Below are 55,279 nucleotides of genomic sequence, written 5' to 3'. Positions count from 1 at the left end.
GCTCGCCCACCGCGGGGGCGGAGAAGCCCGCCTCGATCAGCCGGGCACGCAGTCCGAACAGACCGAGCGGTGTCAGGCGCACGACCCCGTACCGCGTGACGTCCATGTCGTCGGCGGGGGCGGATTCCTCGGCGGCCTCGGCCATCAGGGCCTCGTCGACCGGCTGGAACTCGACGAGTCCGATGGGCTCCAGCAGCCTGAACTGGTCGTCGAGCCGCATCATGGCGTCCGAGACCTGTTCCAGGACGTCGTCGGTGGGCTCCCCCATGTCGTCGGGAAGGATCACCGAGGCGGCGAGCGCGGGCAGCGGCACCGACACCTCGCCGAGCGCGTCCTCGCCGACGGTCAGCAGATACAGGTTGCCGAGCACCCCGTCGAGGAACGCGGACTCCGCGTCCGGGTCCCAGTCCAGGGAGGAGAGATCGATCTCGCCCTCCTCGCCCATGGCGTCGACGAGATCGCCGAGGTCGGGCACGCTCGCGTCGGCCAGCACGACGTCGAGGGCGCCGAGCCAGAAGCCGAGGACGTCCTGCGGGGCGCCGGAGGTGAGCAGGGCGAGGTCCTCGCCCTGGGTGACCGTGCCCTCCTCCTCGTCCGCCGTCTCGACGAGCCCGGTGTCGACGGCCACCCGCCAGGCCTCACTGGCGAGGGCGGCCGCGTCGTCACCGGTCAGGCCGAGGACTCCGGCCGCCTCGGGAAGCTGTTCCTCGACGAGTTCGCCCCCGGCGCCGACACGGGTGGCGGGGCCCGCCCAGCGGGCCAGCCGCGCGGCGCGGGAGAGCAGCGGCGCGGCGAGCGCGTCCCGCGCCAGCCGCGCCTCGGAGTGCAGTCGCACGGGCGGCAGGGAAGAGCTGTCTGACATCGGCTGAGTTCTCCTCCGAACACCATCGGTCACGGCGTGCGCCGGATCCCGCCGGGCGCCGGCGGGCCGAGGCCCGGAGGCGGCCCGGGACATCCGTGCCGACTGCTCAGCCTAGACGGATTTCCACCCATGCCGCCCGGTTCATGTATACGACAGGTCTCGTACACCACCGAAACCTTGACAACTCCCCTCGTCACACACGAGATTGACGCGCGTAGAAGTTCAACGGCCGTACGGCCCAGCCTCTTCTACGCGCGTCACTGGCCCGCAAGCGGGTCACGTTCCCCCCACCAGTCCACCCTCGTCCCGGCGCTCATGAACGTCCCCGGAGGGATTCCCTTGCCGAGCAAGAGAACCGCGCGCATCGGCGCGCTGACCGTCGCCGCGGTCTGTTCCACCGTCTCCGCCGTCGTGCTCACCACACCGGCCCAGGCGGACACCGTCCACATCCACGACATCCAGGGCACCACCCGGACTTCCCCCCTCGCGGGCGCGAAGGTCTCCGACGTGCCCGGCATCGTCACCGGCGTGCGGACGTACGGTTCGTCCAAGGGTTTCTGGTTCCAGGACCCCACCCCGGACGCCGACCCCGCCACCAGTGAGGGCGTCTTCGTCTTCACCAGCTCCGCGCCCAAGGTCGCCGTCGGTGACTCGGTCACCGTGACGGGCACGATCTCGGAGTACGTCCCGGGCGGCGCCTCCACCGGCAACCAGTCGGTCACCGAGGTCACCAAGCCGACGGTCACCGTCGTCTCCAGCGGCAACGCCGTGCCGGCCGCGACGGTCGTCGACGCCCGGTCCGTGCCGGACGACTACGCCCCGGCCGGCGACACCGCCGCGGGCGGTTCGGTCAACGCCCTCGCCCTGGAGCCGGCGACGTACGCCCTGGACTACTACGAGTCCCTCGAGGGCATGAACGTCCAGGTCGCCGACACCCGTGTGGTCACCGCCACCGACCCGTACACCGAGCTGTGGGTGACGGTGAAGCCGCACGAGCACGCCACGCTCCGTGGCGGCACCGTGTACGGCTCGTACGCCTCGCAGAACACCGGACGGATACAGATCCAGTCCCTCGGCGCGACCGCCGACTTCCCGGCCGCGAACGTCGGCGACAAGCTCGCCGGCACCACGGCGGGTCCGCTCGACTACAACCAGTTCGGCGGCTACACCCTCGTCGCCAATCAGCTCGGCACCCTCCAGAAGGGCGGTCTGGAGCGCGAGACCACCCGGAAGCAGGCGCGCGGCGAGCTGGCGGTGGCGACGTACAACGTCGAGAACCTGGACCCGGGCGACGGCACGTTCGCCGCGCACGCGTCCGCGATCGTGAACAACCTGAACTCGCCCGACATCGTGTCCCTGGAGGAGATCCAGGACAACAACGGCGCGACGGACGACGGCACGGTCGCCGCCGACCAGACGGTGAACAAGCTGATCGACGCGATCGTCGCGGCGGGCGGCCCGACGTACCAGTGGCGCTCCATCGACCCGGTCAACGACCAGGACGGCGGCGAGCCCGGCGGCAACATCCGTCAGGTCTTCCTCTTCAACCCCGAGCGGGTCTCGTTCACCGACCGCGCGGGCGGCGACTCGGCGACCGCCGTCGGGGTCACCAAGGTGCACGGCAAGGCGCAGCTCACCGCGTCGCCCGGCCGCGTCGACCCGGCGAACGAGGCCTGGAAGAGCAGCCGCAAGCCGCTCGCGGGCGAGTTCGTCTTCCGCGGCCACACGGTCTTCGTGATCGCCAACCACCTCAACTCCAAGGGCGGTGACCAGGGTCTGACCGCGCAGTACCAGCCCCCGGCGCGCAGCTCGGAGGTCCAGCGGCACGCCCAGGCGACCGTGGTGAACGCCTTCGTCGACGAGATCCTGAAGACGCAGAAGAACGCCGACGTCATCGCGCTCGGCGACATGAACGACTTCGAGTTCTCCGACACGGCCAAGATCCTGGAGGGCGACGGCGAACTCTGGTCGGCGATCAAGTCGCTGCCGAAGAGCCAGCGTTACACCTACGACTACCAGGGGAACGCCCAGGTCCTCGACCAGATCCTGGTCAGCCCCTCGATCCGCAAGGGCTGCGACCTGGCGTACGACAGCGTGCACATCAACTCGGAGTTCTCCGACCAGATCAGCGACCACGACCCGCAGGTGCTGCGGTTCCGTCCGTAGTCGCTCCGGTGCGCGAGAGCCCGGCCCCGTCGTCCGGGGGGCCGGGCTCTTCGCCTGCTCGCGGCGGCCGCTCCTCGGGGCGCTGAGCGGGTCTCCGCCTGGACCGCGGAGCGTGACTCCTTCGTCCCGCGGGGCCGGCTGACCGGCCCGCGCGCCGGTCAGCCCGCGAAGACCCCGTCGAGCCAGCCCTTCCAGGCCCTCTCGTTGCCCTTGGCGTCGGCGCCGGGCGCGAAGTCGTGGACGCTCATGCCGACCGGCGCGCCCCAGCGGCCTCGCCCGAAGAAGCGGATGAGCGCGCTGTCGGTGCGCAGCCCGATGAAGTACGGGTCGCGGTAGTCGAGCACGGCGTCGACGTCCTCGCCGCCGGGTCCCTTCGCCCGCACCCGCGCGCCCTCGGCGGTGTCGTCCGAGAGGCCGAGCGCCCGTCCGACGGTCGCGAAGGCGTCGGATTCCGCGGACACGCCGGGCCCGTCGAAGGTCGCGAAGGCCACCGGCCGGCCCGCGAAGTGGGTCACGTACTCGCGCAGTGTGTGCAGATAGAAGTCGGTGTGCTTGTCGGCTCCGTCGTACTGGTTGTCCCAGTCGTCGGTGAAGATGCCGCTGTGCACGTAGCGGACCCAGGAACTCCGGCCGTCGTCACGGGCCTCGATGGTGTGGTCGATCTGGTTGAGGCTCTGGGTCGGGAAGCCGACGTCCTCGGTGCGCACGGTCAGCCGGTGCGGTGGGTCCCAGGTCGTGATGGTGCTGCCGAAGGGTCCGGCCCCGCCCTCGCGCGGCTCGAACTCCATGGGCCACAGCCAGCCGCCGCTGCCGCTGGTGATCGCGTCCCACACCTGACCGGGCGGAACGCCGACCTCGTACTCGCGGGCGACCTCGAATTCCTTGGGCATGATGATGACTCCTGGATGATCAGTGGGTGGTTTCGGGATCCGCGGGGGCTTGCACGGCCTCGGGTCCGGCCACGGCGTCGTTCTGTGTGACGGCCGCGGCTTCGGGTCCGGCCGCCGTCCGCGGCTGCCCGACGGGTTCGGGTCCGGCCACGGCTTCGGTCCGTGTGACGGCCTCGGCTCCGGCCGCGGCCTCGGGTTTGACGGTGGGGTGGACGGCGACGACGATCCGGTGCGGGCGCCCGGCCTCCGCGTCCCCGTCGTGGTACTTGCGGATGAGCGCGCTCACCCCGGCCGTCAGCTCCTCGATGAACGCGGCGCGCTCGGCCGCCGACGCGAAGGTCACCTCGCCGTCGAGCGCGTACGTCGCGAGCCGCTTGCGGGCCTTCGTGGCTCCGGTGACGAGCAGGCCGACGTCCCGGACGAGCCGGGCGCCGAGCGCGAGGAGCCAGCGGGCGGACAGCTGGTCCCGGAAACGGTCCGGATCGGGCTGTACGGCGGCCAGCGCCTGGGGCGAGATGACGTACGACGCCGCGGTGGCCCGCATCATCCGCTCGGTGACGTTCCCTTTGCGGCGCTCGCCCGCCAGCTCGACCAGGCCGTGCCGCTCCAGGGTCTTGAGGTGATAGTTCACCTTCTGCCGGGGCAGGCCGACCTTGCCGGCCAGCATGGCGGCCGACGCGGGCCCGGCGGCCAGTTCGGCGAGCAGCCGGGACCGTATGGGGTCCAGCGACACGGCGGCGGCCTCGGCGTCCTCGATCACGGTCACGTCCAACATGACTCCAGACTCCCACCGAAAACTTTTTTTGTCCAGACGGTTCAAATCGTCGGTGGGTCGGGGGCGGAGTTCCCGGGTGGCGGAGGACCGGGTGGCCGAAGCTCCGGACGGCCGGAGTTCACGCGTTCACGAAGGCCCGTGTTCCGTGGCGACCCGGGCGCTCCCGGTGGGCTTCAGGAGCGGGATTCGGGCAAGACGGCGGTCATGGACGAGAAGCGACCGGAATCGAAGCAGCGAGCTCTTCCGGACACGGTCACGGACGCGGACGCGGGCACCGCCACGAGGACCGACATCGGGACGGGTCCGGGTACGGGTACGCCGACCGCGGGGCCCGCCGGGAAGGACGGCCCGGTCCGACTGCCCGTACGGGCGTGGGGGTCCGTGACCTGGCGCACGGTGAAGGAGTTCCGTGACGACGAACTCGCCGACCGTGCCGCGGCGTTGACCTACTACGGTGTGCTGTCGCTGTTCCCCGCACTGCTGGTGGTGGTCTCCCTCCTCGGTGTCCTGGGGCAGCGCGTCACGGACAGGCTCCTCGACAACGTGGGCGACCTGGCCCCGGGCCCGGCCCGCGACATCCTGCGTGACGCGGTGAAGCAACTGGCGGACAGCGGGGGTACGGGCGGGGTGCTGGCGATCGTCGGCCTGCTCGCGGCACTGTGGTCCGCGTCCGGGTACGTCGGCGCGTTCATCCGTGCGTCCAACGCCGTGTACGACCTGCCGGAGGGCCGTCCGGTCTGGAAGGTCACGCCGCTCAGGCTGGTGCTCACCATCACGCTGATGCTGCTTCTCACCGGGAGCGCGATCATCGTGGTGTTCACCGGGCCGCTGGCCCAACGCGCCGGCACCGCGCTCGGGTTCGGCGACGCGGCGATCACCGTGTGGTCGATCGTCAAGTGGCCCGTCCTGCTGGTGTTGGTGGAGCTGATGATCGGGCTGCTGTACTGGGCTGCGCCCAACGTCTCCGGCCGCGGCTTCCGTTGGTTCAGCACCGGCAGCGTCCTCGCCACCCTGGTCTGGCTCACCGCGTCCGCGGGATTCGCCGTGTACGTCGCCGGCTACAGCTCGTACAACAAGACGTACGGAACGCTCGCGGGCGCCATCGTCTTCCTCGTCTGGCTCTGGCTCACCAACCTCGCCATTCTCCTGGGCCTGGAGTTCGACGCGGAACTGGCCCGCCAGCGCGCCATCACGGAGGGCCGGCCCCCGACCGAGGAGCCCTACGTCGAACCGCGTGACACCCGCAAGTGGCCGCCGCGTCTGCGGGCGTTGCGCGCGGCCCGGGAGAAGGTGGACACAGGGATCACGCCGACGCGTGCCGGGTCCGGCCGGGACACCGCCGAGCGGGTATGAACGGAGGGGTCGGCGGCGTGCGTACGACGCGGCGGCGGACCGGCGTCCGGTCCGCCGCCGCGTCATTCCCCTCCGGCTCCTTCGATTACCCGGCCCGGCGCGCGCTACCCCTGGGTTCCTCGGTCGTGCAATCGGCCCAACTGACTCTGGAACCAGTCGAGTCGGGCTTGGAGCAGCGCGGCCTCCGCGACCAGCTCGGCCACCCCGGGACCGGTCGCGGCGCCCCCGGGACCGGTCGCGGCGCCCCCGGGACCGGTCGCGGCTCCCTCAAGAGCTTCAACGCCGGCGGCCCGGACTCTCAGCCCCGCGCCGGCCAGCCGCGCGAAGGAGGCGAGCGAGAGCGACGTACGGCCGCGTAGGCAGCCCGCGCACGCGGCCGTCAGAACGCGCCAGCCCGGACGCCCCCAGCCGGCGTCGGCCAGCGCCGCGGCCACCGCGCCGCAGCCACAGGGGCCGACTCCGGCGCTGCGCACCCGCTGACGGGCGTAGCGGAATCCCCGCTCGAAACGGATGTAGGCGCCGAGGACGGAGACTTCGAGGAGAACGGCGGCCCGGTGTTCCGCGGTGCACAGCATCGCCTCGGCGACGGAGGACTCGTGCACGTAGTGGAAGCCGCAGTCGCAGCGGCGGTGCGGGGCGCGGTGCCGCCGCCCGTAGACACACCTCGCCTCGTCCACCACTCCGTACGGCAGCGCACCACCCAGCGACACGCCGGTGAACCCGGCCCGGGTGCCGTCCTGGGACAGCACCGGGTGGGCGATCTTGTATCCGGTCGGAGGCTCCTTCGGGCGTTCCTCGGGGAGCCGCAGCCTCATCGGCCGGCCGGAACCTCTTCGGGCACGGATGCCTCCGACTCCTCGACGAGCTCGGGGAGTTCGGTCGCGCCCTCGTGTGCGTGGACCTGTTCCTCAGCCACTCCGGTGGCGAGTGCCTTGCCGAGCCTCATGACGCCTCCCGCTGTGCCGACGACTGCCGTTCAGGCCATGGTGACCCATGACGCCCCGGTCTGGCACCAGTGCCTCGCTCATCCCCACACCCCTACTCCGTAGCGTTCATTGACGATATCTCGTAGGAGATTTAAGTGGAGCTTCACAATGGGGTGGCCGACACTACGTTCATGACCGTTCCGAGGACCGCCCCCGCGCCCCCTGTCCCCCCTGCCCCGGCCGTCACCGCCGTCCCGCGGCCGACGCGGCCCGCCCCTCCTTTCGGGCGTGCCCTCTGCGCGATGGTCACGCCGTTCACGCGGGACGGCGCGCTGGATGTCGAGGGCGCGCGGCGGCTCGCCGGGTGGCTGGTGGCCGAGGGGTGCGACGGGCTGGTGCTCTCCGGGACGACGGGCGAGTCGCCGACCACGTCGGACGCCGAGAAGGCCACGCTGATCACGGCGGTGCGGGAGGCCGTGGGCGACCGGGTGCCGATCGTGGCGGGGGTGGGGACCGCCGACACCCGGCACACCGTGGAACTGTCACTGGCGGCCGAGAAGGCGGGCGCGGACGGGCTGTTGGTGGTCGCGCCGTACTACAGCAGGCCTCCGCAGGACGCGGTCGAGGCGCATTTCCGGGAGATCGCGGACGCCTCGGGGCTGCCGCTCATGCTGTACGACATCCCGGGCCGCACCGGGACGCGGATCGAGCCGGAGACCATGATCCGGCTCGCGGGGCATCCGCGGATCGTGGCGGTGAAGGACTGCGCGTACGACCTGCTCGGTACGCAGAAGGTGCTGGCCCGGACGGAGCTGGCGTACTACGCGGGCTGCGACGAGTACATCCTCGCGCTGTACGCGATCGGCGCGGCCGGGTACGTCAGCACGGTGGCGAACGTCGTGCCGGGCCTGACGCGGGCCGTGCTCGACGCGTTCGACGGCGGCGACACGGCGGGGGCGGCCGGGCTGACGCGGCGGGCGATGCCCTTGATCGAGGCGATGATGGCGGCGGGCCTGCCCGGCACCGTCACCGCGAAGGCGCTGCTGGCCACGCTCGGGCTGCCGGCGGGCCCGGTCCGCGCACCGCTGCGGCCCGCCGACCGGGAGACGGTCGACGGGCTGCGGGCGGCCCACCAGGAGGCGGTCGGCATGGCCGGAACGGCGGTCAGCGGGCGCTGAACAGGGGCTCCCAAGAGCCCAGTTCGGACATCATCTGCGGGCCGTAGGCGGTGAGCGGCACGGCCTTGGAGGAACCGAGGGTGAACAGGGCGAGCCGGTGGGGGTGGTCGCCGTGCCGGCTGTTCTCGAAGACGATGAGCCTCTTGTTGTCGGCCCAGGCGAGGCGCGCCATGTAGTCGGACACCTTGGGCACCTCCTTGCCGGTCGTCATGTCCCGCACCCCCGACGGGTGGACCAGGTGCTTCTTGTCGGGTGAGTATCCGGCCAGTTCGAGCTCGAACTTCACCTCGTTCGCGGGCGTGGCCACGCTCCTGCCCGACAGATCGTGGTACTGGCGGTGGGGCTGGGTGACGATGTGCTCGTACAGCAGTCGGCTGTCGGCGCTGAAGCGGAAGTCCCAGCGGCCGCCCTGCGAGCGCCCCCACTCGTCCTTCCAGTCCGGCGCCCGGCGCCATTCCGTGCGCCCGGAGGCCACGTCGATGACGCTGAAACCGGTCCGGGAGGCCACGCCCTCCAGCATCCAGCCCTTCTCGCCGTCGGGTCCGCTGGTCTCGATCCGGTGGCTCCAGTAGCGCCGGTCGGGATCGCTGGAGTACGTCGTCGCGACGATCTTCTTGCCGTCGGGCGAGAGAGCGACGCCGCCGGCGCCCTGGGGGACCGGGATCCAGCGGCGGATCTCGCCGGTCGTCAGGTCGAGCAGTCCGACGCGCTGGGCGGGGAGCCCGCGTTCCAGCACGGCCGCGGTCCGTGAACTCGGCACGGTGTCGAGGACGGACCACCGGGTGTCCTTCACATACTGTCCGGTCCGCCGGTCCAGCCGCTGGTAGGTGCGGGTGAGAACCTCGTCCTTGTCCGGCTGCTTCACCAGCGACTGGACGCTGAACGCGGCGAGCACGGTGTCGCCCGCGGCGACCATGTCGCGCGGCGGGTACTGATCGGTGTGGGCGACGATGTCGCTCCGGTCGACCCGACCGGCCGGGCGCACGTCCTGCCCGCCGCCGTCGAGCCGCGGAACGGCCACCGTCACGGCGATCGCCGCCACGGTCGCCAGCGCGGCTCCGGCGATCGTACGGGCCCTGCGGCGCCGGCGGACGGCGAGGACGCGGTCGGCGAAGCCCGGCGGTGTGCGCGGGCCGTTCTCGGCCTGCTCCCGGAAGGTGTCGCGGAGGAGTTCTTCGACGTTCACCGGCGTACCTCCACGGGCGAGAAGTCACGGGACGGCGGCTGCGGCTCGTGCCCCGGGCCGAGCGCGGCCAGTTCGGGGGCGAGCGTCCGCAGCCGGGCGAGCGAGCGATGTGCCGTGGAGCGCACGGTTCCGACGGAGCAGCCGAGGAGCCGGGCCACCTCGGCCTCGGGCAGATCCTCGAAGTAGCGCAGCACGAGCACGGTGCGCTGCCGCGCGGTGAGCCGGGCCAGCGCGCCCCGCATGACGACCCGCAGTTCGGCGGCCGCCGAGGCGTCCGTGCCGGGGGCCGCGGGGCCGGACGTCTCGGGCGGTTCCGCGACGCTCAGTTCGCGTCTCGGCCACTTCAGCCGCCAGCGGCTCACCTGCTGCCGGTACAGGATCCGCCGTACGTACGCCTCGGGTTCGTCGATCCGGTTCCAGCGGCCGGCCACCTTGATCAGCGCGTTCTGCAGCAGATCCTCGGCGGCGTGCCGGTCTCCCCCACTGAGCAGGACCGCCGTCTTCAGCAGCGCGGACGACCTGTTCGCCACGAAGTCCCGGAAGGTCTCATCCGCTTCGGCATCCATCGTCACCTTCTCGTCCCCGGCGGCCCCTTGCGGCCGCCCCCTGTGTCCCTGGTGACGCGCGCCGCCGCGTCCCGCTATGCCTCCCGGCACGAACCGCTCCGAAAAAATTTCCCCGCCCCCGGCCCGGCGCCCTCTACCGTGACCCGATGAGCCGACCCCTGCTGTTCCTCGACGTCGACGGCCCGCTCAATCCCTACGCGGCCCAGAAGGAGCGCCGGCCCGCGGGGTACACCACGATCCGCGTGGCGCTGGAGCCCGGCCGCCCGCTACGGGTCTGGCTCCACCCCGACCACGGGCGCGCGCTCCTCGCCCTCGGGTACGACCTGTGCTGGGCCACCACCTGGATGGACTCCGCGAACCGCTGGATCGCCCCGGTGATCGGCCTGCCCGAACTTCCCTGGGTCGACTTCACCGGCGCCCTCTTCACCGAGCGCCCGGACGGCGTCCACTGGAAGACGGAACGCATCGTGTCCCACGCCGGGGGCCGCCCGTTCGCCTGGGTCGACGACGAACAGACCCCGCCCGACGAACGGTTCGTAGCCGCCCACCACCCGGCCCCCGCCCTCCTGCACCACGTGAACCCCCGCACAGGCCTGCGCGAACCCGACTTCGAAGCACTGAGAGGGTTCGCGTCCGGCCTGTGAGAACGGCGGCGTCCGGCCGTCAGCGCCGGGCCGCGCGCCGGCGGACCAGCAGCACGGTGCCCGCCCCGACGGCGAGGGCCGCGGTGGCCAGACCCGCGAGGGACAGAGCGGAACCGGAGCCGGTGCTCGCCAGGTCGCCCCCGGTGGTCGAGGAGCCCGGGGAACCGGCCGACGCCGAACCGCCCGCGGACCCGGAGCCGCCGGTGGAACCGCCCGTGGACCCCGAGCCGCCCGGGGACCCGCTGCCGGAGCCACCCGCGGTGGATGTCGAGCCGGAACCACCGGTGGAACCGTTGCCGCCCACGGAGCCGCCGCCACTCGTCGAGCCGCCGTCTGCGCCGTCGATGTCGAGGAGGATCGCGGCCGTGTCGTTCTTCCTGTTCTTGTCGTACGGGGCCTGCTTCGCGTCGAAGGTCACCGACCCCTTGGCCCCGGGAACCGCCCTGTCGATCCGCAGGGTGAAAGTGAAGGGCTGGCCGTCGCCCACGTCGAACCAGTCCATGGAGGTGTAGCAGTTGTAGCTGCCGGTAGCCGTCTTGTAGCAGTAGTCCGGCGCCTCGGTGACTGTCGTACCGGAGGGCATCGTGATCAGGGTCTGGGGCAGGTGATCGCTCGGGGCCAGCCAGGCCGGACCCGTGTTGGTGATCTTCGCTTGCACCGTGACCGTGTCGCCGACGCGTCCTGCCGACCGCGCCCCCGTCACTTTCAAGTCGGCCGTGTTCGCCGCGGTCACCGACACTTTGGCCCCGTCCCGGTCCGGGTGCTCCGGGTCGCTGTCGCCCACCGGGGTGGTCGAGGGCAGCTCGATCAGCTTCACCACGGGTCCGGTCCCGGGCACCGGGTGTTCCGGACGGTCCGGGTCTTCCTCTCCCGGTCCGGTGGCGACCGACACCCAGACGGAGTCGTACAGCGCGTGGTCCAGGACGTTCAGCGACAGCACCTTCTCGGGCGCGTAGACGGCACCGGGCTTCAGGGTCTGGTCGAACTCGCAGACCGCGGAGGAGTAGGCCGGCATGTCGTCGTCTTCGGGGAGATCGGAGCGGGTGCAGTTGGAGGGCAGTTCCCGGTGGGCCAGTCCGTAGGAAGCGACATACGTGATGTAGACCTTTTCGAGCGTGGTGGTGCCCTTGTTCGCGAAGGCGACCGGCACCTCGAAGCTGCTGCCCGGCTTCACTCCGAGGACCGGAGACACAGGCGCCAGCGCCAGAACGGGCTGGGGACCGTCGGCCGAGGCGGGCGCGGCACCCAGGGCGATCAGGCCGATGACACCGATCGCGGCGGCGGTCCTGGGCAGCGGGCGACAACGGTCGGCAGCGGTTCGGGGCATGGAGGGTCCCTTGCGATGAAACGGCGGATACGTGCGGGCGGACAGCGGGGAAACCACGGTTCGCCGCGTCAGACACGCCATGCCGCCGGACGGTTGTACGGCATCCATGCCAAGAAGGAGTCCCGCCCTCCGCCACGACCCGCAAGGACGCGTGAGCCCCCCGGGCCGTTCTCGGGCCGCGGAAGGCCGCTCGACCATGACCGACGCCGGCAACTGCCGCCGCCTCGGCGGCAGATCAGGATGTCGATCGGCCGCCTGGGCGGCAGATCAGGATGTCGGTCGGTCGGTCGGACGACCGCACGTCCCGGCCGCTCCTGCTCAGTTGTGGGAGTACGGGGGCCACCAGGTCGGGTGGAGCAGGAGGTCGGCGGCCTGGACGGCGGCGACCGCCAGACGCACAACCTCGATGTCCGGCGCCTCAAGCTCGTTGCGCGTACGCAGGAACGGAGACGCTTCGGAGACGATCGAGTCCAGGCTTCCGCTGCGGTCCCGCACGTACTGGCCGATCCGCTCAGGTGAGGCATCAGCACCCGGTGACCAGAACCCCCGTTACGCGCAGGTCCTCACACCGCGGCTGGTCAGCGGGCACGGGCCACAGCAGGGATAGGGCCTGCGGGGCGGACGAAGGACCGGTCCACGTACACCAGCGCCTCGCGGTCCCCCAAGCCGATGCAGTCGTCGACCCGACCGATCAGGATGCTGTGATCCCCGCCGTCGACGACGTCATGCATGCGACACACGAGCCGGATCACGGCCTCCGGTATGCCGGGCAAACCCAGTTCGAGCGGGATGGTGTCGCCGGCAGCGAACCGGTCCACGCCCGACGTCGCGAAACGACGGGCGATGGCGGACTGGTCGGATGCCAGGACGTTGATCATGAAATGGTCCGCGCCCGTGAAAGCCCCGTGTGTGCTGGCCTTCTTGCCCAGGCCGACCATGACCAGTGGCGGGTCGAGGGACAAAGAGACGAACGAACTCGCGGTGAATCCCCAACGCCGCCCGTGCTCATCGACGGTGGTCGCCACGACCACGGGACCGGGAACGCGGGCCATGGCCTGGGTGAAGCTGAGTGAGTGGGTGTCGACGGTCATGTGAAGCGACGTCTCCTCAGGGCGTGATCGCAATGCGGGTCGGGCTGGGAGCCAAGGGCTGTCCCCGTAATCGCGCCCTGGCATGGTCTTGGCAGGACGCCCTGACATGGTCTTGGCAGGACATCGAAGACGTCCGGGGCGAGAACACAGCCACCGATGACGGCGAGGGTGGCGGGAGCCTGATCGGGTTCCGGACCCTTGCGTCACCCGAGAAGACGCCATCCGCCACGCTCTGGCACCACCGAACCAGCTCGGATCGGTGAGAGGCCGACCTCACGGGCGGTCCGGAAGCACGCCGATCGGCCCCCTGCTCCGACTCCAGAACGCACCTGCGGCGCACACCCCGAAGATCGCGACCAGGTACCAGTAGAATTCGAAGCGCCAGGCGTGGGCCACCACGAGTGAACAACTGCCGCCGACCAGGGCACCCGTCGATGAGCCCAACGCCGTGATCAGCATTCGGCATTTCACCGCCGAGAGCGTATCCAGATCGCCTTTGACTTCCATGAAAGCCTGGTCGTTCACCGCGCCGAGGACCGTCTCCCCCACGGTGAAGACGAGGATCGCCAGAATCAACAGGGCGGTCGCCCAGCGGGAAAGTCCCGTGAGGAGGAAAGAGCACGCCATACAGGCGGTCACCGCCGCGAACATCCGGAATCCGCCGCCGCTCCGCGTCATCTCCCTTCCGGCCCACTTCCCCACGGGCAGTTGCAGCACCACCACGAGCAATGCGTTGATGAGGAACACCGAGCCGGCAACAGTGGGGCGAGCGGTGTCGAAGAGGTACAGCGGCATCGCCGAGAAGAGCTGCGAGTAGAGGGCGAAACAGGCGAACGAGGCCAATGCGACGCCGCGCAGGCTCCGGTTGCGCACCGCGTCTCGCCACCAGGTCCGTCTCCCTGCCTTGGGAGCCTTGGCCAGCCTCAGCCCCTTGGGCAGGGCCAGGAAGGACGCTGCCGCGGAGACAGCGAAGACAAGGGCAGTGACGAGCATCCATCTCCCCGGCGACTGGAAGTACAGCAGTGCACCCAGCATGGGGCCCCCGGCAGAGCACAGGTTGGTCACCACCTGGAGGCGCGAGAACGCACCCACACGTTCCTCCGCCGACTCCACGTAATCGCCGATACAGGTCCGTACGGTCACCGAGTTGACGCTCATGCAGACAGCCACGCCGCACATGAGGATCACCACGACGGTCCGTTCGCCTCGGAGGAGAGCCGCCATGCCCATCAGCGACGCCGCGGCCGCCAAGGACAGGGTCAGCGTCGGCCTGACTCGGCTGAAGTCCATCCGGTCGACGACGACGAACCCGCAGAACCGCAGTGCGCTGAATGCGAAGAGGACGACGCCCACGGAGAGAGGCCCCGAGTGCCACCCCTCCATGAGGACGGGCAGCACAGGAAGCAGTGAGTAGCAGGCGATGCTCGTGATGCCGAAGTTGAGGAAGAGCGCGAGCAGAAGACGCCGGACCACAGGTGCGGCCGCCCGGGGCCGGTCGGCTTCCTGGGAGGGTGCGGCCGGCGGTGGCGACATCGGTGTCCGGTCGGCGTGGGGTGCACGAGGGGTGGGGGGTTCCTGTGGCGTCTTGGGTGAACGGACCTCGCCGGTGGTCACGGTCGGCTCACGCCTCCCCGCGAGTGGACGTTCCGACGGACACAGACTCCGGGACAGCAGATTTCTTCTTCTCCCGACTGCCGCGTTCATCGGCTCGGGACATCTCCACGCCTTCGAGGTACGCGTCCTCCATCGAGGCGTTACCGACGAACGCCGACCACAACTCCGCGCCCCTGAGCGCCGAGCGTCCCAATCGCGCACCGCGGAAGTCACTGTGGCTCAGATCGGCCCGCCGCAGATCCGCTTCCCGCAGGTCCGCGTCGATCAGGTTCGACCGCCTGAGCACGGCGCCGCGCAGATCGGCTCCCCGAAGCAACGCCCCGCGAAGATCGGCCCGTTCGAGGTTCGCGCCCCGCAGGTCGCTGTTCCGGAGGTCCGTGCCGCGCAGGTCGGCATGGGCGAGCTGCGCCCCACGAAGGTCAGCCCGCCGCAGATCGATGCACTGACCGTGACCGCGTAGCAGATTCCAGCCGTCGATGACGGTAAGCAGCGTGAGCGTCTGGACGTCCGTACCGTCGAAGTCCTCTGAGACCAGGGCGAGAGTCCGCAGTCCCAGGCCCGTTCCGCGCAGCTCTCCCGCGTTCCTTCCGGTTGCAACGGGAAGGGCCGGACGGAAACACGCGTTCCTGAGCCCCGGTGTCACCACATCCTCGCCCTCGCAGGTGAGCAGGGCACCCGAAAGCGCGATGAACGCGAGGTCAGGTCCTCCCGATTCCGCCGCATCGGGCAGGCATTCCATCGCGACACTCAACAGCGAGCGCATCGCGGCCTCCTAGCGCCTGAAACGGCCGTCGTGAAGGGAGACGTGTCCCTGCGACGAGACCTCGTTGAAGAAGAAGTTGTGCGTGAGTCGGGCCGACTCGGGACTGTCCCCGCACCCACCGAGCGAGGCGTGATACATCTCGCAACCCCGGAAGAGAATAAGCCTGTTGTAAACCGGGGCCACCCATTCGACCAACTCCCAGGCGCTCAACACCGCATAGTCCGGGATGATGACTCGTTCCTCGAATTCAAAAGCGTCACCGTAGCCCGCGGCCCTCGCCTCCGCATCGGTCGGCGGGCACTCGAGCCCGGTTGCCCGATGCCGGAAGAACCCGGTACCCGCGCTGTCCGGGGCATCCGGAGTCAAATACACCATCCCGGCCCAGTCCGCCGCCTGGTCCGCATGCACATTGGCGAGCCGTCCAGTCTCCTCCGTCGCCAGTCTGAAGCCACCGAACGTGAACGAGTCGAAATCCACGTCCGCCGCTGCACCGATGAGTTCGGAGAACGCCTTGACGAGTGCGGGGCTCTGCACCATCTTGTCGCTCTGCCAGCCCGGGTAGTTGTAGGCCGCGGCGCTTCGGTAGTCGTGGGACAGAGCGAGCCGGCGTGTTCTGTCCGGGTCGGCGTAGAACTGGTCCACGACAATGATTCGGTCCCCGCCCGTCATTCTCCCGCGCCTTCCGGACTCGCGCCCCACTGCGGTGAGGGGGCTGCGGGCAGATGGTCCGCCGCTGCCGCCGGCACGTACGCCAGCCTCGTGCCGGGACGGTCGCAGAGCATGGTGCGGTGAGGGGAGAGCCTGGTCAGCGCGGGACCCGGCGTCCTGAGCACCACCCATCCAGCCATCGAGTCACCCATGTTGACCACTGCGACCAACTCCCCGTCGGCCACCTCGAACTCAACGGGCAGGTCGCCGGCCAACCGCTGTGCGTCATGCTGGCCCTTGGCCGCTGTCCGTATCTTCCGCTCGATGTGACGCACGATGGAAGTCCTGTCCATGCCTTCGACGTCGGAGCCAAGAACCCTGACGGCGAAAACCCCGCCATTTCGGGCCGGTTCCGTACCGACCCCATTCATCACAAAGAACGCACCGGGCATTCCCACTGTCTCCGTTCCGTGGCCTCTCGACGGTCCGGGGTGGACCCTGCGGGCCCGCCCCGGACAGCCTGATCAATCGATCAGTTTCAGCCGAGCGCAATCGCCTGCTCGGCGGACTCCTGCTCCGACTGCGTCAGCGGCGAGAAGTCCGTGAACCGCATCATGTTGTTGATCGAGGACTCGGTGAACTCGTTCACGTCGAACTCGGCCAGATTCGTTTCCTGATTCATGTTCTCTCCACCAATCTGTGAATGGACGGACTTCACTGCATTCCTCGCCCGAAACTTCGGGCCAGGAAGTTCTCTGGTGCGGCTAACCGACCGGCTCCGCAGGCACCCCGCCGTACTTGACGTTGATCCTGTGCAGGAGACGGCTGGTTTCGAGGTTCCGGGTCGCGCGGACCCCGGTTCCGCGGTGGAGGGTGCTCATGTTGTCCCAGATCACCAGATCTCCGGGCCGATACCGGTGGGTGTAGCCGGGCAGCTCCTTCAGGACGAACTCCTCCAGCGCGTCGAACGCGAGTTCCGACTGAGCGTCGGAGAGCCCGACGATGGACATGGCACTCCCTGAGGGCGCGAAGAGGCCGGGCGTCCCGGTGACGGGGTGAGTCTCGATCAGTTTGTGCCGGGCACCCCGCAGTTGGGCGTGCTGCTCCCGGGACAGGGACTGCTTCGCCGCTGTGTCGTCTCGCGAGGCCCTCCGGTTGCCGAAGCGATGGACGACGTCGAGAGCGAGCACCTCGTCAACGCTCTCGCAGCCGAGCAGTTCGAGCAGGTCCGGACGGGACGCCATGAGCTCCAGGGCGGGGGCCAGATCGGCGAAGGCCGTGCCGCCGGAGCACTCGGCAGCGCGCAGCGCGTAGAGGGAGGTGGCGATGCCGACGTCCTGGAGGTACGACATGTCGGCGTGCCAGTAGGACCCGCCGTCGAGCACCCCGGTGGGAGTGCCGTCGGCCTTGACGTGGTCCGAGATGGTCAGGATCGAGGGGAAGCCCTGCACGGTGAGGTTCTGGAGCACGTGGGGAATCGGCCGGCCGAAGTGCTCCATGAACGTCTGGTATTGATGGGGGCTCAGGGACTGGCCGCGCAGGACCAGTACCCGGTGCCGGTGGAGGCGGGTTCTCAACTCGCCGATCTCGTCCGCGGTGGCTGAGGCGACGTCGAGGCCGGTCACCTCACCGGCGAACTCATGGGCGCCCATTGGCGTTGCTCGCATACGATTCGCTCCCGGAGAAGTCCAGACCCGGCTGCCCGGGACCTTTGCATGGGCGGATACCTCACCCGCCTCAGGTGTCCCTCGTGGTTCGCGCGCGCCGCAGCCGCCGGGCCGCCTCCTCCACCTGTCCGACGGAGACTCCGAAGGAGAATCGGAGCCACGGCGCGTGCGGCCGGGTGAAGAAATGGTCCAGAGGCAGGGCGCACACCCCTGTGTTCCGCAGCAGGTCGACCGCGGGCTCGGGCCCCCGCGTACGAACCGCGGGAGGCACGGCCATGACGAAGTGACCGCCGTCGGGCACGGATGCGGTGAAGCCGCTGTCGGCGAGTGCCGCAAGCAGGTGGTCCCGCTTGCCCCGATAGGACTGCGCCGTATGTGCCAGCCGCGTGGAGTCCACCTCGGCGAGCAGCCTGACGGCGGCCCGCTGGAGCAGGTCCGGCGCGCAGTTGGACAGGTGCATGTGAGCGGTCTCGGCGCGGCGTGCGAGCCGGTCGGGCGCCAGCAGCCATCCCAGCCGGAGCCCGGCGGCCGCGTAGGACTTGGAGACTCCGCCGGCGATCGCGGTGCGTCCCGTCTCCATCAGCGCCGTGTACGGTACGGCCGGACCGCGGTAGCGGAAGTCGCGGTACACGTCGTCGATCACGAGATGGCAGCCGTGCAGATCCACGAGTTCGCGCACCGCCGCCCACTCGTCGCGGCCGAGGACCAGCCCGGTCGGGTTGTGCGGGGAGTTCAGCAGCAGGACGCCCCGGCGGCCGAGCGGTGCCAGTTCCGCCGCCAACCGGTCCATGTCCAGGCGAGGGGCGGTCCCGGCGAGATCGATCGGGACGCTGCGGGCGTCCATGCCCGCGATCCTGGCCAGCCCGGGATAGTAGGAGTAGAAGGGTTCCAGCCACAGCACGCTGTCGCACCCGTCGTCCGCGAGGCCGAGCAGGATGGCGGCCAGGGACTCCGTGCAGCCGGAGGTGATCACCGGAGCCGGAAGCCCTTCGGCGTACAGGCTTGCCACGCGCTCTCGCAGTCCGGGTGTTCCCGCGGACGGTGTGTACTGGAAGTGAGCGAGGGACACCTCGGCCGCCAGCGCCGCTCGCCACTCCGTGTCGTACACGGGTTCCGGTATCCCCTGCGAGAGGTTGATCGCGGAATGTTCCGCCGCCAGTGCGGTCATGCGCTGGTAGACGCCTACCACCTGGCTGTCCGGTTCGGTGGAGGTGGACGTACTCACCGTGTCCTTCCGTTCCTCGGTCCACGACACCCGGACGGACACGAGGCGCGCGGGCGCCGTCCGGGTGTCCTCATCAGGCCGTGGCGATGCGGTTGAGCCCGTTCCAGAAGGTGGTGAGGGCCTCCAGCACCTGGGCTGCGCCCTGGATCAGCTCCTCGCGGGCGGTCTCCTCCTTCGCCGCAGCGAGCAGGGCGTCCTGGACCCAGTCCACGTGGTTGGCCTCGATGAGGATGTGGAGGTAGAAGTAGTTGTAGTCCTCGTGCTCCCAGCCGTCGTAGAGGCGGAAGCCCTCGTACAGGTTCACGATCATCGGGAACCCGAACTCTTCGATCACGTAGTGCGCGCCGACCGAGTAGTTCGAGGACTCCTCGAGGAACAGGCGTCGCAGGTTGGCGACCAACTGCTCCGCCTCCGGGGCGTGCTCGACCGTGCGGTAGTCGTCGAGCACGACGCCGATGCCCGCAAGCGCCTTCTCGAACATCACGTAGTGCGCGTCCCCGCGGCCGTCACCCAGCTCCGAGACGACGGTGCGGGCGCTTTTCAGCCGGATGAACTCGTCGTCCACGCGGGCCGCCAGTCCGGCCAGGATCTGCGGGAACGTTCGGATGTAGTAGTAGTACTGCTGGAAGACCTCTTTGAGGACGTCCTTGGGGAGCGGCTCCTTGCGAAGCGTCTGGTAGAAGGCGTTCTCGTTGATACCCGAGTCGTCGATCATCTGCTTGATGCGCGCGATGACCTCGGTACCTGCTTCGACCTCGTTGCCCACGGGCTTGGATCCTTTCGGTGACAGTACGCGTCGCACGGGAGGCCGCCTTGCCGGCGGCCTGACCTGGGAGATGGGGCGTAGCGCAGACCTCGACGGATGGCGCTCGCCGACCAGTGGCTCGAACCTGTGACGCCGACCGGACGCATTCATCATCAGCGCGCTCCCAACCGTCACGCCAGGGCCGTGAGCCTTCGCAACTCGCCCTGGCGACAGGCCGACAGGGGGTAAATCGGGCATCACCGCCAAAAAGAGTCGACGTAAATGGAGCACGGAAGGGCGTGGTCGCCCGCGGAGCATTTCTTCGGTCGACTGGATTCCGCGTTCTTGACGTGACGTGAAAATCGCAGCCGGCACGGTCGTTTCCGATACCGCGCATCGGGCGGCTTTCCCTCTGTCGGCAGCGTTTGCTAATGTGCCGGGCATGAAGCCACGAGTTTTCCTCTTCGATCTCGGCGGCGTCGTCTGCCGCTTTCATCGCGAGCGCCGGCTGAAAATCCTCGGCGAGGCATGCGGCCTTCCTGCGGAGAGAGTCGACGAGGAGTTGTACTCCTCGGGGCTGATCTCCTCCTGGGACGGCGGAGCCGGAAATGCCCAAGAGGTGGAGGAGGAAATCAGGCGGCGTCTCGGTTACCCCGGTACCTCCGCGGAGCTGCGAAGCATCTGGTGCGGCGCCTTCGAGCCCGACCCGGACGTCCTCGCGGCGGCCGATCTCGTCCGTTCGTACCGCACGGCCCTGTTCACGGACAACGACGCGCTGCTGCTCTCGGGGCTTCCCCGGCACCTGGCGGACGTGGACGACCGCTTCGACGTTCTCGCCTTCTCCTGCGTGCTCCGGGCGACCAAGCCCGCCCCCGAAGCATTCGCGGGAGCCCTGGGCCTCCTCGACGCCACCGCCGAGGAAGCCTTCTTCGTGGACGACCGCGTGGCCAACGTGCGAGCGGCCCGTGAGCTGGGGATCACTGCCGTGCTCTTCGAAGGCGGGCCCGCACTGCACCGCACCCTGGAGGAGCTGCTAGCCGACTGAAGCGGCCGGCTGGGCCGCGAGCACGGCCAGGGCCTCGGCGCGTACTTCGGACGCGGGACCGGTGCCGTCGAGGACGACGGCACCGGAGTCCCGCATGACCTCCTCGTACCGCTCGCACAGCCTGGTGATCTTGGCGCGCAGTCCGGCGGGGGAATACGCCTCCACCCAGCGGTCCTGACGCGCGACGAGCCGTTCGTAGGCCAACTCGGGATCGACCCGCAGCCAGAACAGTACGTCGGGCCGGGGAAGCAGGGCCTCGATGCGGGCGAACCAGTCCCCGTGCTCCACCACGTCCTCGCAGTACACGGCCCACGTGTGCCGCCAGCGGTCGAAGAGCACGAAGTCCGCCTGTTCGAACCGATGCTGTTCGTAGCGGAACTGTACGGCGCTCTCCAGGAGATAGGCAGAATGCCGAAAAGGCGCAGGCAGGGCATCTTGGTAGAGATTTTCCGGACGCCCGTCCTCAGCTATTCTCCGGAATGCGTTCGAGAGCGCTCGGGCGGGCCTCGCGCGGACGACCTTCGAGTGAGCCGAAAGCGAAGCGTGGAGACTCTCGAGGAGGGTGGACTTTCCACTTCCGTCCACTCCCTCAAGGGCCACTATGCGGTATGTCACTCCGGTTTTCCCTTTCCTTTCTGCTGAGATTTCGTGCTAGCTTCCTCGCCATGCGAGAGCCAATTATCGGAATATCCCTCAGGCCCTGGCGCAGACCCGAGAAGACGGACCGCTGGATGCAGAGCATCGGGTATTTCCGCGCCGTGGAAGCCTCCGGCGCCGTCCCGCTGGGCATCGCACCGGTCGCCGAGTCCGCTCTGCGTGACCTCTACGACCTCTGCGAGGCCCTTGTCCTGCCCGGTGGGATGGACATCGCGCCCGAGCTGTACGGCGACGAGCGGCACACCACCACAGAGATCCAGCCGGAGCTGGACGCGATGGAGCTGGCCCTGCTGCGCTGGGCGGAGGAGGACGGGAAACCCGTCCTCGGTATCTGCCGGGGTGCCCAACTGCTCAACGCGGCCAAGGGCGGGGCCCTGTGGCAGGACCTGCCGGCCCAGCGGGGTGTCTCCGGGCACGGCGGCGACGAAGCCGGAACCGCTTTCCACGACATCGTCGTCGCGGAGGGAAGCCGGTTGCGGCACGTGACGGACGCCGGGCGGGTCCTCGTGAACAGCCGACATCACCAAGCGGTCTCCGCGCTCGGGGCGGGCCTGCGCGCCGTCGCCCACGCCCCGGACGGCGTGATCGAGGCGATCGAGGCCCACGGCCCGTGGTTCGCGCTGGGAGTCCAGTGGCACCCCGAGGAGCTGCCGGCCGAATCGCCGGTCGGGGGAGGGTTGTTCCGGGCCCTGGCGCAGGCAGCTTCACGCCGGGCTGTCGCGTACTAGGCCCGCCGCGTGGAGCCGGGCCACGAGTGCCTCGACGGCGGACACCGCGTCCGCCGTCGAGGCGCCCGAGATACCGACCATGCCCCAGCGGTCCGGAACGCTGGCCACGACCCGGACCGCTCTGTCCGGCCCCGTCTCCTGCTCCGCCCGACGGGTCGTGGTCGCCAGGTCCGCCAGGGCGGCGGGACGGTAGACACGGGTGGCCACGTGCACGGGGCCGGCCGGACCGGACAGCGCGTCCTGGAAGGCGCGCATGTACACCGCGCCGTGGGACGAGAGGTTCAGGTCGATGACCCCGTGGACGAGCCGGTCGCCGAAGCGCCCCCCGATCCGTCCTACCGCGAAGTCGATCCCCCCGGTGACCAGGCTGTGCGCGCACCCCTGCGCCTCGGCCTGCGGGCCCCCGAACGCGTCGAGGATCGTCTGCAGGGCTGCCGTCATGGAGGCGTACGCGGTCTTGGGCACTCCGAAGGCAGCGAAGTCCTCGGCGAGCAGTGTCGCGTTGCCCTCCCAGGAACAGCCGTTCATGAGCTGGAGGGTCAGCCCCTCGGCCACTCGCCCCCCGTGGATGTGACCCGACGGAGTGATGATGAACCGACGTCCGGCGATGTCACAGGTGGCGAAGTCGACGTGCGCCTCCAGGGCGTACGCGTCGCCGTGCTGGTGGGCCTCGCGCGCGTGCCGGCTGAGCGCTTCCTCGTCACGGAGGTCCAAGCCGGTCACGATGCGGGCACCGTCGCCCGCCTCGCACGGTTTGAGACAGCCCCGTTCCACGCCGTAACGCTCCAGGAGCAGGCGCGCCGCGGCGCGTACCCCGGCGGCGAATTCCTCCGGGTCGTCCCCGCGGGGGACGAGGTAGCCGGGGAGGACCGGAATCTCCATGCCGAGCAACTGGTAAGCGGAGGACATCCGTTGCTCGCGGGCCAGCAGGTCGTCCGGCTCCATCCCGTCCGCGGCGACTCGCAGCGCGTCCGGGACAGTGGGATGGAGGTGTTCCTTCCGGTTCCAACTGGCTGACACGACGGGCCCGTTCGCGTCGACCCGCAGGATGTCGAGGCCGAGGCTCTCCTTGAGCCACAGGAGGAAGATCTGCGTCTCCAGGTCGAGGGCGTAGAGCCGCACCACCGCGTTCGGGTGCGTGCGGTACCAGTCCAGGAGCGGAAGCAGCGCGGAGTGCCCGGGCGAGGCCGCGACGGTGAGCAGGGCATCGGAGAGGTAGTAGTACTCGCGGGTGCCGATGTCGACGGCGGTGACGCCGGCGAGGGTCACGGCCTCGCGCCACGGAGCGATACGGCCGACCGCCACGTCGCCCTCCCGGGCCAGCGTGACCGCCCGGCTCTCCAGATAGCCGGCGACGTCGTACGGGTTGCGTCCGGCGACGACGTCGGACAGGTCGCCTTCGAAGCCCCGCGTGGTCCGTGTGGCGGAGTGCATGACGACGGCGCGCACCACCTCCTGCGCGACGGAGTCCTCGGCGAACGGGAGCAGTTCCCGCGCCGCTCTGTCCGCCACGTCGGCGACGCCGTGTCCGAGCAGAAGCCTGCAGTACTCCTCGACTTCCTCGTCGGTGAGCACGCGTGGACCCGTGCTGAACCCGGTCCACGGGTGTACGGTGCCGTCGCTCGCGACGACTTCGGTGCTGATAGGCGTCGGCTCGGCAAGACGCGTGCCACCCGCGCCGCCCGCCTCGTCGGTGTCCATCGTCATGTCGCTCGTAGTCCTGTCGGATGTCCCTCGGCCACCGGCCGGGGAAGGGGCGGAGGGACGAGTACGCCGAGGATCTTCCGCCAGAAGTCCTCTTTCGTCCCAGTGGCCGGGAACGCTTGGGCGTCCAGCACGTAGGAGCGGTCCAAGTCGTCGGTGACCATGTCGAAAACGGCGTAGCGCAACCCCAGGGCACGCGCCGCGTACAGCGCCGTCTGCCCGGCGGTGGCGCTTCGGGACATGGGACCTTCGACCACCGTGCGCCCCTGCTCCACCGAGCGGGTGGTGACCGATCCCGCAGGAGCGTGGCGTTCCTCGATGTCGATCACGCACCCGCTCGCCACAGTGACCCGCAGCTCCGTCTTGGCTCCCCCGACGGTCATACCCACCTCGTGCTCGAAGACGAAGCCTGATTCGGCACAGAGCGCGGTCAGGAACCCTTCGTCGCCGGGGTCGACGTCCCGGAAGATCCACTGTTCACCAGAGGTGTTTCCGGGGGACTCCAACCGTCCGTCCCGATAAGCGTAGTTGGTGCGCCACCGCCCAGGGGCCAGATGCGTGATGCCCTTGCCCATCGACCCGCACACCGCCTTGACGTAGAGCGACCGCCCCGACTTCAGGTAGGTCGACAACTCCTCGGGGGTGGGGTTCTCGACGGCCGGGGGCACGGGAATGCCCGCCTGCTCCAGCACTCGTCTCGCCAGTGCCTTGTCCCTGGTGCGGGCGACCGCCGTCGGCGGGTTGAGGTAGTGAACCCCCAGGGGCACGCTGCGGCGCAGCAGGCGGTCGGAGCTGAGCAGGTACGCGGAGAGGGCGTCGGCGTAGGCCCGTGTCCCGTAGGCGCCCGCGACTCTGTCCTCGATCCGCGCGTCCCAGAACTGGTGGGGGAAGAACAGCACCACTCCGACGGGTCCACGCAGGCCGCGCACCCCCTTGCGCACCTCGGCGTAGGTGTGCAGGCGGACGGAGACCCCGCGCTCGGCGAGTCCTCCCTCGTGCGCGAGGAAGGGCTCAAGCTGGGAGCGTGGCCAGGCGTCGGCGACGGCGAGAACGGTCAGGATCGGTTTCGTGCTCATGCGGCTGCCTCATTGTCGCCGTGACGGTCGAGAGCGTGGATCAGGCCGAGGACGTGGTCGGCGACCTCTTCGGCGGGCGGTGAGCCGTCCACGACCGCGTGCGGGACGTCGGCGAGACGCGTGGCGTACGACGCGTCAAGCCTCTCCAGGTCGGCCATCAGTTGGTCGGCGCTCCAGTGGTCGATGGTCCAGTCCCCCCGTTGGGTGATGCGTGCGAACGCGGTCCGCGGCGGGGTGCGGACGTGGAGGAGGAGGTCCGGCCGCGGCAGGTCGTCCATGAGGAGCTGGTAGTGGTCGTCGTACACGCTGCGTCCTGGGGCGTAGACGTCGTAGGTGGTGAGCCACCGGTCGAAGATGAGCCAGTCGTACGCCGCGTACTCCGCTTCCAGGTAGTGGAACTGTGCCTGCGCGTCGACCAGGAAGGCGCTCCGGCGCAGCGCGTCGGGGACGACGTCCTGGTAGCGGTGCTGATGCTGCGAGGGCTCATCGACCAGTTCGCGGAAGACGCTCGCCATGCGGGGCGAGAGCCGCTCGTACCGGGCCTTGGGTCCGAGGAGACGTACCAGGTGGGCGGCCAGGGTGGACTTTCCCGATCCGTCGATCCCCTCGATCGCGATGATCCGGTAGGGGCGTTCCGTTCCCGTCATGCGGACACCTCGGAGTCCACGGGAACACCCCGACCCGCCAGGAGCTCCGGGAGGGGCAGACGCCCGCGTACCAGCGCCGGGGTGGTTTCGTTGACGGCACGCTGACCGGCGCAGGCGCCGAGAGCATGAATGCCGTCCATCGAGGTGCGGCCGGCCTCGTCGGTCAGGAGCGAGCCGTCCGCGTCCCGGGCCAGCAACTCGATCAGCGGGCCGCCCGGGAGCACGGGCCCGCTGCCCGTCGCCCAGACCACCGCGGTCTCCTCGATCCGGCGGCTCTCCTCCCAGGCCGAGCCGCCCTCACCGATGAGGCGTCCCCGGGCGTGCCGGCACCGGCCGCTGAGAGACCGGGAGCCCAGGGGGTTCTGGTTGTCCCCGGCCTTGTACGTCCATGTGATCTCACCGTCGCGCACGCCGAGACGGTCGTAGACCAGGTGGCGCACGCACGTGGTGTGCCATCCCGGCCGGCCGCACTCCTGGGCGGATTTGGCGACCAGCTCGCAGGCGAGCTGGGAGGGGGCACGCCAGCTGTACTTGTCGGGGCTCTCCGTGGGGAACATGCCGACGTAGCGGTTGCCGAGAACCACCACCTCGGCGGCCTCCGAGGCGACCAGCGACGCGACCTGCATGGCCGAGTTGCCGGAGCCCACCACGAGGACGGTTCTGCCCGCCCACCGGCTCGTCTGCTGCCGGGCGCGTTCGCGGTGGACGACGTCGTGGGAGACGGCCCCGGCCTCCGCCCAACCGGGGGGTGGGGTGCGGGGGGTGCTCCCCGTCGCCAGGACGACTGCCTCGGCACGCTCGTAGGACATGCGGCCATCGCCGTTGAGTACGTGGAGGAGGAAGTTGCCCGCTTCGCCTTCGACCTCCAGGACCCGTGCGCTCTTCAGCGTGGCGCCGGAGCCGAGCAGGCTCTCACGGACGTAGGCATCGAACTGGGCCGCGCTGGGACGGAGTTGCCCGGTCGCACCGAGCCGAAATGTTTCCTGGTGCCGGGAGAGCCTGAGCTCGTCCGCGTAGGACTGCAGGATGGAGTTGTCGAGGAACTCCATTCCCGTGCCCAGGCGGTCAGCGATGACCAGGGTGTCTTGGGGAGGTACGTCCCCCTGGCGGACCTGGATTGCGGCGGCGGATCCGCCGCCGATGACCACCAGGCGCCAACATCGGCCGGTTTCGCCGAAACGGTACATGCCACTTCCTTGCCGTCGGAGTGTTCGGGCGTTGTCGTGACTGGGGGATGCCCGGGTCAGCCTCCCCAACCAAGGTCCGGTTCGTCCTCGTGGCCATTCACAGCCCCCACTGTTTCCCCCTGTTTTTGGCTCTTAAATTCTGGTCGAGGTCTCTCCGGCGCCGATTCACCCAGGCGGTGAAAGTCGCGTGCGCTAACGGATGTTGTTGATGTTAAGTCAATGTGGACTACGAGTAGGTATCGTAGATGCGCCTGGCGGAGAGATGAAGGGTATCCAAAATGCACATACCGGACATAACGGAAGCTGTAGGCCGATACGAGTTGGATGCAATTGCGGTGGCCATCTATGAGCGGGTGGCGAAGCGATCGCCCGTCTCCACATGTGAATTACGGGAACAGGGCGAGCTCTCCTCGGTATCCGAGGAGGACCTGGATCGCGCCATGGAGCGGCTCCTCGGGCTTCGCCTCCTCACCCGTGTCGGCGACGCGCCGGCCCGGTACGCGGCGCTGCCGCCCGATCTCTCCCAGGCGCTTCTCCTCGGAGGGGCCGAACGGCAGATCACTCAGGCGTTGATGCGGGTCAACCAGGTTCGACGGGAGCTCATGGATCTCTCCTCCGTGTACTCCGACGCCCTCTTCGACCGCATGCAGGATCAACGCGTGGAGCCGATTTTCGACCTGCAGCAGGTCCGCGACCTCATCACGGAGCTGTGCGAGACGTGCCGGACCGAGGTGCTCACCTCGCAGCCGGGCGGGGCACGGCCGAACGACCAGTTGGAGGAATCCTTCGAACGGACGGAGATGCTGCTCTCGCGCGGAGTCCGGATGAGGACGCTTTATCAACACACTGCACAATTCAACGCGGAGACATTGTCATACGTCCAGTGGGTTACCGGCCTGGGGGCGGAAGTCCGCACACTCGCCGACGGGTTTCCGCGGCTAATCGTCGTTGACCGAAAAATTGCACTCATTGACGCTCCGACGGATTTGCGCGGCGCGCTGCTGGTGCGCTCCCCCGGGGTTGTGGAATTCATGAGCCGATGTTTCAACTGGGCCTGGATAGCGGCGGACCCGTTTCCGGACTCATATCAACGGGATCGGGTCCGCGTGATCTCCGACGAGATCAAGGAGGCAATCATCCGTTTCCTTGTGCTCGGCGAGGACGACAGGGTGATCGCGCGTCGACTGGGAATGTCGCTGCGCAGCGTGCAGCGCCACGTCGCCGAGATCATGGCGCAGCTCGGGGCGACCAACCGGCTGCATGCGGGCTACCTCCTGGGGCGCGACGCGCGCCCGGACCGGCCGGACTAGGGCCTGTCGGGACACAGGGGAAGGGGACAGGATCGTGCCGCCGCCGTTGTCGGCCCGTTCCCGTTCCCCGGACTGGCGGGGCGCCCGCCGCGGAGGACAGCTCCCGCGACCCGAGGAGATCCCTATGTCCCGCCGTGGATGTGACTGACCAGCAGCTTGCCGTCCTGCGTCGTGCCGGTGGCGCGGTGTTCGCCTTCGCCGATGGTCGGACCGAGGAACCTGGCGGCGGCGCGGGTGTCGATCACTTCACTTCTCCAGGGAGTTCGTTCTTCCCGGCCGAGGCCCGATGGCGCCATCCCCCGGGTCATCGTCGACAGGGGTATTGGAGACCGGTTATGAACGCTGTGTGAACTTCGCTGAACGTAGAAGGCCGTCTGCGAGGGTGTCAACATGGCGACCGCAGCGTGAGACGTGATGTGGCACAAAAAGGCGGCCAGGCCGGCCGGGCGCTTGTGCGCCCTAGGTAGAGATCTTTGAGCTGGTCGCGAGGGTGACCTCGGGCGAGAGCGGGCGTCGGCAAGGGCGGATTCGCATCGTCGAAGCCGGCGACTGCGGATAATGCGTCTTCGCCGACCCGACGGCGGGGTGGACCAGGCTGTGAGCAGCCGGACTGCGAGTCCGCGGTTGCGGCTTATGCCTGAAGACAAGCCCCTCTGTCCGCTTTCCCCCTGTCGTCTGTGCGCCACGACGTAATGCGCCACCCTTGAAGCGTGGATTCCGCATGTCTTCTGGGTGAAGATCCCTCAGGAGCAGGCGAGTTCGGGGAGGCGGGGCGCCCGCTCACCGCGTGCCGCTCATCCAGCGAGGGAACGCCGACGACGCGGGCCGTGGCGAAACGGGGATTGTCGCAAGGGGGCAGGGGTGGCGCGTTTCGCCGTCATATCCGATCTGCACGGGAACTACGAGAACCTGCTGGCGATACAGGAGAAGGCCGCCGGACGCGTCGACACCGTGGTCCTCACGGGCGACTACCTCGACGCGAAGGTGTCCAAGAAGGACCTGCACCGGGACCTCCGTTGGTCGCTCCAGGACGCGGTGGACCTCGATGCGCCGCTTTGGGAATCCCTCTCCTCGTGCGTTCTGGTGCGCGGAAACCAGGAGGAGCGCATCACCGCCGTCCTTCGCGGCCAAGGCGTCCCCGGGGCGCTGGAAGCGCTGCTGGCCGCACCCCCGGAATGGGCCACGCCCACAACCCGGTTCGTCCACGGCCACCGCTTCACCTGGTTCCGGGGAGGCGAGGATCTGAGTCACCCCGTACTCGACGCCCTGCCGGACCGACCGGTCCTCATCCACGGCCACAGTCACCGTCGGCTGCTCACCACCGGCCTGGAAGCGACCGGGCAGCACGCCCCGCTCCGCCTGGAACCCGTGACCGGCCGTGTCTACGAACTGCCCCGGTCGGGCCCGTGCCTGGTGAACGCGGGCGCCGCGAGGGACCGCGAGGCGCACTGGGTGCTGTACGACGACGAAGCCCGCACAGTCACGTTCGAAACCGTCCGCACGACAGGAGTTCGTTGATGAAGCAGCAGGACAGTCCCAAGCCGCGGGTGCTGGTGATCGCCGGGCGGGCGGGAAAGCTCAAGGCTGCCGTGGACGCCGGCTTCGAGGTCGTCTACGCCCAGCACACCGGGCTCTTCGCCGACCAGCACCGCGCCGCTTCGCACGAGGCCCTCCTGCTCGACTACACGCGCCCCGACCTGCTCCTCCCTGTCGTCGCGGGTCTTCACCAGGCGGCCCCACTCGCGCTCGTCGCCTCCTTCACCGACCCCGGTCTCGAACCCGCGGGGCTCCTCACGGAGCACCTGGGGCTGCCCGGTAACCCTGGTTCCGTCTCCGCCCTGCTCCGGGACAAGTACGCGCTGCGCACACGTCTCGCCGAGGCCGGAGTGGAGACGCACCCCTGCGCCCTCGTCAACTCCGCCGCCGAACTGCGGGATTTCTGCGAGAGCCACGGCTACCCGGTCGTCCTCAAACCCCGCGACGGCACTGGCAGCGAGAACGTGCGGCGCATCGAGTCTCCCGAGGACGTGGAGCGGGCCTTCGACGGCCGCTCGGAGGAGCAACCGCCCTTGCTGGCCGAACGGTTCCTCGTCGGCAAGGAGATCAGCGTCGAAACCGTGTCCCAGCACGGACGCCACTGTGTTCTCGCCCTCACAGAGAAGTTCATCGACGAGAACTTCGTGGAGTGCGGTCACGTCGTGCCGGCCCGTATCGGCCCCGAGCACCGGCCCGCCGTCGAGAAGCTCGTCATGGGCCTGTTGGATGCGGCCGGGCTCTCCGAGGGCTGCGCTCACACCGAAGTGATGCTCACCGACACCGGGCCGGTGAGCATCGAGTCCCACAACCGCATGGGCGGGGACCGCATCTACGAACTGGTACGGCTGTCCCACGGAACAGATCTGGAACGCCTTGGCTTCACGCTGCCCCTGGGCATCGACCCGCTGCCCGGGCCACCGGTCCCGGCCAGAGCCGCCGCGATCTGGTTCGTGCGGGCCGAGCCCGGCCGCGTCGTGGAGGTCGAGGGAACAGCGCGGGCCGAGAGGGCCGAAGGGGTGCACGAGGTGGTCGTCACCGCCGAACCCGGGAGCGTGGTCCAACCAGTGCGCTCCAGCGCGGATCGGGTCGGCTACGTCATCGCCACCGGCGAGGACTCCGACTCCGCGGTGGAACGCGCCCGGGCCGCCGCGGAGGGAATCCGTGTGCACACGGAGCCCGTGGCCACGGAGGCGCGCACCTGATGAGCCGCTTCCACGACGAGGTCCCTGAGACCGTCACCCATGTCATGGCCGGGTTCGGCGCGGCCCTGCTGCCCGACCTGGACCGTTGCCTGCCACCTCGCTCGCTCCTCGTCGTCGAGGAGCCGGACGTCGTCGCCGCCCGCGACCTCGAGCGACGGGCCACTGCCCACCCCTGCGTGGCCGGCATCCTCACGGCGCCCATCCACGAGGAGGACGACCTGTCCGCCGTGCTCGCGACGGTGCCACGGCCGCGGAACGTCCGTGCCGTCCTGCCCGGCGTCGAATACGGGGTCTCCGCCGCCGCGGCCCTCGCCGGTCATTGGGGGCTGCCCGGCGCCGGGGTGGCTGCCGCTCGCGTCCTGCGGGACAAGGCCCTGCTGCGGGAGGTCTGCGAGCGGGCCGGAGTGCCGCAGCCGCGGTGGCGCAGGGCTCTCCGTGTGGAAGACGTGCGCTCCTTCCGGGACCAGGAGGGCCACGGCTGTGTCCTCAAACCCGCCAACCGCCAGGGCAGTCTGGGTGTGCAGCTCCTCGACGCCACCGATGACCTCGACGAGGCATGGCGGCACACCGTCGAGGCCGACGAGCCCCGGCTGCGAGCCAGACGTCCGCTGCCGGCGTCCTTCCTCGTGGAGGAACGGGTCGACGGCCCCGAGATCAGCGTCGAGTGCGTGGTCTTCGAAGGCCAGGTGCTGTTCCGCAACGTGACCGCCAAGAACGTTCGCCCGGGTCGGCACCCCGTCGAGATGGGCCATCAGGTCCCGGCGGTCCTGCCGCCCGGAGTGCCCGAGCGGGTCGCGTCGGCCATGGAGCGGCTGGTGGCCGCCATCGGGTTTCGGACAGGGGTCCTGCACGCCGAGTGGATTCTGCGGGAAGGCGGGCAGCCCGTCCTCGTCGAGTGCGCGGGCCGCGTCCCGGGGGACTGCATCCACGAACTCATCGACCTCGCGCACGGAGGTTCACTCGTCGCCGACCTCCTCACCGTCCTGTCCGGTTCCGCGGACGTGCCCCACCGTGAGCCGCACAGGCACGCAGCCATCAGATTCCTCAACTGCCCACCGGGGACGGTTCTTTCGGTGACGGGCGCACAGGAGGCGGAAGAGCCGGAGGACGTGGTGAAGGTCCACATCGCCACCGCGCCGGGCAAGGAGACGGGCGTCGTCTCGAACTCCCACGAGCGCGCCGGATACGTCGTGGTGACCGGGCGGGGCATCGCCGACACCACGGCGCTGCTCGACACGGCGGCCGCCCGCATCCGTTTCGCCGTACGCCCCCACCAGAGCGCCTCTCAGGACGGCTTCTGCGAGGCCGGGAGGGCGACATGAGCGAACACGTACTTGTCGTCGGCAGCGGACGGGACCTGCCAGGACGCGTGCGTGCCGCGGCACCCGGAAACCGCACGACGGTGATCTGCCGCCTCGACTATCTCTCCCGCCTGCGGGAACGCGAGGCGCACAGCCGCGTCCTCGCAGTCCGCCACGACGCACCGGACAGGGAATGGGTGGCCATCGCCACCGCCGTACACGCCGTGGACCCCTTCACGCGCATCGCCACGTTCGGCGAGCGCGACCAGGACCGGTGCGCCGAGATCGGACGTGCCCTGGGACTGCACACGCACAGCCCGCGCACCGTGGCGCTCGTCCACGACAAGGCAGCCATGCGGGCGCGACTGCGGGAGACCGGCACGGATCCCACGCCCTCGGCCACGGTGACGGACCTGGAGGCGCTGCGCGTCTTCGTACGCGAGCACGGCGTGCCGTGCGTGGTGAAGCCCACGCACGGCTCGGCCAGCGTCGGTGTCGCCGTGCTGCGTTCGGCGGAGGAACCCGGGCTGACCGACGCGCTCAAGCGGGCCGGCGGAGACTTCTACGGCCTCTCCGGCACCGGAGTCGTCGCCGAACGCTTCCACGAGGGGCCGCAGTTCAGCGTCGAGGCATTTTCCGAGGACGGCGAGCACGTGTGCGTGGCGATCACCCGCAAGTACTCCGACCCCGACCGCTTCGTCGAGCTCGGACACGTCGTACCCGCGCCGCTCCCGCCGGAGACGGAGGACGAGGTCCGCGGCTTCGTCACCCGCGTTCTCGACGCGCTCGACATCACCTTCGGAGCCACGCACACCGAGATCGTCCTCACCGAGGCCGGCCCGCGTGTGATCGAGACACACCTGCGCATGGGCGGCGACGAGATACCGGCGCTCGTACGGTCCGCCACCGGCGTGGACCTGGGGGACCTCGTAGCCAGACAGGCCGCCGGTGAATGCGTGCTCCCCGGCCTCCGCAAGAAGCTGGCTGACGGACGGACACCGTCCGTCGCGGCGATCTGGTTCGCGGCGGCGCCGGCCGCGGGGGTGCTGACCTCCGTGGAAGGCGCGGACGAGGCGCGCCGCACCGCCGGGGTCGAGGAGGTCGTCGTACAGGCCGAGCCGGGGGCGGTCTGCGCGGGGCTGGAGTCGTCCGACGAACGTCTCGCCTTCGCCCGCTCGGCCGGGACAAGTGCCGAGGAGGCAGTGGGCTCGGCACAAGCCGCCCTCGCCGCCCTCGCGTTCCATATCAGGACGGTCCCGTCGATCGAGGAGGCAGTGTGACGTACACGGCTCAGGACCGCGGTCCGGTGCGGATCACGGCGGGTGAACTCGCCGAGGAGATGCGCCGAAGGGCTCCGCGAGGTGTGCGGCCCTCCTCCGGCGCCGTCCAGTCCTGGCACCGCGTGAGCGGACGCTTCGCCGAGGGCTCGGTCAGCGATCTCAGCCTCCAGCAGGGCGAGGCGACCTCTGCCCGCTATCTGGGCGAGCACGGTCTGATCCACCGAGCCGTACCGGGCCTGAACCCCTGGGCGGCACGGCTCGAAGGCTTCGGGAACGCCAGCGGGTACCGCCCGCGCGGCACCGCGGACGCGCCTCCGTCCTGGCTGGAGATCGGGGCGATCGTGGCCTCCCTGCGCGAGCTGGAGGAAGCCGCCCGCTCCTGCGACCCGAGCATTGCCCAGGTCGTGATCGACTTCGAGCTGAGCGAGCAGCAGATGGCCCTGGCGAGCGGGGAGGACGTACAGCGGCTCCGTACAGAACACCGGCTCCTCAGCTATCTCTCCGTACGGGTCGTCGCACGCCGCGGCGACCGGGTGTCCACCGGCTTCTACACCCCCGGCGTCAGCGGGCGGCTCGACGGGATCGACGCGGCGGCCTCAGGTGCGGAGGTCGCCCGCAGGGCAGTCGCCGGCCTGGACGCCCGGCCCGCCCCGGTGGGCCGGATGCCCGTGGTCGTAGCAGGCGGCCGGGGGATGGTGCTCCTGCACGAGGCGTGCTGCCATCCGCTGGAGGGGGACGAGGTCGCGCGCGGGTCCGTCTACGCCGGACGGCTCGGGGAGCAGATCGCCTCTCCGCTGGTCGAGGTGCGGGACGACTCGACCGTACCGGGCGCGGTCGGTTCCTACGGCTGCGACGACGAAGGGACGACGGCCCGGTCCACGACGGTCATCGAGCAGGGCCGGCTCAGGGCCTACCTGACGGACCAGGACTCGGCCGCCAGACTCGGTACGGAGCCCAGCGGGAACGGGAGGTGCGGCACCGTGCAGCAGCCGCCCCTGCCCCGGATGACCAATACCTGCCTCGCGGCAGGGACGTCCAGCGTCGACGAGATCATCGCCGACACCCCCTTCGGTATCTACGCCGAGCATGTGGGTGGCGGTGAAGTCGTCGAGGCCACGGGCGAGTTCACGTTCCGCGTGACCAACGGCTGGCTGATCGAGAAGGGCAGGATCACCGACCCCATCCGGGAGACGACCATCGCCGGCCTCGGCACGGACGTACTGCGGGGCGTCGACGCGGTGGCGGACGACGTGACCGTCGGGGCAGCCAAGTGCGGCAAGTTCGGACAGTGGGTGCCCGTCGGCGTCATCGGCCCCACGGTGCGGGTCGGATCCCTGCTCGTAGGAGGAACAGAGTGAGTGACGGCATCCAGGCACTGATCGCCGAGGCCGCGAGGCAGGCGGCCGACTGCGAGGTGTGGACCGCTCATAGGGAGACCGAAGAGGTCGTCTGCCGCGGTGGTGTCGTCGAACGGCGCAGCGACGTCGAGTCCGGCGTGACCGCCGTGACGGTGTGGCGGGACGGCGGCGAGGGGTACGCCGTGCGGGCGCTGCCCGACTCCGACGACCCCTCCCTGGTGCACAGTGCGCTGGAGGTCGCCCGCGCACTGCCCGGCAGACTCCCCCCGCCCCCCGCCGCCGAGCCCCCGGCACCTCCCGGAACAGCGCGAGCGGCGACCAGCCCGGCTCTCGGCGAGAAGACGGTGCACGCCGTGCGTGAACTCAGTACGGCGGCCCCTGGGCTGGACATCGAGCTCAGAGTGAAGGCCGAGCGAAGCACCGTACGACTCGGACGACCCGGTGACGAACCACGCGGCTACCACACCGGTCTCGTTCAACTCCAGGCCCGGGTGACCGCCACTGCGTCCGGCACCGGCTTCGTGGCCCACCAGATGTACGGAAGCGCGGCGAACGACGTCCTCGCTCGGGCGGCCGATGTGGACCTGCCGGAGATCTGTGCCCTGGCGACCGTGCTCGCCGGGCCGCCCGCGGACGTACTGGAGTACGACGACGTCCTGCTCACCGGCTGGGTGGCGGTGAAACTGCTTTCCCTCGTGATCCCGGCCTTCCAGTGGGACACCGTGGTCGAGGGCAGGTCGCCGCTGGCAGGGAAATGGGGAGAGTCCGTCTGCGCTGACGGCGTCGACCTCGTTGACGACCCCACCTCCGCCGAGTACCCGCTCGCCGCGCCCTGGGACGACGAAGGAACCCCCACCCGAGCCGTGGAGCTGGTCCGAGACGGACGGCTGCAGGCCTTCCTCGGCCACCGGCACAGCACACGGTCCGCCGGAGCAGGCCGGGCGGGCTCCGGCTGGCGGGGAGCGGCGGGGGAGATGCCGAGGGTCCAGCCCAGCCATCTCTCACTGCACGTGGGCCAGTCCCTCGGCGACGTCCCCCGGCCGGGCCGCCGTCTTCTGAGAGTGGTGCAGGCGAACGGGGTACACACCTCCAACGGCATCACCGGTGACTTCTCCATCGGTGCGAACGCCTTGCTGGAGGACCCGGACGGAACACGCCGCAACGCCGGAAACGTCACCGTGGCGGGCAACGTCTTCGACTTGTTGCGGCGGATCGAGGGCCACAGCGGGACCGTGCGCACCAACCGCTCGCACACGTCGTTCGTCGCCTGTCCCGGCCTGTGGGTCCACGGCCTCACCATCGGGCGGTGAGCACGGTGGAGAACGGGACGCGCGTCACCAGACTGCCGGAGTTCCGGCTCCTGTGGTCCTCACAGAGCCTGAGCATGCTCGGCACCTCCGTCAGCCGTACCGCGCTCCCCCTGATCGCGGCCACCACTCTGGCGGCCTCACCCCTGCAGATGGGCCTGCTCCAGGCCGGGCTCGGCCTCTCTTACCTGGTGCTCGGTCTGCCCGCGGGGGCCTGGATCGACCGTATGCGACGCCGGCCCGTCCTGATCGTGTGCGACCTCAGCCGCGCCGTGCTGATGGTGGCCCTGGCGTGCGCCGCGCTGCTGGACCGGCTCACCTTCCCCGTGCTCCTCGTGGTGGCCCTGCTGCTCGGTGCGGCCCGCACCTTCTACGAGATCGCGTATCAGGCGTACATACCTGCTGTGGTCGGACGTGATCGGCTCGTCGAGGGCAACTCGAAGTTGGAGAGCACCAATTCGGCCTCGCAGATGGCCGGACCGGCCGCGGCCGGGGCGCTCGCCCAGGCAGGAGCGGCAGCGGCGGTCTCGGTGCAGGCGGTGAGCTACGTCGCCTCATTCCTCCTGCTGCTGCGCATCCACAAGCCGGAGGCGGAGCATCCGCGGAAACCGACGGCAGGCATGCGCGAGGAGATCAGGAGTGGCCTGTCCTTTGTCCTCAAGAACCCCCTTATGCGCGCCGTCGTGGGGTCAGCCGCCACGTACAACTTCTTCTACGCCGTCCAGGCGCCTCTGATACTCCTGCTGCTCGTCCACGACGTCGGCCTCTCCGAGGCCGCGGCGGGGGCCTTCATGACCGTCGGCGGGGTCGGCGGCGTACTCGGGGCCACGTTGGCCGGCGCCCTCGCGGGACGCCTGGGCCAGGTCCGCGTGATCTGGCTCGCCTACCTGACGACCATCCCGACGGTGCTCCTCATCCCGCTGGCCGGTCCGGGCTGGCGCATGCTGTTCTTCGCCGTGCCCTGGTTCACCGCCGCGTTCGGTCTCGTGGTCTACAACGTCGCGCAGGTCAGTTTCCGGCAGGCGATGTGCCCGGACCACCTGCTGGGACGGATGAACGCCAGTGTCAGATTCCTCATCTGGGGGATCATCCCGGTCGGCGGCGTCGTCGGCGGCGTGCTCGGCGAGTGGCTCGGCGTGCGCGGCGCGCTGCTGTTCGCGGGGGCGGGCATGACCAGCGGGGTGCTGTGGCTCGTCTGCTCCCGGCTGCGCCGGATCCACGACATCCCTTCGGTGCGCGACGAAGCGGACGCGCCGGTGACACCCTGACGCTCGCCAGGGCCCGCTCTTCGGCCGCACCCCGCCGCGCGACGGCGGCTTCGCGACCACCGGCGGCGACGGTCAGCGGTGCTGCACAAGTTGGCTGTTCGCGAAATCGACAGGCAGGAGGCGAGGGCCGACCCGCCCTCATCGGGTCCTGGATATCGGGTGCCGGCCAGGGGGTGCGTGCTTCGCCCGCCGCACCGCACCGCCCTCTCCGTCTCGCGGAAGGCGGGGATTGTCTGATGCCCCATTGAGTGATCGGGGTGTCGAAGGAGGTCGCGGTGCCCGCCTCCTTCCGGATGGCGACCACTCACAAGTGGAAGTGGCCGACGGTGTTCCTGTACCGGGAACCCGTACGTCGGCCGCCTCCCCCGACGCAAGAGCGCCCTCCCGGGCCGTCCTGGGGCCGTGGAAGGGCGCTCGATGGTGACCAACGCCGACAACTGCCGACAGCTAAGCAGCAGTTCAGAGCGGTGATCGAGTGGACGGCTGCGGGTCGCGGCCGTCGATGGTCAGTTGTGGCTGTGCAGGACCTCGTTCAGGCCGCCCCAGACCGCGTTGTTCGGGCGGGCCTCGACGGTTCCGGTGACCGAGTTGCGGCGGAAGAGGATGTTCGAAGCCCCGGACAGCTCGCGGGCCTTGACGATGTCGCCGTCGGGCATCGTCACGCGCGTACCGGCGGTGACGTACAGCCCGGCCTCGACCACGCACTCGTCGCCGAGAGCGATGCCGACGCCCGCCTCCGCGCCGACGAGGCAGCGCTCGCCGATGGTGATGCGGACGTTGCCGCCGCCCGAGAGGGTGCCCATGGTGGACGCGCCGCCGCCGATGTCCGAACCGTCGCCGACGACGACACCGGCCGAGATGCGGCCCTCGACCATGGAGGTGCCGAGCGTGCCCGCGTTGAAGTTCACGAAGCCCTCGTGCATGACGGTCGTGCCCGCGGCGAGGTGCGCGCCGAGGCGGACCCGGTCGGCGTCGGCGACGCGGACGCCCTTGGGCGCGACGTAGTCCGTCATGCGCGGGAACTTGTCGATGGAGGTCACCTGGAGGTGCAGGCCCGCGGCGCGCGCGTTCAGCCGGACCTTCTCGACGTCGTCGACGGCGACCGGACCGAGCGAGGTCCAGGCGACGTTGGCGAGCAGCCCGAACAAGCCGTCCAGGTTCTGGCCGTGCGGCTTGACCAGGCGGTGCGAGAGGAGGTGCAGACGCAGGTACGCGTCGTGCGCGTCGAGCGGCTTGTCGTCCAGCGAGGCGATGACCGTACGGACCGCGACCACCTCGACGCCCCGCCGGGCGTCCGGGCCGATGGCCTGCGCGGCTCCCTCGCCCAGCAGTTCCACGGCGCGCTCGGCGGACAGCCGCTCGGTGCCGGACGGGCCGGGGCCCTCGGAGAGTTCGGGTGCGGGGAACCAGGTGTCGAGAACGGTGCCGTCGGCGGTGAGGGTGGCGAGCCCGGCGGCGACGGCGCCGGTGGTACGAGAAGCAGTCGTGTCGGTCATGAGTGCAACCTAACTTGGCGGGGGCCGCGCGGGCGAACCGGTACGCGGGGCGTCTCGGTGAGCGGGCGTCCGGTCACCGGCCCGGACCGTCAGCGGCCCCCTCGTGGCTCCGCAGGATCCGCGCGAGTGCCTCCCGGGCGTACTCCTCGTCGTACGGCGTCCCCGTCAGCAGTACCTGGAGGCAGATCCCGTCCAGCAGGGCGACGAGCGCCCGTGCGGTGACCGGATCGGTGCGGTGGGTCAGCGGTCCGACGAGGCTGTCGATCCATTCGGCGGCCACCGGGCGCAGCGCGGGCCGGCGGAGGGCGGCGAGGTAGAGCTCGTACTCCAGCTCCACGCCCGTGCGGTCGCCGGCCAGCCATTCGCCGGTCAGTCCGGCGAGTTCGGCGGCCAGGTCCGCGCGGGTGTCCTCCAGGGTGCCGCGGGCGGCGAGCACCTTGGCGAAGCCCTCGTTCGCCTGGCGCAGGGCGGCGACCATGAGTTCGTCGAGGGTCCTGAAGTGGTAGGTGGTGGAGCCGAGCGGCACATCGGCCTCGGCCGCGACGGAGCGGTGGCTGAGCCCCGCGATGCCCTGGGCGCCGACGACACGGATCGCCGCGTCGATGATCCGCTGCCGCCGCTCGGGGTCGTGGCGCCGCGCCATCACGGTGCGCCGTCCGCCGTGCCGGGCCCGGCCATCAGTGCGCCCCGCCCAGGTTCAGCAGGACGACCCCGCCGATGATCAGTACGATCCCGGCGGTCTTCGCGGCGGTGAGCCCCTCGCCGAGGAACAGCGTGCCGATCACGGCGATGGCGGCGGTACCGACGCCGGCCCAGATCGCGTACGCCGTGCCGACCGACACGGTCTTCAGGGTCTGCGCCAGCAGCGCGAAGGCGACGACGTATCCGAGGACGGTCAGCAAGGACGGCCACAGCCTGCTGAAGCCCTCCGTGTACTTCATCGCGGTGGTCGCGCCGACCTCCGCCGCGATGGCACCGGCGAGCAGGACGTATCCCATGCGTACGACTGTACACATGGAACTCAGGGATGTGTACGGACGTACGCATCCGGCGTCCGCGGTCGCCCGCGTATGGATCCCGTATATGCCATGGGCACCATGTGTCCCAGCGGATATCCTTCGCGATCACAAGGGGGCCGCAGTCGAACAGACTCCCGACAACGTATGGAGCGCGAGGGCATGTCGGACAGTTCGGGGTGGGGACCGTCGGGGCCGTCGGGACCTTACTGGGGGGCTCCGGGCGGCTGGGGCTGGATGCCACCGCCGCCGCCACCGCCCAAGCCGGGTGTGATCCCCCTGGCTCCGCTCGGCGTGGACCACATCCTCGGTGGCGCCTTCGCCACGATGCGCCGCTACGCGAAGCCGCTGTTCGGGCTCGCCCTCGCGGGCGTGGTGGTCCTGGCGGCCCTGACGGTGGGCATGGAGGTCCTCGCCTACCAGTCGACGAAGGACCAGTTGCACCGCATGTCCGCGGCGCCCCGGTCCATCGACCCCGCCGATCTGCGCGCCGTCCTGATCGCGTTCGGCGGTGTGTGGGCCGTGGGCATGCTGGTCTCGCTGGTGGCGAGCTCCTTCATCCAGGCCTCGTCCGCGGCCACCCTGCACGACGCGGTCCTCGGGCGCCGGGTCCCCCTCGGCGCCGTAGGGAAGCGCGCCTGGTCGCGTACCCCGTCCGTTCTCGGGGTGACCCTGCTGATGGGCGCGTTCATAGCGATTCCGATGGCGATGTTCGCCTTGATGTTCTTCGGAATGATGATGGCCGCGACCTCGGACGGCGAGCCGTTCGTCCCGGCCGGTCTCGCCTTCCTGCTCCTGCTGCTCTCGTTCCCCCTGGCGCTCTGGCTGCTCGTCCGGTTCAGCTTCGCCCCGGCCGTCGCCGTGCTGGAGGGGGCGTCCCCCCTGACCGCGCTGCGTCGATCGGCGCGGCTGGTACGCGGTGTGTGGTGGCGCACGTTCGGCATCACCCTGCTGGCCGGCTTGATCGCGTGCATCGTCTCCATCGTGGTCAATGTGCCGTTCAGGTTCGCCATGCCGACCCCGCAGCCGTACACCTCCTCGGCGCGGACACCCGTGAGCGTGAGCGAGATCTACGTCCAGATGCTGCCCGACCTGGGACCGGCCCTGGTGCTCTCGGCGATCGCGGGCGTCCTCGTCCAGGTGTTCTTCATGGTGTTCATGCCGTTGGTGAGCAGCCTGCTGTACATCGACCAGCGCATCCGCAGGGAGGGGCTGGCGGACGTGCTGGTGCGCGCGGCCGCCATGGGGACACCCGGTGGACCCGGCGGGCCGCAGGCGCCCGGTGGACCTGCCGCTTCCGGCGGGCCGCAGGCCCCCGGTGGACCGCAGGCGCCCGGGTCAGTCGAGTAGCGACTTCTTCGGGCGCAGTACGCAGAACTCGTTGCCCTCGGGATCGGTGAGGACGGTCCATGTCACGTCCTCGCCCTGCCCCACGTCGGCCCGGCCGGCCCCGAGGGCGAGGATCCGCTCGACCTCGGCGGCCCGGTCGTCCGGCGCGAGATCGATGTGGAGCCGGTTCTTGACGGTCTTGCGCTCGCCGACGGGGACGAAGCAGATTCCGGGGAGCGCGGTCGCGTCGGCGCCGATGACGATCTCGTCCTCGTCCTCGAACAGCACCTGCCAGTCGAGGACCTGGCACCAGAAGCGGGCGAGCGCCGGCAGGTCGTGGGCGTCGATGACCAGTTGGTAGAAAGAGACAGCCATGAACGGCAGTCTCCCCCGGTGACCCACGCTCCGCCACCGCCACCGGGACACCCCCGCGGGGCGCGCACCGGCGGACGCCGACGCGCGGCCACCGGCGGCCCCTCACCCGGAAGGGCCCTCTCCCCCGCCCAACTCCCATGACTCTGTGGGCGATTGCCCGAAAAGATCGCTGGCACTTCTCGGCATCGGCGCGCGAAACGACTGCTCAGTAGCCACCGGTTCCACTACTGTTTCACCAGCCGCACACCGGGTCTCCATGACCGCCCGCTCCGTGTGCCGCGTCCTCCGCCCTTTCGCTTCGCCCCTCACGCGCTCGCCCTCCCCCGCTTAGGAACGCGCATGCCAGAAGTGACGCCCGGATCCGGTCCCGACGGGTCCACCCCCTCCAGGGAGATCACGCCCTGGTATCCCACCCCGCGCGGCGCGCCCTACCCGGTGTCGACCGACCTCGTACCCGTGTCCCCGACGCCCTGGGAGGCTGTCGGGGCGGACGACGAGGGCAGGCTGCCGGGAACCCGCCGGCTCTGGCTGGCCTGCGGACTCGCGGCGGCCGTCACCATCACCGTCATAGCCGTGATCTCCGTACAGGCGAACACTCCTGACGTCTCGTCACGTCACGCGGGCAACAGGACCCTGGCCGACACGGCGAACCCCTTCCTCCTCGGCGCGCCTGCGGGAGCGAGCACCGCGCCGGCGGGCAAGAACGCACTGTCCTCGCCGGGCACCTCACGCTCGGCCTCACCGGCTTCCGCGTCGCGGGACTCGGTGTCGCCAAGTCCGTCGGACCAGGGCGCCGGGAGCGGGGCCGCCCCCGGGACATCGGCACCCGCCGCCTCCGGCAGCGCTTCCGCGCCCCGGCATTCCTCGCGGTCGAAGTCCGTCCAGGCGGTCAACTACCCCGACCGGTACTGGCATCTGAGCGATGGTCAGGTCCGTCTCGACCCGGTCGGCTCCGGCAGTCCGGCCGCGACCCGGCGGGCCGCCAGCTTCACGGTGGTTCCCGGACTGGCGAAGTCCTCCTGCTACTCGTTCGTCACCACCGACGGCTCCTACCTGCGCCACCGCGACTTCCTGCTGCGGGCCGACCGCGACAACGGCTCCGCGCTCTTCCGGGAGGACGCCACCTTCTGCCCCCGGGCGTCCTCCCGCTCGGACGCCGTCATGCTGGAGGCGGTCAACTACCCGGGCCGGTTCCTGCGCCACCGCAACTTCCAGCTCCGCCTGGAGCGTTACGAGCGCGACCGGCTCTACCGGGCGGACTCGGCGTTCCGCCTGGTGCGGGGCTGGGCCTGAGCCCGCGCACCCCGGGAAACGCGAAGGGGCGGCACCCGAAGGTGCCGCCCCGTGCGGGGTGCTCAAGGGCCGAAGCCCAGGACCCGAGGACTCAGACGTTGAACCCGAGCGCGCGCAGCTGCTCGCGGCCGTCGTCCGTGATCTTGTCCGGGCCCCACGGCGGCATCCAGACCCAGTTGATGCGCAGCTCGTTGACGAGGCCGTCCGTGGCGGACTTGGCCTGGTCCTCGATGACGTCGGTGAGCGGGCAGGCCGCGGACGTCAGCGTCATGTCGATCGTCGCGATGTTCGCGTCGTCGATGTGAATGCCGTAGATGAGGCCGAGGTTGACGACGTCGATACCCAGCTCGGGGTCGACGACGTCGTAGAGCGCCTCGCGGACCTCTTCCTCCGAGGCGGGCTTCGCCGTCAGGCTCCCGGCCGGCGCCGCGGCGGTCTCGCCCGACGCGACCACGGACTCGTCCGCCGTCACGGCGGTCTCGTCCGATGTCACAGTGTTCTCGCTCATGCCGTCTCCCTCTCGGCGCTCTCGCCCAGAACCTGGGCCGTCGCGTCCTTCCACGCCATCCAGCTGAGGAGGGCGCACTTGACCCGGGCCGGGTACTTGGAGACACCGGCGAACGCGACCGCGTCCTCCAGCACCTCCTCCATCGCGTCGTCGGGCTCGATCCGGCCCTTGGACTGCATCAGCTCCAGGAAGGTCTCCTGGATCTTCTGCGCGTCGGACACGTCCTTGCCGACCAGGAGGTCGTTCAGAACGGAGGCCGAGGCCTGGCTGATCGAGCAGCCCTGACCCTCGTACGAGATGTCCTCGATCCGCTCGCCGTCGTACTTCACCCGCAGGGTGATCTCGTCACCGCACGTGGGGTTGACGTGGTGCACCTCGGCGTCGCCGTCCCTCAGACCGCGCCCGTGCGGGTGCTTGTAGTGGTCCAGGATGACTTCCTGGTACATCGAATCCAGCTTCACGTTCCCAGCCAGCCCCTCAGCCGAAGAAGTTCCGTACGTGCTCCAGGCCGTCGACCAGAGCGTCGATCTCGGACGGCGTGGAGTACAGATAGAACGACGCCCGCGTGGTCGCAGGAATTCCGTACCGCAGGCAGACCGGACGGGCGCAGTGGTGACCGACCCGGACCGCGATGCCCTGCTCGTCGAGAACCTGGCCCACGTCGTGCGGGTGGATGTCGCCCAGCGTGAACGAGATCGCCGCGCCGCGGTCCTCGGCCGTGGTGGGGCCGATGATCCGAAGGTCGGGGACCTCCGCGAGCCGCTTCACCGCGTACTCGGTGAGCGCGTGCTCGTGGGCGAGGATCTTGTCCATGCCGATCGCCGAGAGATAGTCGATCGCCGCGCCCAGACCGACCGCCTGCGCGATCGGCGGGGTGCCCGCCTCGAACTTGTGCGGCGCCGGCGCGTACGTCGACGAGTGCATCGACACGGTCTCGATCATCTCGCCGCCGCCGAGGAACGGCGGAAGGTCCTCCAGGAGTTCCTGACGGCCCCACAGGATGCCGATGCCCGTCGGACCGCACATCTTGTGACCGGTGAAGGCCACGAAGTCGGCCTGGAGGGCCTGGACGTCGAGCGGCATGTGCGGCGCGGCCTGCGACGCGTCGATCAGCACCAGGGCGCCGACCTCCTGGGCGCGGCGCACTATCGCCTCGACCGGGTTCACGGTGCCCAGGATGTTCGACACCAGCACGAAGGAGACGATCTTCGTCTTCTCCGTGATGATCTCGTCGATGTTCGACAGGTCGAGACGGCCGTCGTCGGTGAGGCCGAACCACTTCAGCTTCGCGCCGGTGCGCTGCGAGAGCAGCTGCCACGGAACGATGTTGGAGTGGTGCTCCATCTCGGTGATGACGATCTCGGTCTCGTGGTCCACGCGGTAGGGCTCGTCGGCCCAGCCCAGCATGTTGGCCACGAGGTTGAGCGACTCGGAGGCGTTCTTGGTGAAGATCACCTCGTCGCGGCTCGGCGCGTTGATGAACGCGGCGACCTTGTCGCGCGCGCCCTCGTACAGCGCCGTGGCCTCCTCGGCGAGCACATGCACACCGCGGTGGACGTTGGCGTTGTAGCGCTCGTAGTAGCCACTGAGGGCGTCCAGTACCTGGCGCGGCTTCTGCGAGGTCGCCGCGTTGTCCAGGTACACCAGCTTCTTACCGTCGTGGACCTGACGGTCCAGGATGGGGAAGTCCTTGCGGATCGCCTCGGTGTCGAGGAGGCCCGGCAGCTGTGTCACGCTGATACTCCACCCTTCGCGTCGAGTGCGTACGACTCGTAGCCCTCGTTCTCCAGCTTGTCCGCGAGCTCGGCACCGCCGGACTCGACGATGCGGCCGCCGGAGAAGACGTGCACGAAGTCGGGCTTGATGTAGCGCAGGATGCGCGTGTAGTGGGTGATGAGCAGGGTGCCCACCTCACCGGTCTCGCGGACCCGGTTCACGCCCTCGGAGACGACGCGCAGGGCGTCGACGTCCAGGCCGGAGTCGGTCTCGTCGAGGATCGCGATCTTCGGCTTGAGCAGCTCCAGCTGAAGGATCTCGTGGCGCTTCTTCTCACCGCCGGAGAAGCCCTCGTTGACGTTGCGCTCGGCGAAGGCCGGGTCCATGGACAGACGCTCCATGGTCTCCCTGACCTCCTTCACCCACGTACGCAGCTTGGGGGCCTCGCCGCGGACGGCGGTGGCGGAGGTGCGCAGGAAGTTGGAGACCGAGACACCGGGGATCTCGACCGGGTACTGCATCGCGAGGAACAGGCCCGCGCGGGCACGCTCGTCGACGGACATCTCCAGGACGTCCTCACCGTCGAGGGTGACGGTGCCGCCGGTGATCGTGTACTTGGGGTGGCCCGCGAGCGAGTAGGCGAGGGTCGACTTGCCGGAGCCGTTGGGGCCCATGATGGCGTGCGTCTCGCCCTGCTTCACGGTCAGGTCGACGCCCTTGAGGATCTCCTTCGTGGCGTTGTCGGCCTCGACGGTGACGTGCAGGTCGTGGATTTCAAGCGTTGCCATGGGTGCCTCAGGACTCCTGGTTGAGGGAGACGAGCACGTCGTCCCCTTCGATCTGAACGGGGTAAACGGGGACGGGGCGCGTCGCGGGAAGACCGGACGGCTTGCCGGTGCGGAGGTCGAACGCGGAGCCGTGCAGCCAGCACTCGATCTGGCAGTCCTCCACCTCGCCCTCGGAGAGCGAGACGTTCGCGTGCGAGCAGATGTCGTTGATCGCGAACACCTCCCCCTCGGTCTTCACGACCGAGACCGGCGTGCCGTCGAGTTCCACCCGCTTCGGGGTGTCCTCCTCCAGCTCGCTCAGCCCACAGACGCGCACGAAGGTGCCGGGCATCAGAGCGACGCCTCCAGCTCCTCGTCGATCTTCACGAGAAGGCGCTCTTCGATGTCGTCGACACCGATCTGCTGGACCAGTTCGACGAAGAAGCCGCGGACCACCAGACGGCGGGCCTCGTCGGCGGGGATGCCGCGGGCCATCAGGTAGAAGAGCTGCTCGTCGTCGAAGCGGCCGGTCGCGGAGGCGTGGCCGGCGCCGACGATCTCACCGGTCTCGATCTCCAGGTTCGGCACGGAGTCGACGCGGGCACCGTCGGTCAGAACCAGGTTGCGGTTCATCTCGTAGGTGTCCGTGCCCTCGGCCTTGGCCTCGATGAGAACGTCGCCGATCCAGACGGCGTGCGCTCCCTCGCCCTGCAGCGCGCCCTTGTACATGACGTTGGACTTGCAGTGCGGGGTGTTGTGGTCGACCAGGAGACGGTGCTCCTGGTGCTGACCGGCGTCCGTGAAGTACAGGCCGAACAGCTCGGCCTCGCCGCCGGTGCCCGCGTAGGTGATACGCGGGTGGAGGCGTACGAGGTCGCCGCCGAAGGTGACCACGAACGACTTGAAGGTGGCGTCGCGGCCGATCAGCGCGTTGTGCTGGCCGACGTGCACGGCCGCGTCGTCCCAGTCCTGGACGGAGACGACGGTCAGCTTGGCGCCGTCGCCGAGGACGTAGTCGACGTTGGCGGCGAGCACCGCGTCACCGGTGTGGTCGATGACGACGACGGCCTCGGCGAAGGCTCCCAGCTCGATGACCTGGTGGCCGTAGGCGACGCCGCCCTCGCCGTGCACGGCGATCCGGATGGGCTCGGTCAGCACCGTCTCCTTGGGGACGGTGACGACGCCGGCCTTCTCGAAGGCCGAGAAGGCCTGGGCGGCGACACGGTCCACCGGGGTGCCGGCCTTGCCGATCCGGGCGTCGTCGCGGGCGACCGTCTCGACGGTGACGCCCTCGGGGGCCTCCACGTCGATCCGTACGCCTTCGCCGGTCGCGACGGCGGTGCCGTCGTGCAGCCCGCGCAGGCGCTCCAGCGGGGTGAACCGCCACTCCTCCTCGCGGCCGTGGGGGACCGGGAAGTCCGCCACGTCGAAGGAGGGGGGCGCGCTCATGCGCGTGGCGACGGTCGACTCGGCGGCCACCGCGATCTGGCCGGCGGTCGTGCTGCCCAGCGGTGGGGGCGCCCCCTGTCCGAGCGCAGTCGAGGACTTGGGGGAGTTCTGAGCCTCAGCCATGGCTGTCGGTCTGCTCGCTTTCTTACGTGAGTGGCTTGATGGATACGGCGGCCGGCACTTAGCCGACCGAGCCTTCCATCTGGAGCTCGATCAGCCGGTTGAGCTCGAGGGCGTACTCCATGGGCAGTTCCTTGGCGATGGGCTCGACGAAGCCGCGCACGATCATGGCCATCGCCTCGAACTCGGTCAGACCGCGGCTCATCAGGTAGAAGAGCTGGTCGTCCGAGACCTTGGAGACGGTGGCCTCGTGGCCCATGGACACGTCGTCCTCGCGGACGTCCACGTACGGGTACGTGTCCGAGCGGGAGATGGTGTCGACGAGCAGCGCGTCGCACAGGACGTTCGACTTCGAGCCGTGGGCGCCCTCGCCGATCTCGACGAGACCGCGGTAGGACGTACGGCCACCACCGCGCGCCACCGACTTCGACACGATGTTCGAGGAGGTGTTCGGCGCCATGTGGACCATCTTGGAGCCGGCGTCCTGGTGCTGGCCCTCGCCCGCGAAGGCGATGGACAGGGTCTCGCCCTTGGCGTGCTCGCCCATCAGGTAGACGGCCGGGTACTTCATGGTGACCTTGGAGCCGATGTTGCCGTCGATCCACTCCATGGTCGCGCCCTCGTACGCCACGGCGCGCTTGGTGACCAGGTTGTAGACGTTGTTCGACCAGTTCTGGATCGTCGTGTAGCGGCAGCGGCCGCCCTTCTTCACGATGATCTCGACCACGGCGGAGTGCAGCGAGTCCGAGGAGTAGATCGGCGCCGTGCAACCCTCGACGTAGTGGACGTAGGCGTCCTCGTCGACGATGATCAGCGTCCGCTCGAACTGGCCCATGTTCTCCGTGTTGATACGGAAGTAGGCCTGGAGCGGAATCTCGACGTGCACGCCCTTCGGCACGTAGATGAACGAGCCGCCGGACCACACCGCGGTGTTCAGCGACGCGAACTTGTTGTCACCGACCGGGATGACGGTGCCGAAGTACTCCTTGAAGAGCTCCGGGTGCTCCTTGAGCGCCGTGTCGGTGTCCATGAAGATGACACCCTGCGCCTCAAGCTCTTCGTTGATCTGGTGGTAGACGACCTCGGACTCGTACTGGGCCGCGACACCGGCGACGAGGCGCTGCTTCTCCGCCTCGGGGATGCCGAGCTTGTCGTACGTGTTCTTGATGTCCTCGGGCAGGTCCTCCCAGGACTCCGCCTGCTTCTCCGTGGAGCGCACGAAGTACTTGATGTTGTCGAAGTCGATGCCCGACAGGTCGGAACCCCAGTTGGGCATGGGCTTCTTGCCGAAGAGGCGCAGACCCTTGAGACGGAGCTTGGTCATCCACTCCGGCTCGTTCTTCTTCGCGGAGATGTCGCGGACGACGTCCTCGTTGATACCTCGCTTGGCGGAGGCACCGGCCACGTCGGAGTCGGCCCAGCCGTATTCGTACGTGCCCAGACCCTCGAGCTCGGGGTGGGCAGTCTCCTCGATGGGGAGCGTCATGCGGGGTTCCTCCCGGCGGTGCTTGCAGATGCGTTGTGAGTGTCGTGCGAAATCTTGGGGATGAACGTCGTGCACACCCCGTCGCCGTGGGCGATGGTGGCCAGCCGCTGGACGTGCGTGCCGAGCAGCTGGGAGAAGAACTCCGTCTCCGCCTCGCACAGCTGCGGGAACCGCTCGGCGACGTGCGCCACCGGGCAGTGGTGCTGGCAGAGCTGCTCGCCGACCGGTGCGCTGCGCGCCGTGGCAGCGTACCCGTCCGCGCTGAGGGCCTTCGCCAGGGCTTCGGTGCGTTCCTCGGGGGTCGCGGCCTCGATGGCCCGGCGGTACGCCCCGGCCTGCGCGGCGATCCTGGCGCGGGCGAAGGAGAGGATCGCCTCGTCCCCGCCCTCGCGCTCGGCGATCCAGCGCAGGGCGTCCTCGGCGAGCTTGTCGTAGGACTGGTCGAAGGCGTCCCGGCCGCAGTCGGTCAGGGCGAACACCTTGGCGGGACGGCCGCGTGTCCGCGCTCCGTAGACCCGCTGTTCACGTGCTTCCACGACGTCGTCGGCGACCAGCGCGTCCAGATGACGGCGCACGGCGGCATGGGTCAGGCCCAGTCGGCCCGCCAGGTCGGCGACGGTCGACGGGCCGTGGTCCAGGACGGACCGCACGACCCGGTTGCGCGTCGAGCGCTCACCGGTCGCGAGTTCCTCCTGCGGGGCCCCCGTGGGGGTCTCCCGAGCCTCGCCAACGTTTTTCACAACACCATTGTTGCGTAATTCCTCAGGCCCTGACAAGCCGCGCCCTCCAGGGCGGGCGGTGCGCTGCATCACTTAGGTATACCTAACGTGACCTGGGCAAACGATCTTTGATCGATCAATTCGGTGGCGTCCGGACGGTCTCTCGGGAAGACTCCGGGACCATGCCGACACCCCCTCCGACCGGCCCACTCGTCACCCGGGACACCCTCGCCGGGGACCTGCGCGCGCTGGGCGTACAGCCCGGAGAAACGCTTCTCGCGCACTCCTCGCTCAGTGCCCTCGGCTGGGTGAACGGCGGCCCCGTGGCCGTCGTCCAGGGACTGCTCGACGCACTCGGTCCGCACGGCACCCTGGTGGTGCCGACGCAGTCCGGCGACCTCTCCGATCCGGCGTTGTGGAGCCGCCCTCCGGTTCCCGAGGAGTGGTGGCCGACCATCCGGGCGACCATGCCCGTCTACGACCCGCGCGTGACGCCCTCCCGCGGGGTCGGCGTGATACCCGAGACCGTCCGCACCTGGCCCGGCGCCCTGCGCAGCGCGCACCCGGAGACCTCGTTCGCGGCGCTGGGCCCGGCCGCGGCCGCGATCGTCGGCGGACACGCGCCCGACTGCCGGCTCGGCGAGCGGAGCCCGCTGGCCCGGCTGGAGGCCTGTGGCGCCCGCGTCCTGCTGCTCGGCGCGGGCTACGACAGCTGCACCGGCTTCCACCTGGCCGAGTACCGCATCCCCTCGCCCGTCGTGGAGGTCGGACGGCCCTCCCCCACGGGCTGGCAGACGGTGCGGGAGGTGTCGATCACCTCCGAGCGGTTCGAGGAGCTCGGCTCCGACTTCGAGCGGGACCGTCCCGTCGTACGGGGGACGGTGGGCGCGGCCCGGGCACGGCTCTTCCCGGTGGCCGACGCCGTGGCGTACGCGGAGCGGTGGCTGTCGCTGCACCGGCCGCGGGAGCTGTACGCCGAGACCGCCCCTGCCCCCGGCGGTCCGGTGCCGCGCAGACGTCCCTAGACTTGCTCCTCATGCGAAGCGAGCCCGTGGTCCAGGTCCAGGCCCTGGTGAAGCGGTACGGAACGAAGACCGCGGTGGACGGCCTCGACCTGGTGGCCGCGGCGGGCGTCACCGCCGTACTCGGACCCAACGGAGCGGGCAAGACCACCACGGTCGAGACCTGCGAGGGATACCGCAGGCCGGACTCCGGCACGGTGCGCGTCCTGGGGCTCGACCCGGTGAGGCAGTCCGGCGAGCTGCACACCCGGATCGGCGTGATGCTCCAGTCCGGCGGCGTCTACTCGGGCGCCCGCGCGGACGAGATGCTCCGCCATGTGGCGAGACTGCACGCCCACCCGCTGGACGTGGACGCGCTCATCGAGCGGCTCGGCCTGGAGAGCTGCGGCCGCACGACGTACCGGCGGCTGTCGGGCGGCCAGCAGCAGCGCCTCGCGCTCGCCATGGCGGTCGTCGGCCGTCCCGAGCTGGTCTTCCTGGACGAGCCGACCGCGGGCCTCGACCCGCAGGCCCGCCGCGCGACCTGGGACCTGGTCCGCGACCTGCGTTCCGACGGTGTCTCGGTGATCCTCACCACGCACCACATGGACGAGGCCGAACAGCTCGCCGACGACGTCGCGATCATCGACGCCGGCCGGGTCGTCGCCCAGGGCTCCCCAGACGAGCTGTGCCGCGGCGGCGCCGAGAACACCCTGCGCTTCACCGGCCGCCCGGGGCTCGACGTGGGCTCCCTGCTGAAGGCCCTGCCCGCGGACTCCACCGCGGCCGAGCTGACACCGGGCTCCTACCGGGTCGGCGGCAAGGTCGATCCGCAGCTGCTGGCGACCGTGACGTCCTGGTGCGCCCAGCACGGGGTGATGCCGGAGAAGATCTCGGTCGAACGCCACACCCTGGAAGACGTCTTTTTGGAGCTGACCGGCAAGGAGCTGCGTTCATGAGCCAGGCACAGCTGGGAGCCGACCGGCAGGGAGCCGCCGTGACCACCGCCGGTACGTACACCCCGAGGCCGGGCGCGGCCCCGCTGCCCCGCATGATCGGCGCGCAGGCCGCGCTGGAGACGAAGATGCTGCTCCGCAACGGCGAGCAGCTTCTCCTGACGGTCGTCATCCCGACCCTGCTCCTGGTGCTGTTCAGCTCGGTCGACATCATCGACACCGGCGCGGGCGAGGCCGTCGACTTCCTGGCGCCGGGCATCCTGGCGCTGGCCGTGATGTCGACGGCGTTCACCGGCCAGGCCATCGCCACGGGCTTCGAGCGCCGGTACGGCGTCCTGAAGCGGCTGGCGGCCTCTCCGCTCCCCCGCTGGGGGCTGATGACCGCGAAGACGGTGTCGGTCCTCGTCACCGAGATCCTTCAGGTGATCCTGCTCACCGCGATCGCGTTCGCGCTGGGCTGGTCGCCGCACGGCAATCCGTTCGCCGTCCTGCTCCTGCTGGTCCTCGGCACGGCCGCCTTCTCCGGGCTCGGCCTGCTCATGGCTGGCACGCTCAGGGCCGAGGCGACACTGGCCGCGGCGAACCTCGTCTTCCTGCTCTTCCTGGTCGGCGGCGGGGTGATCGTGCCGCTGGACAAGTTCCCCGCGGGAGCCCAGGACGTGCTCGCTCTGCTGCCCGTCTCGGCGCTCTCGGACGGGCTGCGGGCGGTGCTCCAGCACGGCGCCCAGATGCCCTGGGGCGACCTGGGAATCCTGGCGGTCTGGGCGGTCGTGGGCCTCGGCGCGGCCGGCCGGTTCTTCCGCTGGGAGTGACCGGCCCGCCCCGCCGGGAGCGGGGTGATCCCGCCACCGGCTGTGAGCGCCCCCGCCCTGGGAGGCGGCCGGCCCGCCGCTCCCGGGACGGACCCTCGTGAAAGCGTGCACAAGCGGGCCCCTACGATGGTGCGCGTGCAGAACCTGACCCGAGCCGACGCCCTCAGCGCGGTGCGCAACCCGCTCGCCTTCATCGCCGAACGCTGGACCCCGGCCTCCCGGACGGTCCGGCGGGCGGCCCTCGCCGCGCTCGTCATGGCGGTCGTCATCGTCCTCACCGGCGGTGCCGTGCGGCTCACCGGCTCCGGCCTCGGCTGCCCGACCTGGCCCAAGTGCACCGACGACTCGCTCACGGCGACGAGCGCGATGGGCTTCCACGGCGCCATCGAGTTCGGCAACCGCATGCTGACGTACGTGCTGTGCGCGGCCGTCGGGTGGGCGATCATCGCGGCGCGGTCGCGGAAGCCGTGGCGACGCGACCTCACCCGGCTCGGCTGGGCCCAGTTCTGGATCGTCATGAGCAACGCGGTCCTCGGCGGGATCGTCGTCCTGGTCGGCCTCAACCCGTACACGGTCGCCGCCCACTTCCTGCTCTCCACCGCGCTCATCACCGTCGCCACGCTCCTGTGGCAGCGCACCCGCGAGGGTGACGCGGCGCCGCGTCCGCTGGTCGGCAAGTCCGTCCAGCAGCTCGTGTGGTTCCTGGTCGTCGCCTCGGCCCTGCTGATCGCGGTCGGCACGGTCGTCACCGGCGCCGGACCGCACGCGGGCGACTCCAGCGAGGTCGACCGCATCCCCGTCGGCTGGGAGAACGTCGCCAAGCTGCACGCCGTGCTGGCCTGGATCGTCGTCACACTGACGTTCGCCCTCTGGTTCGTCCTGAAGGCGGTGGACGCCCCCCAGGGTCCGCTGCGGCGCACCCGCGACCTGTTCCTGATCCTCATGGCCCAGGGTGTCATCGGCTACGTCCAGTACTTCACCGACCTGCCCGAGGCCCTGGTCGTCCTCCACATGGTCGGCTCCTGCCTCGTGTGGATCGGCGTACTGCGGGTGCTGCTGGCCCTGCGCGAGCGCCCGGAGACCGTGGCGGATCTGCCGGGTCCCACGACCACGTCGGCCCTGACCCGCGCGTAGCCCCTCGGCGGGCACCGGCGGGGGCCTGTGGGCTCCGGGGTGCGCCTGTGGGTCCGGGGGAGCGCTGTGAGTCCGGGGGTGCGCCTGTCGGCTCCGGGGTGCGCCCGTGGGTTCACCCCACCCCGTACACCCGCCGCGCGTTGCCCGCCGCGACCATCGTGGCCACGCGCTGGGCGTCCTCCAGGGACCACGCCCCTTCCGCGACCCAGCCGCCGAACACCCGGCCGAGCGCCTCCCGGAACAGACGGGCGCCCACCACGTGCAGCTCGGGCAGGCCGTGCGCCCCGCTGGAGAAGAGGATCTTGCCGAACGGCGCCAGCTCCAGGATCTCGGCGAGAACGGTCGCGGCCCGGGCTCCGGTGCGCACCAGGGCGGCGCCCGAGTCGGCGTAGACGTGCGCGAAGACACCGGCGAGGTGGGCGGCGTGCCGGTGGTGGGGATAGCCGTGCAGCAGGACCAGGTCCGTGCCGAGGCCCGCCGTGGCCCGGACGAAGTCCGTCAGCGGCGCCGGGTCGGTGCGGTCGACGCGCCGGCCGGGTTCGCCGAGGCCCGCGTGGAGCTGGAGCGGCAGACCCGAGGCGACGGCGATCCACAGCAGATGGCGGAGCAGGACGGGGTCGGTGAGCGTGCCGCCGACCCGGCGGCCCGCGAGCCAGCGGCCCGCCGCGCCCCGCACCTCCCCCGGTCCCGGCGGTTCCGGCGCGAGGGCCAGTCCGTGCCGCACGCCCGCGACGGAGGTGAAGGCCACGGCGTTCGCGGCGGCTCCGTGGACGGATTCGGCGAGATTGGCGAGAAAGGCCTCGACGGTTCCCGAGGTGTCGGCGACCTGTTCGGCGAGCAGTTCCAGTCGGACGATCTCGTGCGCCCGCGCGTCTCCCGCGGAGGCCATCTCGCCCGGCCCGGTCAGATCGCCGGGCAGACCGGTGTCGACGAGATACGTGGTGATGCCGCTGCCGCGCAGCAGTCGGCGGCCCGACTCCAGGACACCGAGTTCGCGGCGCCGGGCCAGATAGCGGGCGGGCGTGCAGTGCGGTTCGAGTCCGAGCAGGGGCGGGCACCAGCGTCGTACGGCGAAGCCGGTCTGGGTGTCGAAGAAGGTGGTGCCCGCGGCCGGCGGCCCCTCGGTCCTGGCGAGGTGGGCCTCGAACGTGCCGAGGCCCAGCTCCGTCCGCAGTACGCCGTGGCAGTACTGGTCCACCAGGGACGGCGTTTCGATCATCCGGACTCCCGCGCATGGACCGTTGCTTTTCAGGTCCTAACGGCTGAGCCGGGTGTCAGGTGTTGGTCGCACACACCCCGTGCGAACAGCCGACGATTGTCGGCCGTCCGTGCGAGGGGTGACGGGTCAGGCGTTGGAGGGACCGCCGAGCTGGATGCCGGCCATGCGCTTCCACTCGTACGGACCGGTCTTCACCTTGGCCGCGAACTCGCCGTCGAACGCCTCGTGGACGGTGATCCCGGCCTTCTTGACGGCGTTCTCGGCGATCTCGTAGCTCGTCGCCACGAGGTCGCCCCAGCCGCCGTCCTCACCGACGAGGACGATGCGGGCGCCGCGCTGTCCGATGTACGCGACCTGGGCCTCGGCGCCGCCGTGCGCCTTGGAGAAGGCGGTGATCCGCTGCGCGAGCTTGGCCGCGGCCCGTTCGGCCCTGGGGTCCTGGACGGTGCCGGGGGTCTCGTCGATCTGCTGGGTGTCTGCCATGGCCAGGATGCTACCGACGGGTAGATCGAACGGCGACGGGAGGGGTGGGGGGGCGGGGGCCCCCCCCCCCCCCCCCCCCGTTGGATTTGTTCGGGGACCCGGGTTTACGGAGGAAGGGTGAACACCCACGGCCACCCAAACGATTGCAACTGAGGTTTTAGGCAAAGG

Annotated in this window: 58 protein-coding genes (1 of these 58 only partly in view); 20 read left to right on the top strand and 38 right to left on the bottom strand. The window is 70.0% G+C overall.

The window, feature by feature from the left end:
- Window positions 1–862: the 5' portion of a hypothetical protein gene (locus tag ACF07B_RS05880; protein WP_392177851.1), read on the bottom strand. 563 nt of this gene lie to the left of the window's left edge; the window shows 862 of its 1,425 coding nt (coding positions 1–862); its start codon is at window positions 860–862; the stop codon falls past the left edge of the window.
- A 339-nt stretch (window positions 863–1,201) separates the two neighbouring features.
- On the opposite strand from ACF07B_RS05880, the gene ACF07B_RS05875 reads away from it, so the two are divergent.
- Complete coding sequence (locus tag ACF07B_RS05875; protein WP_392177850.1) at window positions 1,202–3,028, top strand: endonuclease/exonuclease/phosphatase family protein; 1,827 nt, start codon at window positions 1,202–1,204, stop codon at window positions 3,026–3,028.
- Between the two features lie 158 nt (window positions 3,029–3,186).
- On the opposite strand, the gene ACF07B_RS05870 is transcribed toward ACF07B_RS05875, so the two are convergent.
- Window positions 3,187–3,918, bottom strand: coding sequence for an SRPBCC domain-containing protein (locus ACF07B_RS05870; RefSeq protein ID WP_392177849.1), 732 nt, complete (start codon window positions 3,916–3,918; stop codon window positions 3,187–3,189).
- 19 nt (window positions 3,919–3,937) lie between these two features.
- Window positions 3,938–4,693 (bottom strand): ArsR/SmtB family transcription factor, encoded by a 756-nt coding sequence (locus ACF07B_RS05865; RefSeq protein WP_392177848.1) that lies wholly within the window; start codon window positions 4,691–4,693, stop codon window positions 3,938–3,940.
- Between the two features lie 204 nt (window positions 4,694–4,897).
- Here ACF07B_RS05865 and ACF07B_RS05860 point away from each other — a divergent pair, with 204 nt between their 5' ends.
- Window positions 4,898–6,046, top strand: coding sequence for a YihY/virulence factor BrkB family protein (locus ACF07B_RS05860; RefSeq protein ID WP_392177847.1), 1,149 nt, complete (start codon window positions 4,898–4,900; stop codon window positions 6,044–6,046).
- A 104-nt stretch (window positions 6,047–6,150) separates the two neighbouring features.
- Here ACF07B_RS05860 and ACF07B_RS05855 read toward each other — a convergent pair whose 3' ends face one another.
- Both ACF07B_RS05855 and ACF07B_RS05850 read right to left on the bottom strand, forming a co-directional pair.
- On the bottom strand, window positions 6,151–6,861 hold the full coding sequence (locus tag ACF07B_RS05855; protein ID WP_392177846.1) for a hypothetical protein: 711 nt from the start codon (window positions 6,859–6,861) through the stop codon (window positions 6,151–6,153).
- On the bottom strand, window positions 6,858–6,992 hold the full coding sequence (locus tag ACF07B_RS05850) for a hypothetical protein (RefSeq protein WP_369481358.1): 135 nt from the start codon (window positions 6,990–6,992) through the stop codon (window positions 6,858–6,860). Before ACF07B_RS05850 ends, ACF07B_RS05855 begins: the two co-directional genes overlap by 4 nt.
- Window positions 6,993–7,163: 171 nt before the next feature.
- Between ACF07B_RS05850 and dapA the strand changes: the two genes are divergently transcribed.
- On the top strand, window positions 7,164–8,150 hold the full coding sequence (gene dapA / locus ACF07B_RS05845) for a 4-hydroxy-tetrahydrodipicolinate synthase (protein WP_392177845.1): 987 nt from the start codon (window positions 7,164–7,166) through the stop codon (window positions 8,148–8,150).
- On the opposite strand, the gene ACF07B_RS05840 is transcribed toward dapA, so the two are convergent.
- Both ACF07B_RS05840 and ACF07B_RS05835 read right to left on the bottom strand, forming a co-directional pair.
- Window positions 8,137–9,336, bottom strand: coding sequence for a YncE family protein (locus tag ACF07B_RS05840; protein WP_392177844.1), 1,200 nt, complete (start codon window positions 9,334–9,336; stop codon window positions 8,137–8,139). The two genes, dapA and ACF07B_RS05840, sit on opposite strands and share 14 nt — an antisense overlap.
- Window positions 9,333–9,902 (bottom strand): SigE family RNA polymerase sigma factor, encoded by a 570-nt coding sequence (locus ACF07B_RS05835; protein WP_369481364.1) that lies wholly within the window; start codon window positions 9,900–9,902, stop codon window positions 9,333–9,335. The genes ACF07B_RS05840 and ACF07B_RS05835 overlap by 4 nt, the downstream gene beginning before the upstream one ends.
- 146 nt (window positions 9,903–10,048) lie before the next feature.
- Between ACF07B_RS05835 and ACF07B_RS05830 the strand changes: the two genes are divergently transcribed.
- A complete protein-coding gene (locus tag ACF07B_RS05830) occupies window positions 10,049–10,546 on the top strand; it encodes an HAD domain-containing protein (protein ID WP_392177843.1) in 498 nt (165 codons plus the stop codon).
- A 19-nt stretch (window positions 10,547–10,565) separates the two neighbouring features.
- Here the strand turns inward: ACF07B_RS05830 and ACF07B_RS05825 are convergent, their stop codons facing one another.
- The 11 genes from ACF07B_RS05825 to ACF07B_RS05775 form a co-directional block, all read right to left on the bottom strand.
- The gene (locus ACF07B_RS05825; protein WP_392177842.1) at window positions 10,566–11,873 is read right to left on the bottom strand and encodes a hypothetical protein; all 1,308 of its coding nucleotides are present in this window, start codon (window positions 11,871–11,873) and stop codon (window positions 10,566–10,568) included.
- Between the two features lie 318 nt (window positions 11,874–12,191).
- Window positions 12,192–12,368 (bottom strand): hypothetical protein, encoded by a 177-nt coding sequence (locus ACF07B_RS05820; protein ID WP_392177841.1) that lies wholly within the window; start codon window positions 12,366–12,368, stop codon window positions 12,192–12,194.
- Window positions 12,369–12,451: 83 nt separating this feature from the next.
- The gene (locus ACF07B_RS05815) at window positions 12,452–12,964 is read right to left on the bottom strand and encodes a flavin reductase family protein (RefSeq protein ID WP_384236201.1); all 513 of its coding nucleotides are present in this window, start codon (window positions 12,962–12,964) and stop codon (window positions 12,452–12,454) included.
- 273 nt (window positions 12,965–13,237) lie between these two features.
- Window positions 13,238–14,578 carry an MFS transporter gene (locus ACF07B_RS05810; RefSeq protein ID WP_369481371.1) on the bottom strand — a complete coding sequence of 447 codons (1,341 nt, stop codon included), beginning with the start codon at window positions 14,576–14,578 and terminating at the stop codon, window positions 13,238–13,240.
- Window positions 14,579–14,585: 7 nt separating this feature from the next.
- Complete coding sequence (locus ACF07B_RS05805) at window positions 14,586–15,341, bottom strand: pentapeptide repeat-containing protein (protein ID WP_369481372.1); 756 nt, start codon at window positions 15,339–15,341, stop codon at window positions 14,586–14,588.
- Window positions 15,342–15,350: 9 nt separating this feature from the next.
- Window positions 15,351–16,010, bottom strand: a complete 660-nt coding sequence (locus tag ACF07B_RS05800) for a DUF6445 family protein (protein ID WP_384236194.1) — start codon at window positions 16,008–16,010, stop codon at window positions 15,351–15,353.
- Window positions 16,007–16,342, bottom strand: a complete 336-nt coding sequence (locus tag ACF07B_RS05795) for a hypothetical protein (RefSeq protein WP_384236191.1) — start codon at window positions 16,340–16,342, stop codon at window positions 16,007–16,009. Before ACF07B_RS05795 ends, ACF07B_RS05800 begins: the two co-directional genes overlap by 4 nt.
- A gap of 185 nt (window positions 16,343–16,527) precedes the next feature.
- Window positions 16,528–16,671, bottom strand: a complete 144-nt coding sequence (locus tag ACF07B_RS05790) for a hypothetical protein (RefSeq protein ID WP_369481375.1) — start codon at window positions 16,669–16,671, stop codon at window positions 16,528–16,530.
- Between the two features lie 82 nt (window positions 16,672–16,753).
- A complete protein-coding gene (locus ACF07B_RS05785) occupies window positions 16,754–17,656 on the bottom strand; it encodes a TauD/TfdA dioxygenase family protein (RefSeq protein ID WP_392177840.1) in 903 nt (300 codons plus the stop codon).
- 70 nt (window positions 17,657–17,726) lie between these two features.
- Entirely contained in the window at window positions 17,727–18,881 is a 1,155-nt protein-coding gene (locus ACF07B_RS05780) for a pyridoxal phosphate-dependent aminotransferase (RefSeq protein ID WP_369481377.1), read from the bottom strand.
- Between the two features lie 73 nt (window positions 18,882–18,954).
- Window positions 18,955–19,647: a TenA family transcriptional regulator gene (locus ACF07B_RS05775; RefSeq protein ID WP_392177839.1), complete on the bottom strand. Its 693-nt coding sequence runs from the start codon at window positions 19,645–19,647 to the stop codon at window positions 18,955–18,957.
- Between the two features lie 421 nt (window positions 19,648–20,068).
- Here ACF07B_RS05775 and ACF07B_RS05770 point away from each other — a divergent pair, with 421 nt between their 5' ends.
- Window positions 20,069–20,671: an HAD family hydrolase gene (locus ACF07B_RS05770; protein WP_392177838.1), complete on the top strand. Its 603-nt coding sequence runs from the start codon at window positions 20,069–20,071 to the stop codon at window positions 20,669–20,671.
- On the opposite strand, the gene ACF07B_RS05765 is transcribed toward ACF07B_RS05770, so the two are convergent.
- Complete coding sequence (locus tag ACF07B_RS05765) at window positions 20,660–21,271, bottom strand: hypothetical protein (protein ID WP_392177975.1); 612 nt, start codon at window positions 21,269–21,271, stop codon at window positions 20,660–20,662. The genes ACF07B_RS05770 and ACF07B_RS05765 overlap by 12 nt on opposite strands.
- Before the next feature lie 65 nt (window positions 21,272–21,336).
- Here ACF07B_RS05765 and ACF07B_RS05760 point away from each other — a divergent pair, with 65 nt between their 5' ends.
- Complete coding sequence (locus ACF07B_RS05760) at window positions 21,337–22,056, top strand: gamma-glutamyl-gamma-aminobutyrate hydrolase family protein (RefSeq protein WP_392177837.1); 720 nt, start codon at window positions 21,337–21,339, stop codon at window positions 22,054–22,056.
- Here the strand turns inward: ACF07B_RS05760 and ACF07B_RS05755 are convergent.
- From ACF07B_RS05755 to ACF07B_RS05740, 4 genes are read right to left on the bottom strand one after another with little or no spacing between them, the layout of a single operon-like run.
- A complete protein-coding gene (locus tag ACF07B_RS05755) occupies window positions 22,033–23,763 on the bottom strand; it encodes a hypothetical protein (RefSeq protein WP_392177836.1) in 1,731 nt (576 codons plus the stop codon). The genes ACF07B_RS05760 and ACF07B_RS05755 overlap by 24 nt on opposite strands.
- A complete protein-coding gene (locus ACF07B_RS05750) occupies window positions 23,760–24,836 on the bottom strand; it encodes a hypothetical protein (protein ID WP_392177835.1) in 1,077 nt (358 codons plus the stop codon). Before ACF07B_RS05750 ends, ACF07B_RS05755 begins: the two co-directional genes overlap by 4 nt.
- Window positions 24,833–25,483 carry a dTMP kinase gene (locus ACF07B_RS05745; protein WP_392177834.1) on the bottom strand — a complete coding sequence of 217 codons (651 nt, stop codon included), beginning with the start codon at window positions 25,481–25,483 and terminating at the stop codon, window positions 24,833–24,835. Before ACF07B_RS05745 ends, ACF07B_RS05750 begins: the two co-directional genes overlap by 4 nt.
- The gene (locus ACF07B_RS05740; RefSeq protein ID WP_392177833.1) at window positions 25,480–26,670 is read right to left on the bottom strand and encodes an FAD-dependent oxidoreductase; all 1,191 of its coding nucleotides are present in this window, start codon (window positions 26,668–26,670) and stop codon (window positions 25,480–25,482) included. Before ACF07B_RS05740 ends, ACF07B_RS05745 begins: the two co-directional genes overlap by 4 nt.
- Before the next feature lie 335 nt (window positions 26,671–27,005).
- Between ACF07B_RS05740 and ACF07B_RS05735 the strand changes: the two genes are divergently transcribed.
- Window positions 27,006–27,980 (top strand): LuxR C-terminal-related transcriptional regulator, encoded by a 975-nt coding sequence (locus ACF07B_RS05735; RefSeq protein ID WP_369481386.1) that lies wholly within the window; start codon window positions 27,006–27,008, stop codon window positions 27,978–27,980.
- Between the two features lie 122 nt (window positions 27,981–28,102).
- Here the strand turns inward: ACF07B_RS05735 and ACF07B_RS05730 are convergent, their stop codons facing one another.
- Window positions 28,103–28,225 (bottom strand): hypothetical protein, encoded by a 123-nt coding sequence (locus tag ACF07B_RS05730; RefSeq protein ID WP_392177832.1) that lies wholly within the window; start codon window positions 28,223–28,225, stop codon window positions 28,103–28,105.
- Between the two features lie 616 nt (window positions 28,226–28,841).
- Between ACF07B_RS05730 and ACF07B_RS05725 the strand changes: the two genes are divergently transcribed.
- From ACF07B_RS05725 to ACF07B_RS05695, 7 genes are read left to right on the top strand one after another with little or no spacing between them, the layout of a single operon-like run.
- A complete protein-coding gene (locus ACF07B_RS05725) occupies window positions 28,842–29,498 on the top strand; it encodes a metallophosphoesterase (RefSeq protein ID WP_369481388.1) in 657 nt (218 codons plus the stop codon).
- The gene (locus tag ACF07B_RS05720) at window positions 29,498–30,718 is read left to right on the top strand and encodes an ATP-grasp domain-containing protein (protein WP_392177831.1); all 1,221 of its coding nucleotides are present in this window, start codon (window positions 29,498–29,500) and stop codon (window positions 30,716–30,718) included. Before ACF07B_RS05725 ends, ACF07B_RS05720 begins: the two co-directional genes overlap by 1 nt.
- A complete protein-coding gene (locus ACF07B_RS05715; protein ID WP_392177830.1) occupies window positions 30,718–32,040 on the top strand; it encodes an ATP-grasp domain-containing protein in 1,323 nt (440 codons plus the stop codon). Before ACF07B_RS05720 ends, ACF07B_RS05715 begins: the two co-directional genes overlap by 1 nt.
- Window positions 32,037–33,299: an ATP-grasp domain-containing protein gene (locus ACF07B_RS05710; RefSeq protein WP_392177829.1), complete on the top strand. Its 1,263-nt coding sequence runs from the start codon at window positions 32,037–32,039 to the stop codon at window positions 33,297–33,299. Before ACF07B_RS05715 ends, ACF07B_RS05710 begins: the two co-directional genes overlap by 4 nt.
- Window positions 33,296–34,657, top strand: coding sequence for a TldD/PmbA family protein (locus ACF07B_RS05705; protein WP_369481392.1), 1,362 nt, complete (start codon window positions 33,296–33,298; stop codon window positions 34,655–34,657). Before ACF07B_RS05710 ends, ACF07B_RS05705 begins: the two co-directional genes overlap by 4 nt.
- Complete coding sequence (locus ACF07B_RS05700) at window positions 34,654–35,967, top strand: metallopeptidase TldD-related protein (protein ID WP_392177828.1); 1,314 nt, start codon at window positions 34,654–34,656, stop codon at window positions 35,965–35,967. The genes ACF07B_RS05705 and ACF07B_RS05700 overlap by 4 nt, the downstream gene beginning before the upstream one ends.
- Entirely contained in the window at window positions 35,964–37,232 is a 1,269-nt protein-coding gene (locus tag ACF07B_RS05695; protein WP_369481394.1) for an MFS transporter, read from the top strand. The genes ACF07B_RS05700 and ACF07B_RS05695 overlap by 4 nt, the downstream gene beginning before the upstream one ends.
- 506 nt (window positions 37,233–37,738) lie before the next feature.
- Here the strand turns inward: ACF07B_RS05695 and dapD are convergent.
- The 3 genes from dapD to ACF07B_RS05680 all read right to left on the bottom strand — a co-directional run bounded on the left by dapD (window position 37,739) and on the right by ACF07B_RS05680 (window position 39,726).
- Window positions 37,739–38,728 carry a 2,3,4,5-tetrahydropyridine-2,6-dicarboxylate N-succinyltransferase gene (gene dapD, locus ACF07B_RS05690; RefSeq protein WP_362407207.1) on the bottom strand — a complete coding sequence of 330 codons (990 nt, stop codon included), beginning with the start codon at window positions 38,726–38,728 and terminating at the stop codon, window positions 37,739–37,741.
- A gap of 73 nt (window positions 38,729–38,801) precedes the next feature.
- The gene (locus ACF07B_RS05685; protein WP_369481396.1) at window positions 38,802–39,371 is read right to left on the bottom strand and encodes a TetR/AcrR family transcriptional regulator; all 570 of its coding nucleotides are present in this window, start codon (window positions 39,369–39,371) and stop codon (window positions 38,802–38,804) included.
- A gap of 34 nt (window positions 39,372–39,405) precedes the next feature.
- The gene (locus tag ACF07B_RS05680; RefSeq protein WP_362407213.1) at window positions 39,406–39,726 is read right to left on the bottom strand and encodes a multidrug efflux SMR transporter; all 321 of its coding nucleotides are present in this window, start codon (window positions 39,724–39,726) and stop codon (window positions 39,406–39,408) included.
- Between the two features lie 288 nt (window positions 39,727–40,014).
- Between ACF07B_RS05680 and ACF07B_RS05675 the strand changes: the two genes are divergently transcribed.
- The gene (locus tag ACF07B_RS05675) at window positions 40,015–41,094 is read left to right on the top strand and encodes a hypothetical protein (RefSeq protein ID WP_392177827.1); all 1,080 of its coding nucleotides are present in this window, start codon (window positions 40,015–40,017) and stop codon (window positions 41,092–41,094) included.
- Here ACF07B_RS05675 and ACF07B_RS05670 read toward each other — a convergent pair.
- Window positions 41,083–41,448 (bottom strand): VOC family protein, encoded by a 366-nt coding sequence (locus ACF07B_RS05670; protein WP_392177826.1) that lies wholly within the window; start codon window positions 41,446–41,448, stop codon window positions 41,083–41,085. The two genes, ACF07B_RS05675 and ACF07B_RS05670, sit on opposite strands and share 12 nt — an antisense overlap.
- A 339-nt stretch (window positions 41,449–41,787) precedes the next feature.
- On the opposite strand from ACF07B_RS05670, the gene ACF07B_RS05665 reads away from it, so the two are divergent.
- A complete protein-coding gene (locus tag ACF07B_RS05665) occupies window positions 41,788–42,741 on the top strand; it encodes an AbfB domain-containing protein (RefSeq protein ID WP_392177825.1) in 954 nt (317 codons plus the stop codon).
- A 91-nt stretch (window positions 42,742–42,832) separates the two neighbouring features.
- Here the strand turns inward: ACF07B_RS05665 and ACF07B_RS05660 are convergent, their stop codons facing one another.
- Genes ACF07B_RS05660 through ACF07B_RS05625 form a run of 8 tightly spaced genes read right to left on the bottom strand, consistent with a single transcriptional unit; the run spans window position 42,833 to window position 49,527 of the window.
- Window positions 42,833–43,195 (bottom strand): metal-sulfur cluster assembly factor, encoded by a 363-nt coding sequence (locus tag ACF07B_RS05660; protein ID WP_362407267.1) that lies wholly within the window; start codon window positions 43,193–43,195, stop codon window positions 42,833–42,835.
- A 50-nt stretch (window positions 43,196–43,245) separates the two neighbouring features.
- Complete coding sequence (gene sufU, locus ACF07B_RS05655; protein WP_392177824.1) at window positions 43,246–43,710, bottom strand: Fe-S cluster assembly sulfur transfer protein SufU; 465 nt, start codon at window positions 43,708–43,710, stop codon at window positions 43,246–43,248.
- A 16-nt stretch (window positions 43,711–43,726) separates the two neighbouring features.
- Window positions 43,727–44,983 (bottom strand): cysteine desulfurase, encoded by a 1,257-nt coding sequence (locus tag ACF07B_RS05650; protein ID WP_369481401.1) that lies wholly within the window; start codon window positions 44,981–44,983, stop codon window positions 43,727–43,729.
- On the bottom strand, window positions 44,980–45,753 hold the full coding sequence (gene sufC, locus ACF07B_RS05645; protein ID WP_328668439.1) for a Fe-S cluster assembly ATPase SufC: 774 nt from the start codon (window positions 45,751–45,753) through the stop codon (window positions 44,980–44,982). The genes ACF07B_RS05650 and sufC overlap by 4 nt, the downstream gene beginning before the upstream one ends.
- A 7-nt stretch (window positions 45,754–45,760) precedes the next feature.
- On the bottom strand, window positions 45,761–46,084 hold the full coding sequence (locus tag ACF07B_RS05640) for a bifunctional 3-phenylpropionate/cinnamic acid dioxygenase ferredoxin subunit (protein ID WP_328556194.1): 324 nt from the start codon (window positions 46,082–46,084) through the stop codon (window positions 45,761–45,763).
- Entirely contained in the window at window positions 46,084–47,304 is a 1,221-nt protein-coding gene (gene sufD, locus ACF07B_RS05635) for a Fe-S cluster assembly protein SufD (protein WP_392177823.1), read from the bottom strand. The genes ACF07B_RS05640 and sufD overlap by 1 nt, the downstream gene beginning before the upstream one ends.
- A 58-nt stretch (window positions 47,305–47,362) precedes the next feature.
- Window positions 47,363–48,787, bottom strand: a complete 1,425-nt coding sequence (sufB, locus tag ACF07B_RS05630) for a Fe-S cluster assembly protein SufB (RefSeq protein WP_328668441.1) — start codon at window positions 48,785–48,787, stop codon at window positions 47,363–47,365.
- Window positions 48,784–49,527, bottom strand: a complete 744-nt coding sequence (locus ACF07B_RS05625; RefSeq protein ID WP_369481403.1) for a helix-turn-helix transcriptional regulator — start codon at window positions 49,525–49,527, stop codon at window positions 48,784–48,786. The genes sufB and ACF07B_RS05625 overlap by 4 nt, the downstream gene beginning before the upstream one ends.
- Window positions 49,528–49,688: 161 nt before the next feature.
- Between ACF07B_RS05625 and ACF07B_RS05620 the strand changes: the two genes are divergently transcribed.
- From ACF07B_RS05620 to ACF07B_RS05605, 4 genes are all read left to right on the top strand, one after another.
- On the top strand, window positions 49,689–50,531 hold the full coding sequence (locus ACF07B_RS05620; RefSeq protein ID WP_369481404.1) for an aminoglycoside N(3)-acetyltransferase: 843 nt from the start codon (window positions 49,689–49,691) through the stop codon (window positions 50,529–50,531).
- Between the two features lie 11 nt (window positions 50,532–50,542).
- Window positions 50,543–51,466, top strand: coding sequence for an ABC transporter ATP-binding protein (locus ACF07B_RS05615; protein WP_392177822.1), 924 nt, complete (start codon window positions 50,543–50,545; stop codon window positions 51,464–51,466).
- Entirely contained in the window at window positions 51,463–52,275 is an 813-nt protein-coding gene (locus tag ACF07B_RS05610) for an ABC transporter permease (RefSeq protein ID WP_392177821.1), read from the top strand. The genes ACF07B_RS05615 and ACF07B_RS05610 overlap by 4 nt, the downstream gene beginning before the upstream one ends.
- A 126-nt stretch (window positions 52,276–52,401) precedes the next feature.
- Window positions 52,402–53,409: a heme A synthase gene (locus ACF07B_RS05605; RefSeq protein WP_392177820.1), complete on the top strand. Its 1,008-nt coding sequence runs from the start codon at window positions 52,402–52,404 to the stop codon at window positions 53,407–53,409.
- Between the two features lie 112 nt (window positions 53,410–53,521).
- On the opposite strand, the gene ACF07B_RS05600 is transcribed toward ACF07B_RS05605, so the two are convergent.
- Entirely contained in the window at window positions 53,522–54,628 is a 1,107-nt protein-coding gene (locus tag ACF07B_RS05600) for an amidohydrolase family protein (RefSeq protein ID WP_392177819.1), read from the bottom strand.
- 126 nt (window positions 54,629–54,754) lie between these two features.
- On the bottom strand, window positions 54,755–55,111 hold the full coding sequence (locus ACF07B_RS05595; protein WP_369481409.1) for a hypothetical protein: 357 nt from the start codon (window positions 55,109–55,111) through the stop codon (window positions 54,755–54,757).
- Window positions 55,112–55,279: the final 168 nt, after the last annotated feature.

It is taken from the genome of Streptomyces sp. NPDC015532, from assembly GCF_043078065.1.
In the GTDB taxonomy this organism is placed as follows: Bacteria; Actinomycetota; Actinomycetes; order Streptomycetales; family Streptomycetaceae; genus Streptomyces.
The sequence above is the reverse complement of the archived record's forward strand: the minus strand, read 5'-3'. Positions and strand labels throughout refer to the sequence as shown.

Coding starts and splice junctions, on each gene's coding strand:
- ACF07B_RS05870 (WP_392177849.1), bottom strand. CDS start 3,918: ATGCCCAAGGAATTCGAGGTCGCCCGCGAGTACGAGGTCGGCGTTCCG.
- ACF07B_RS05865 (WP_392177848.1), bottom strand. CDS start 4,693: ATGTTGGACGTGACCGTGATCGAGGACGCCGAGGCCGCCGCCGTGTCG.
- ACF07B_RS05860 (WP_392177847.1), top strand. CDS start 4,898: ATGGACGAGAAGCGACCGGAATCGAAGCAGCGAGCTCTTCCGGACACG.
- ACF07B_RS05855 (WP_392177846.1), bottom strand. CDS start 6,861: ATGAGGCTGCGGCTCCCCGAGGAACGCCCGAAGGAGCCTCCGACCGGA.
- ACF07B_RS05850 (WP_369481358.1), bottom strand. CDS start 6,992: ATGAGGCTCGGCAAGGCACTCGCCACCGGAGTGGCTGAGGAACAGGTC.
- dapA (WP_392177845.1), top strand. CDS start 7,164: ATGACCGTTCCGAGGACCGCCCCCGCGCCCCCTGTCCCCCCTGCCCCG.
- ACF07B_RS05835 (WP_369481364.1), bottom strand. CDS start 9,902: ATGGATGCCGAAGCGGATGAGACCTTCCGGGACTTCGTGGCGAACAGG.
- ACF07B_RS05830 (WP_392177843.1), top strand. CDS start 10,049: ATGAGCCGACCCCTGCTGTTCCTCGACGTCGACGGCCCGCTCAATCCC.
- ACF07B_RS05825 (WP_392177842.1), bottom strand. CDS start 11,873: ATGCCCCGAACCGCTGCCGACCGTTGTCGCCCGCTGCCCAGGACCGCC.
- ACF07B_RS05815 (WP_384236201.1), bottom strand. CDS start 12,964: ATGACCGTCGACACCCACTCACTCAGCTTCACCCAGGCCATGGCCCGC.
- ACF07B_RS05805 (WP_369481372.1), bottom strand. CDS start 15,341: ATGCGCTCGCTGTTGAGTGTCGCGATGGAATGCCTGCCCGATGCGGCG.
- ACF07B_RS05800 (WP_384236194.1), bottom strand. CDS start 16,010: ATGACGGGCGGGGACCGAATCATTGTCGTGGACCAGTTCTACGCCGAC.
- ACF07B_RS05795 (WP_384236191.1), bottom strand. CDS start 16,342: ATGGACAGGACTTCCATCGTGCGTCACATCGAGCGGAAGATACGGACA.
- ACF07B_RS05790 (WP_369481375.1), bottom strand. CDS start 16,671: ATGAATCAGGAAACGAATCTGGCCGAGTTCGACGTGAACGAGTTCACC.
- ACF07B_RS05785 (WP_392177840.1), bottom strand. CDS start 17,656: ATGCGAGCAACGCCAATGGGCGCCCATGAGTTCGCCGGTGAGGTGACC.
- ACF07B_RS05770 (WP_392177838.1), top strand. CDS start 20,069: ATGAAGCCACGAGTTTTCCTCTTCGATCTCGGCGGCGTCGTCTGCCGC.
- ACF07B_RS05760 (WP_392177837.1), top strand. CDS start 21,337: ATGCGAGAGCCAATTATCGGAATATCCCTCAGGCCCTGGCGCAGACCC.
- ACF07B_RS05755 (WP_392177836.1), bottom strand. CDS start 23,763: ATGACGATGGACACCGACGAGGCGGGCGGCGCGGGTGGCACGCGTCTT.
- ACF07B_RS05750 (WP_392177835.1), bottom strand. CDS start 24,836: ATGAGCACGAAACCGATCCTGACCGTTCTCGCCGTCGCCGACGCCTGG.
- ACF07B_RS05745 (WP_392177834.1), bottom strand. CDS start 25,483: ATGACGGGAACGGAACGCCCCTACCGGATCATCGCGATCGAGGGGATC.
- ACF07B_RS05740 (WP_392177833.1), bottom strand. CDS start 26,670: ATGTACCGTTTCGGCGAAACCGGCCGATGTTGGCGCCTGGTGGTCATC.
- ACF07B_RS05720 (WP_392177831.1), top strand. CDS start 29,498: ATGAAGCAGCAGGACAGTCCCAAGCCGCGGGTGCTGGTGATCGCCGGG.
- ACF07B_RS05715 (WP_392177830.1), top strand. CDS start 30,718: ATGAGCCGCTTCCACGACGAGGTCCCTGAGACCGTCACCCATGTCATG.
- ACF07B_RS05710 (WP_392177829.1), top strand. CDS start 32,037: ATGAGCGAACACGTACTTGTCGTCGGCAGCGGACGGGACCTGCCAGGA.
- dapD (WP_362407207.1), bottom strand. CDS start 38,728: ATGACCGACACGACTGCTTCTCGTACCACCGGCGCCGTCGCCGCCGGG.
- ACF07B_RS05685 (WP_369481396.1), bottom strand. CDS start 39,371: ATGGCGCGGCGCCACGACCCCGAGCGGCGGCAGCGGATCATCGACGCG.
- ACF07B_RS05680 (WP_362407213.1), bottom strand. CDS start 39,726: ATGGGATACGTCCTGCTCGCCGGTGCCATCGCGGCGGAGGTCGGCGCG.
- ACF07B_RS05670 (WP_392177826.1), bottom strand. CDS start 41,448: ATGGCTGTCTCTTTCTACCAACTGGTCATCGACGCCCACGACCTGCCG.
- ACF07B_RS05665 (WP_392177825.1), top strand. CDS start 41,788: ATGCCAGAAGTGACGCCCGGATCCGGTCCCGACGGGTCCACCCCCTCC.
- sufC (WP_328668439.1), bottom strand. CDS start 45,753: ATGGCAACGCTTGAAATCCACGACCTGCACGTCACCGTCGAGGCCGAC.
- ACF07B_RS05640 (WP_328556194.1), bottom strand. CDS start 46,084: ATGCCCGGCACCTTCGTGCGCGTCTGTGGGCTGAGCGAGCTGGAGGAG.
- sufD (WP_392177823.1), bottom strand. CDS start 47,304: ATGGCTGAGGCTCAGAACTCCCCCAAGTCCTCGACTGCGCTCGGACAG.
- sufB (WP_328668441.1), bottom strand. CDS start 48,787: ATGACGCTCCCCATCGAGGAGACTGCCCACCCCGAGCTCGAGGGTCTG.
- ACF07B_RS05620 (WP_369481404.1), top strand. CDS start 49,689: ATGCCGACACCCCCTCCGACCGGCCCACTCGTCACCCGGGACACCCTC.
- ACF07B_RS05615 (WP_392177822.1), top strand. CDS start 50,543: ATGCGAAGCGAGCCCGTGGTCCAGGTCCAGGCCCTGGTGAAGCGGTAC.
- ACF07B_RS05610 (WP_392177821.1), top strand. CDS start 51,463: ATGAGCCAGGCACAGCTGGGAGCCGACCGGCAGGGAGCCGCCGTGACC.
- ACF07B_RS05605 (WP_392177820.1), top strand. CDS start 52,402: ATGGTGCGCGTGCAGAACCTGACCCGAGCCGACGCCCTCAGCGCGGTG.
- ACF07B_RS05600 (WP_392177819.1), bottom strand. CDS start 54,628: ATGATCGAAACGCCGTCCCTGGTGGACCAGTACTGCCACGGCGTACTG.
- ACF07B_RS05595 (WP_369481409.1), bottom strand. CDS start 55,111: ATGGCAGACACCCAGCAGATCGACGAGACCCCCGGCACCGTCCAGGAC.